We start from the raw sequence: 57,671 nt of genomic DNA on the forward strand, positions 1-57,671 counted from the left end.
CGTCGATAACGTAGAGAGGCTCGCCACCATTGCCACGAATGGAGATAGAGGCATTCTCACCAGGACGGCTGTCACCACCACTTACAGAGACACCGTTAACAAGACCGGAAAGTGTGGAAGCAAGGTTACCTGATGAAAGGTCTGTTATTTCCTCCACAGGGATTGTTGCCACGGCACCTGTCAAGTGTGCACGCTTGCGAGAGCCATAACCCACGACAACGACCTCATTGAGGTTTGTGTCAGATGGCTTCAACTTCACTGTCACACCGGCCTTTACTTCAACAGTCTCATAACCAATGTATGAGATCTTCACCTTTGTATTGGCAGGAGCATTAAGGACATACTTGCCCTCAAGGTCAGTAATTGTTCCTGTGCCTTTCTGATTTGCTATAACCACAGAGGCACCAATGACAGGTTCTCCGTTTTCATCAAGAACCGTACCTGTCACTTGATTCTGTGCCAACGCCGGTACAGAGACAAACAGCGCTATCATAAGCCACAGAATGCTGACTAATTTATTAGGTTTCATAAATTATGTTTTTTTGCTTTTATATTTAATTGTTGTATTCGGACTCCACTCATTATTCGGCTGGCAACCAACGTGGGTCACCGGTTCTCTTGCTGATTTGTCCGGCACCGCCTACTGTGAAAATACCATTCGCTGGATCTTTGAATGCAGGGTCATCAACAATTGCAGTTCCACTGTTGTCACAACCATCTCCTGTATTATTTGCACTAACCTCTACACCATTGTAGAAATAGGTATTGTTAAAATATTCACAAGTAGGGTTCTTTGATTGCTGTTCAACAAGACCTGGAATAAACTTGTTTGTACCACAGTCCACAATAATAGAGTTTGTTACATAATATTCATTGAAATTCTGTCCTTTCTGACTCTGATTACTAAATTTCTTATTCTTGGAAACATTATACAGTGTACAGTTCTTTATAGACATTATCTGCTTCTCTTTACCTTCAGGAGAAATATCTTTCGGACGACCACCATACTGTGAGAAGAAATAATCATTTTTTGTACCACTTTCCCATATAGTAGAATTAGATATTACATAGTTTGTAGCATAACCGGCGCTATTGAAATTAATGATAGCATCACCATTTGTTGTCTTGTTCAACTTTACAACACAGTCATCAACAAGGAAATTACGTACAACATAATATTTTTTATTACTTGTTATAAGGCTTGTTGCAAGGTCTGTTATTCTACATGAGCGAAGTGATATAGGGTCTTCTATGAAATAAGCACCTTTTGTACCAACAAGGTCTTTTATTGCATCATCAGGTTCCGTAGACAACTGAATAAGAGACTTGTTTGCATTAGTGCAGTTGATATCCAAATATTTCAACCCCATACCTCTTGCCGTAATAAATCCAGCGTCTCCCTCTATAGTTATCTTTGCAAAATCAACTTTGCTTGTAGTACGAAGGGTGACAAGATGATTAGAGAAATTTACAGGTGCATTCAATGTGTACTCTCCATTTGGCTCAAGGTCATAGTAAAGCATTTCACCAACCTTGTCGGCTGGAATAGGATTGTTCGCAAACCACTCTGCGATGTCTGTGCCTGCAGGTATTGTCGCAAATGACTCTGCAAAAGAATTGAATGCCTTTACCGATGCCGTCTCAGCATCTTTATTGTTATACTTTGCGTTGCCCAATGTAAGAATACTCAATCTATAATTCTTATCTTCCTCACGCTTTACTGAGAAGGAACAGCCATCTATGATACTGTCGTTAACAAGAACTACTGGATTTTCAGACATTGTTACATCCTCAACTCTGACCTTGTATCCAGCAGCACCGTGTATAACTGGCCATGATACAATTGTCATTGCTCCGTCCGGAGAGGATACAATGTTTACCTCATCCATATTTGGCGAGAGCATTTGAGTGTTCGTGACGGAAGATGCGAACGTTTCCTCATCAAACCCGTCCTGAGCACACGATACGAAGAGAAGACTTGCTGATAGGACCGATAGTCCTAAGAGTTTCATTTTCTTTTTCATAGGTTTTTGTTTGTTAGATTATGAATTTATTGTTATTGATTAATCTGTTATTCGGGAATACTCTCCCGGTCTCCCGTCACGCTACTTGCGCGTATTGGCGATCACCTCCTTTATATACGCCACATTGTCGCCGTAGTTGCCGCGGACATTGCGGACATCCTTGGCATTGCGGGAGCGTTCAACTGTGAGCCAGCCACGGTAGCCGATCTTGTTCAGTACTGTCACTATTTCAGGAAGATTCACTTCCGGGTCATGGCGCAGTGTCACGCTGTCGGTGTTTGAGACATGAATCTGTGCGATGCGCTCCTTTCCAAGCTGCTTCAGTTCCTTGGCAATGTCCCAGCCGTTGTCGCAGGCATCCTGCACATTGTAGTAGATCTTCACGCCCTTGCTGTCCACCTTCTTGAGCATCCTGACGCCGAACTTGGCAGGCATTGCCGTGCGCACGCCGATTACAAGCCCTCGCCTGGCAGCCATCTCGCCAACCTCATGGAGACGCTTGCAGAGAGTCTCGTAAGCCTCGCCCTTTCCAGTTTGCCATTCCCTCCCTGAGCCTCCGAGCGGCAGGAATGCCGTCTTCGCGCCGAAAAGCTCCATTGTGTTCAGGCAGTCCTCTATGAGAGCCTTGTAGTTATCCCTTTTGAGGAAGCTCTGCGCGAAGAACCCGGACATCGCAAAGGATGATACCCTGATACCCAGGGAATCCGCAGTTCCTTTGAACTTCGCGACATCGGAAGGGTCGGTACGGAACCTGTTCTCGAACAGCACCCGTTTCCCGAGCGGTCCCATATCCATCTCAAGGCCGTCGGCATGAATGTCCTTTGACAGTGTTATTGCCCCCAGCTTCTGGCGTTTGAGCATCATCCAGTCACAGCAGCTCACCCCCTCGATCTGTGCGGATGATGGAAGGAAATGTAGCGACATGAGGCACAGCGCCAATATACGTGTTTTAAGTTTCATCAGTCTGTATGATTTGTCTAAGTTTTTTTTGAAAGGTCTTCACGCAGATTGCGCAGACGAGCGCAGGTTTATTGGCAAGCGAACATCTGCCAGCGGCAATCTGCGGAATCAGCGCGAGCACATGTGCCACCCCGCAGGAGTAAAGACTCTGTATTATCGCAGAGCTTCCCCCGCCTTCACCCCTTACTTCTTGAAGTACTCGAGGTCGTTGATGTAAAGCTCTATGTTCATATATCCGCTTTCCGCCAGCTTTGTTGCATCGGAAGCGTCGTTAGGGTTAAGCCCGTGAGCCTTCTCCCAATCGTCCGGCATGCCGTCCCGGTCAGAATCCACACGCGGCGTTCCCTTGTATTCCGGAAGCCCTCCCATCTGGTCAGGGTGTGTTATGATACCCATCTTGTACGAGTCGGCAGGCAGCCTGCGCTTGACGTAAGGGCTTGTGAACGGCTTCGCCTTCTTTGTGTAGTCAAACTTTCCGGTCCTCACGCTCCGTATGACCTTCTCGTCCACGGCGTCACGCTTAGGCAGCGTCGCCCCCACATTTGCGAGTACATATTCGTACGCCTCATGCGCGGTCATCACATTCTTAGGCTCTTTATATTTAAAAGGTGCGTCCGCCTTGAGCAAGGAGCGTATCTTAGCGTTGTCCCCCATTCCTTTCGGCTGCACTCCTCCGTTCCAGTTGTCGGCGGAGACCTCCGGGTATCCCTCTACGAAATTTCCGCAGACATATGCCTTTCCCCACTTGTCCTGCGTCTCCTTCGAGCGTCCGTGCTCCGGCTTGAGTATTCTGTAGCATATCTCCTTGCTGATGTTGTATCCTGTCACAGGCCCCGGCTTGTAGTAGTTGTTTATGATGTTGTACAGCGATGTGTTGTCGCCTCCGTCAACAGAGCGGTTCCACCAGTTGAATATGACATTGTTGACAAGGTTGAAGTCCCCGTTCATCGCGATAGAAGGGTTTCTTGAAATGTTGTTTGCGAAGAGGTTGCGTGTGAAGAGTGAGTTGTATCCACCTATAGAAGCTCCGAAGGCATGGTTGTATAGGTCGAGTCCGTGCGCGAAGATGCAGTCCTGTATGGTGATGTTTACCGTTGCGAGCTTGTCCTGCTTCCCGTTGTGCTTCGCGTACACATGGCGGTACATGGACATGACCTCGTCAAGACCCCAAGACGCGGAGCNAGTGGTCGTAGATGATGTTTCCGATACCGTTTCCTCCGCAGGCGTCATCTCTGTGTGCCACGTCCAGCGCCCCTCTGCGGAAGCGCATGAAGCGGACAATGACATCGTGGGTGTCCACTGCCATTGTCTCACCGGTAACGATAATACCATCGCCCGGAGCGGTCTGTCCTGCGATAGTTATATATGGTGCAACAATGTTGATTGGGCGCTTCAGTTTTATCTCACCTGCGACATTGAACACAACGACACGTGGTCCACCTGCCTCACAAGCCTCACGCAGGGTGCCGGGGCCGGAGTCAGCAAGCGATGTTACGACATAAACCTTGCTTTCCACAGGGACACCGAGATAGTTGACACCACGTCCTCCGAAAGAGTACATGCCGCCGCCTTCCGCACCAGGGAATGCAGGGATAGCAGCCTGTTTGAGGTCGGACGGGTCATTAGCCTGTGGCACGAAAGGTTTTCCAATGAAGATTCCCTCCATGACCTTTGGCGTAGCTTTCGCCCATGCCGCCTCATTAAGGGCGTCCCACTGAGCCTCTTCTTGTGCTCCGCGTGCTTTCACGGAGTCCGGGATTGTTGGATACTGTGCATTAGCAATGCCAAAAGTAAAGACGGAAACGTTCATCAGAACTGCCGTCCTTAGCATTTTTCTTCCTTTTACAATAATGTTCATTACGTTTTGTTTTACCATAAAGGGGCGTGGACTTAACCACGCCCGGCAATGTGACAAATGATTTTCAGGTTAGTTTGATATTTCTTTTGCAAAGATACAACATTTAACTGAAAACTACAAATTTTATGTGCGTTTTTTATAAAAATCACTGTAAAATCAAAAAAAATGCAGATTAAGGGAGCAAGTGCAAACTTGCGAAAAGTGCTTTGAAAAGTTTGAGTTTGTGGTAATAAGTCATGCCAGGCTCTTTATTTTTCTGTTGATTCTTTTTAAATTCCGTATGCAAGTGCAGTACTTCATCTCCCGTTCTCCCGCCTTAAAGCGCACAGGGAAACGGGAGATGAAGTACTGCACTTGCATATGGAATTTAGTGTTTTCTCCCATTTTCATTTGCTGGCATCCGGTCAAAACAAGCATACTATCGTATTCTGGAATTCATTTTGATAAAATTCTGCTTGATAGTATGTTTTAATGTGGCTTCAATGGAAAAATAAGAAAACTCACGGTATTTTCGCGCTCTGAGAATTGTTTGTAGATTTTTTGAAAGGAAAAAATCCGAAAATCATAAGGAATTTGTGGACTGGCTTATTGTGTTGCAAATCAGTAAGATATATGTAGTTGTGTGCTCTTGTGTATCAAAATGCCCTGCATTTTATTATCTTTTATTGCGAAAATGATGCCATTTTGCGGTGGTATTCGTTACCTTTCAGGTAGGAAAAGGTATCCTTTGACAGTGAAAAAGGTTACCTTTGGCATTATGGAAAGATATTTTTGCCGGTACGAAGCATGATTTTTCACTAAAAAAAGACTTGTTTTACACATTATGATAAATAGAACATAAGAAAACTCATGTGGATTTTTGCATGGAAATCAGCCTTTATCTATAATGACATTATTGTTAAATTCTTTGAGGATGTAATGTTTAATGGGTATAAAAAAGTCTAAATAATGTTTTAAATGTGGCGCTTTCCCATGCAAAAGGTAACCTTTTGCATGGGAAAGCGGCTCCGCGTCTTGGGGTCTTGACGAGGTCATGTCCATGTACCGCCATGTGTACGCGAAGCACAACGGGAAGCAGGACAAGCTCGCAACGGTAAACATCACCATACAGGACTGCATCTTCGCGCACGGACTCGACCTATACAACCATGCCTTCGGAGCTTCTATAGGTGGATACAACTCACTCTTCACACGCAACCTCTTCGCAAACAACATTTCAAGAAACCCTTCTATCGCGATGAACGGGGACTTCAACCTTGTCAACAATGTCATATTCAACTGGTGGAACCGCTCTGTTGACGGAGGCGACAACACATCGCTGTACAACATCATAAACAACTACTACAAGCCGGGGCCTGTGACAGGATACAACATCAGCAAGGAGATATGCTACAGAATACTCAAGCCGGAGCACGGACGCTCGAAGGAGACGCAGGACAAGTGGGGAAAGGCATATGTCTGCGGAAATTTCGTAGAGGGATACCCGGAGGTCTCCGCCGACAACTGGAACGGAGGAGTGCAGCCGAAAGGAATGGGGGACAACGCTAAGATACGCTCCTTGCTCAAGGNGGACGCACCTTTTAAATATAAAGAGCCTAAGAATGTGATGACCGCGCATGAGGCGTACGAATATGTACTCGCAAATGTGGGGGCGACGCTGCCTAAGCGTGACGCCGTGGACGAGAAGGTCATACGGAGCGTGAGGACCGGAAAGTTTGACTACACAAAGAAGGCGAAGCCGTTCACAAGCCCTTACGTCAAGCGCAGGCTGCCTGCCGACTCGTACAAGATGGGTATCATAACACACCCTGACCAGATGGGAGGGCTTCCGGAATACAAGGGAACGCCGCGTGTGGATTCTGACCGGGACGGCATGCCGGACGATTGGGAGAAGGCTCACGGGCTTAACCCTAACGACGCTTCCGATGCAACAAAGCTGGCGGAAAGCGGATATATGAACATAGAGCTTTACATCAACGACCTCGAGTACTTCAAGAAGTAAGGGGTGAAGGCGGGGGAAGCTCTGCGATAATACAGAGTCTTTACTCCTGCGGGGTGGCACATGTGCTCGCGCTGATTCCGCAGATTGCCGCTGGCAGATGTTCGCTTGCCAATAAACCTGCGCTCGTCTGCGCAATCTGCGTGAAGACCTTTCAAAAAAAACTTAGACAAATCATACAGACTGATGAAACTTAAAACACGTATATTGGCGCTGTGCCTCATGTCGCTACATTTCCTTCCATCATCCGCACAGATCGAGGGGGTGAGCTGCTGTGACTGGATGATGCTCAAACGCCAGAAGCTGGGGGCAATAACACTGTCAAAGGACATTCATGCCGACGGCCTTGAGATGGATATGGGACCGCTCGGGAAACGGGTGCTGTTCGAGAACAGGTTCCGTACCGACCCTTCCGATGTCGCGAAGTTCAAAGGAACTGCGGATTCCCTGGGTATCAGGGTATCATCCTTTGCGATGTCCGGGTTCTTCGCGCAGAGCTTCCTCAAAAGGGATAACTACAAGGCTCTCATAGAGGACTGCCTGAACACAATGGAGCTTTTCGGCGCGAAGACGGCATTCCTGCCGCTCGGAGGCTCAGGGAGGGAATGGCAAACTGGAAAGGGCGAGGCTTACGAGACTCTCTGCAAGCGTCTCCATGAGGTTGGCGAGATGGCTGCCAGGCGAGGGCTTGTAATCGGCGTGCGCACGGCAATGCCTGCCAAGTTCGGCGTCAGGATGCTCAAGAAGGTGGACAGCAAGGGCGTGAAGATCTACTACAATGTGCAGGATGCCTGCGACAACGGCTGGGACATTGCCAAGGAACTGAAGCAGCTTGGAAAGGAGCGCATCGCACAGATTCATGTCTCAAACACCGACAGCGTGACACTGCGCCATGACCCGGAAGTGAATCTTCCTGAAATAGTGACAGTACTGAACAAGATCGGCTACCGTGGCTGGCTCACAGTTGAACGCTCCCGCAATGCCAAGGATGTCCGCAATGTCCGCGGCAACTACGGCGACAATGTGGCGTATATAAAGGAGGTGATCGCCAATACGCGCAAGTAGCTCCATGGCATCCGGCAGGAATGCACGGGGACAAGGACACAACGCATGCAGGACATGCCCGCCGCAGAAACCTGATTGCCCGAATAACAGATTAATCAATAACAATAAATTCATAATCTAACAAACAAAAACCTATGAAAAAGATGGCATACGATGCCATCCATTACCTATCAAACAGACTAAAAACAACAGTAATAATTAAATTAATAGTATTATGAGACAAAACAATTTGTTTTTGCGGGGAAAGACCCTTGTTTTCCCCACACTATGCATTGGAATCATGACACTTGCTTCTTGCGCCGATGTCTATGACGGTGACGAAGTTTATTCGTCTGATGTGAGAAATGAGACTATGGTTTCTCCTGATGCAGCAAAAATCACTGTTACAGCAAGTACTGACGGTACACAGCAGACTATCGCATGGCCAGTCGTATATGGGGCCGGTGGCTATGAACTGATTGTCACTGATGTGACAGACCCAGGAAACACCATTGAGATTATGAACAAGAACGTTGACGGATGTTCTGTTACTTTGGCACGCGATGAAGACAGAAACTATACTTTATCTCTCAGAACATTGGGTGACAAAGAACTGAACAACAAGGATGCTGAGACAGCCGCAACACTGCAATTTACAACTTTCCTGCCATCAGTGGGAACTATCCCTGCAGGCTCAGATATAGCGGACTATTTCGCTGAAAACTCTATCCCAGAGTCAGCTGCAACTGAAATGGTATGTTATGACCTCGTTCCCGGCGGTATGTATACGCTTAACAGGCTTGTTGAATTCGCCAATAAAAAAGTGACAATCCGAACTGCTTCTGCCAATAAGGCAACTGTTGTATATGGAGCTGAAGGAAAAATCACAACTTATACAGGATGTACTCTCAAAAACCTTAACATCGATTGTTCCGCACAGACATCAAGCACAGCATCTGTCATACAACTCAGCGAAACTCCTGATGAGTCTATCAAGGGCATACAGAAAGAGGGAGAGTATAAGAGCACATACTATGATATCCAAGACAACATCGTTCTTCAGGGACTTAACATACAGGGACTGCCCGGATATATCTTCTTTGATGGCAATAAAGTCGCTTATGGATTGCGTGCCCTTACTGTGAAGGATTGTGTTATAGAACTTGTAACATCGTCAGAGCATAGCGTTAAGGAAAATGCACTGATAAACTCCTACAAGGGCTTTATCAAGGATTTCTCTATGATGAACACTACAATATGGACAAATCCAACAACAGCCAAGGGCAAGGCAAAGTTCATGATTCGTTATAACAACAGCGGACGTCCTGATCGCTATGGCTATGCAAAGGCATCTGTAAACTTCAGCAACAGCACATTCTACAATGTCTGCAAAGGTGGTCAGTGGGCTAACTATGATGGTATCGGAAATGCTCATAAGTGGGCCGTGTTCAATATGCAGTCATGCATATTCCTTGACTGCGGAAATAAAGATGTCGCTCGTCGCTTTATCAGAAACAAACCGGATGCGGCTGATGACATTACATTCAAGAACAATACTTATATGTACGAAGGCGATTTTGAAAATGATGAGTATGACACTTCCGGAACTGCGATAAAATCAGACCCACAGTTCGAGAATGCTGCGAGTGGCAACTTCAAAGTAAACGGCTCAGAGCAGTTGGCAAAGAGAACAGGTGACCCACGCTGGCTGCCGGAAGTTGAAGCAGAATAACTTTAATAACCGAAAACAATAATATATGAAAAAGAAGATTATAATCAGTTTGTGTGCAGGTGCGATGACAATGCTGTCATCGCCAGCCCTTGCACAGAACCAAATGATCAAAGGCACCGTTGTTGACGAGACTGGTGAGCCTATCATTGGTGCTACTGTAAAGGTTGCCGGAAAGTCCGGCACAGGAGCTGGCACAATTACAGATATAGACGGTAATTACTCAATTTCCGTGCCTAAGGGCGGAAAGGTGGTAATCACTTATATTGGTTATCTTCCGTTAACTACTGCTCCCGGCGGAAAGGTTGCCTTGCAGGAAGACAGGCAAAGTTTGGAAGAAGTTGTGGTAGTAGGTTACGGTGCACAGAAGATGAAGAATGTGACAGGTGCAATCGAAACCATCAATCCTAAGGAAATTCAGGATCTTTCAGTCGGCAGCCTTGGTGATGCTCTTGCCGGACAGTTCAATGGTGTTAGTGTGAGCCAGGCCGGCGGACGTCCGGGAGACACTCCAAGTCTGCAGATTCGCCAGAGTTCTGTGAACACATCCGTTACACCTGATGCATCGCGTGGTGGTGACGCAAACCCTTCACCATTGTATGTCATTGATGGATTCATCTCTACCGAGGACGCCTTCAATAACCTTGATGTTTCAGAGGTAGAGAGCATCTCTGTGCTGAAGGACGCTTCTGCTGCGATTTATGGTGCCCGTGCTGCATACGGTGTGATTCTTGTCAAGACAAAGCAGGGCAGCGTGAATGCTCCAAAGATTTCTTACTCAGGACAGCTCGGTTGGACAGACGCCCTCTATACTCCTAAAATGCTCAGCTCGTACGATTATGCTCGTGTGTACAACACAATGCGTGCTGCCAATACATCAACACAGGACAATATAGAAATGCGCACTCAGTTGTTCCAGCTTGACGAAATGGAGGCTATAAGAGGTTTGAACTACGACTTGCTTAAACAGAATTGGAGCGCTGCACTCACACATCGCCACAACATCAACCTTAACGGTGGTACAGACAAAGCTACATATTTCGCAAGTGTCAGCTATTTCAATCAGGAGGGCAACATTGGTCGTCTTGACTATGACCGCTGGAATTACCGTGCCGGTGTGAATGGAAAGATTGGCAAGTATGTCAAGACAACAATTCAAGTCAGCGGTGACTACGGAACACGTGTGACAGCGAATGCTCCATCCGGTGGTGGCAACAATTATGACTATCGTTGGAACGCCACACATTTGCCGTTTGTTCCAACAATGGTTAACGGCTATCCAATCATCTACTCCGGTATGGAGAATGTGGTACAGACGAGCGAACGTAATCTTTACAACTATGATGCTGTGCAGAACTCTTCTGATAATGTGAAGACACGCAGCTCAAACATGAATATCAATGGAGCACTTGAATTTGATTTGGGTTGGATAAAACCTTTGAAAGGGTTGACTGCCAAGTTCTCTTACTCAAAGACGATATCAAACAGCAAAGTGAACACCATAAGTACAGACATTGCAGTGTACAGGTTACTGCAGCGTACCGGTTCAGGAAATCACCTCTATACTACGGTTGATGGCGTAGACCCTATATATGATTCAAGCACCCTTGGCATTCAGCGCATAACTGATGCTGACGGAGGATACTTGAGACGCAGCATGGATGAAAGTGAACGCTATCAGATGAACTTCACCCTTCAGTATGCTCGTCAATTCGGCAAACATGATGTAAGTGCTCTCTTCTCCGTAGAAAAGAGCGAATCTGAGGGTGAGAACTTGTGGGGCAACATCACTGATCTTATCCCATACCAGGATGGACAGTCTTCTTCCGGAGCCGGTGACCAAACAACAGCTTTCGGACGCTCAGAAAGTGCTATGCTGTCGTATATCGGACGTTTCAATTACGCTTATGCAGGAAAGTACCTCTTCGAATTCCTTATGCGTACTGATGCTTCAACAAAGTTCCACCCTGACAACTATTGGGGATATTTCCCTTCTATTTCTGCAGGTTGGGTTGTATCTGAGGAGAAATGGTTCAAGGAAAAAGTATCATGGATGGATTTCTTGAAAATCCGAGCTTCCTGGGGTATGATGGGACGCGACAATATCAAGGCGTGGCTTTGGGCGCAGCTCTATAACCGTGAACCTGACAAGGGTGCCATCTTTGGTACAAACGGACAAACATCAAATGTGGGTTATGGTCTTACAATGCCAAAGGCAGGCGTCAACCCTGATGTCCACTGGGATACAACATACAAGACAAATATCGGTGTAGATATGCGATTCCTTGACGGACGTCTTTCAGCCGGCATTAACTACTACTATGACCGTGGACGCGACCTCTTCGCAACACGCACCGGTACATCTGAATATCCTACAACAGTCGGAACACAGGCTACTCCAGAGAATTATGGACAGGTAGACTCATGGGGTTGGGAACTCTCTCTTGGCTGGCGCGATAAGATAGGAAAGGACATTACCTATTGGGCAAAAATCAATACAGGATACTCTGACAACAAAGTGCTTGCAACAAACTTCCCTGCTGTTCCAGAATACGATGATGTTGTTTATGGACAGCGTGCAGACCGCGGTGTATGGGGATTGAAGTGCATCGGTATGTTCCGCAGCTATCAGCAGATTGAGGAGTACTTTGACAAGTATCACATCACCGACTACCTTGGCAAGACCAAGGCAGATGTCCATCCAGGTATGCTCATCTATGAGGATGTGAGAGGTACAAATAACGGTGACGGAACCTACGGACCTGCTGACGGAAAGATAGACAAGAATGACTATATCCGTCTGTCAGAGCATTCAAGCAACCCTTACGGATTCACACTCAACTTTGGCGGCAGCTGGAAGAGCCTGTCACTGACAGCACAACTGGCAGCATCTTGGGGAGCAAAGACACTTGTTTCTACAGATTTCCGAAAGGCTGGTAATGACAACTACGGAACTTATGAATATGTGAACCTTCCTTCTGCATTCAGCGACATGTTCTGCTATGAGGATATTTACGATGCTTCAGGAAACCTTATTGTTGCGGCCAACCGTACAGCAATGTTCCCAAACATGAACTCTTCGTATGCTTCAATTAACACACAGAATTCCTCATTCTGGCTGATGAGTGCAGCGCAGGTGAGTCTGAGAAACATTACACTCGCATGGGCAATGCCAAGCAAGTGGATAAAGTCTATCGGATTGAGCTCTGTACGTTGGAATGTGACTGTGCAGAATGCAATCAACTTTATTAACAACTATCCTGACAAGAGCTGGGCTTCCTATGCCGGCGGATATGCCACATATCCTAACCTGCGCAAGGTTACAGTCGGTGTGAATGTTTCATTCTAAGTTTGTACAGGAAAAAGAAATATTAATAGCATAAGATTATGAAATCAATTAAATTATTCATAGCATGCACTGCAGTTTGCATTGGATTTTCTTCTTGTAGTGATGATTTCCTTGAGGAAAAGAAAAACTATGGGAACTTCGACAAGGATAAAGTGTATGATAATATAATAGCTGCAAGGGAACGTGTTGACAACATCTATTTTCAGATGCTGCCAAACGGTTCCAAATTTGATGGCAATGGCATTGGCAACATCAACGATGTGACATCAGTGGGCACTCCGGACAAGTGGTCGAAGAGTACAGAGGAGTATGGTGGATTCTCATCATGGGTAGACCCTAATGTCATTCTTACATACGATAACAGTGATTTGTATGACTATTTCTATGTAGCTAACGATGTTTATTCTCCATGGGGACATATACGCCAGTGTAACGATGTCATAGAAGGTGTGTCAGCTTCCAATGGCATTAGTCCGGAGGACAAGGACAAACTCCTGGGGCAGGCTTATTTCTTCCGCGGGTATCAGTACTACCTTATGTGGAAACTTTATGGCGGTGTATGTCTCATTGACCATGTACAGAACCCTGTAGGTGGTTCGAATCTTATCGTTCCACGTGCTACAACAAAAGAAACTCTTGACTTTATCGTCAAAGATTTCGAACGCGCAGCTGAAATGTTGCCGGCACGTTGGGTGGATGAGGCAAACGATTTCGGACGCATAACATCCGGTCTCGCTCTCGCAATGAAGGCAAAAGCACTTCTTTTCTACGCTTCTCCATTGTTCAACCGTTCTGACGACAAGGCGCGTTGGGAGGCTGCTTATGAGGCTGGAAAAGCTGCATTGGAAAAACTCAAAGAAGGTAATTTCGGACTCACTTACGAAGCTAATGGCGGTGAGAAGAATGCAGCAAACTGGGCAAAGACATGGATGAACTATATTGGTAGTGATGGCAGCGTCTCCGAAGCTGTGTTTGTCACCCTCCATAATACAAAGGACAATGTCTCCGGACAGCCAAACTACGGAAAGTATAATAACTGGGAACATAACATTCGCCCAACCAACACTAATGGTGGCGGTGGCTATGCTCCAACAGCAGAAATGATTGACCTTTTCCCTATGGCTGACGGTTTGCAGCCGAGCAAGAGCTCCATTAATTATGACAAGTTGAATTTCTGGCTTAACCGTGACCCGCGTTTCTATCGCACATTCGCATTCCCAGGAGTAGAATGGCAATTTAACGAGAACGGTGTTGCTCTGAATGGTGACGACCTTAAATCAATTGTTCCTGGAGACAAGTATCCTACAGGTAACAAGTACCAGCTCTGGAGCTATACATGGTACGACAATGATGGTGACAAGGAAAGCCTTTCTGCAAGCGGCTACTCTCCAGACCTCCTGAAGACAAGAAATACTGCAATCTATGTGCGCAAGCGTTCTGATGACTACCATCTGAACAACACACAGTTCTACGTGTTCTCTTCTTCTTCAACAAATCCTAAGGGATTCCAGAAATGTGCAGCACCTCTTATAACAATGCGTTTCACAGAGGTTCTCATCAACTTTGCTGAAGCAGCTGCCGGAGCTGGCAAACTCAATGATGCTGTTGAGGCGCTTAGAGATGTTCGCAGACGTGTTGGTTATACAGGCGACTGTGGTATTACAGCCAGTGACCGTGCCGGTCTTCTTGCAGCAGCTCTTTACGAGCGTCAGATAGAACTCGCTTACGAAGGCAAGCGCTTCGACGATATGCGCCGTTGGATGCTCTTCGACGGAGGTGTGGGTCAGGAGGCTATCAAGTCATCTTGGAAACTTACAGGTTTTGGTGGCAACACTTGCAATTTCCTTGGTGTGAAACCTCTTAACGGAACAAAGCGTCATGGTATTATTATCTATTGCAAGACAACTGCAACTAAGGATGATGCAAGCGATCCACATGCAACAGACCGCCCGACAGCTCTTACACTTGACGAGGATATGTCATACACTAATGGCGTATATGCCGATGCTAAGGTGCAGGCAATGGCGGAGTACTGGCAGCAGAATTTCCAGCGCAAGGATAATAACCTTGACGGTAATGATGATGCATTCACTATCAATTTCCGTCCGGAATATTATTTCTTCGGATTAAAGAGAAACTGTATGCAAACCAACGTTACACTGCATCAGACTGTTGGATGGCACGATTTGAGCCGCAACGCTGACGGTCTGTTTGACCCTCTCTCTGACAATGCACCAGAGTAATTATTAAGACTTAATAAAAACAATAGGAACTATGCGAACTTTGCATGGTTCCTATTGTTTTTTTCGGTATGACATTAATGATGGAGCCACTTATAGCTCTCAAGTTCCAATTGGCAGATTTACAAAACATTTCTTGTTGGCTTAGCAAATGTGTTTTTCGAGCTTAAGCACATCATCGCAATAATCACACACTGCCATCCTATGGGTTATGAAAATCAGGGTTTTATCACTCATGGCACGGATATTCTCCAGCAAGCGGCGCTCTGTCTCCGGATCAAGGGCGGAAGTTGCCTCGTCGAAAAGCATAATGGGACGGTCGCGGAGCAATGCACGTGCAATGGCAATACGCTGCGCCTGACCTTCAGACAGCCCTCCACCGTGTTCGGAGCAAAGGGTTTCCATGCCGTCCTCCATTTCAAAAACAAACTCGCAGCAGCTTTTCCGCAATGCCTCACGGAGTTCTTCATCGGTGGCATCGGGCTTTCCGAGCAGAAGGTTTTCGCGGACTGTGCCACTCATCAATGTGTTGCCCTGAGGGACATAGACAAAATTGCATCTGTGGAGGTTTGTGAGTTCCAGCCTTGTCTCTCCTATCGCCACCCTGCCCTCCGTAGGGCGGAGAAGTGCAAGCATAAGGCGGACGAGGGTTGTCTTTCCGGCTCCTGTCTCGCCAATCACCGCTGTGGAAGTCCCGGGGCGGAACGTATGGGAGAAATTCTTGAATACATCGCGTCCGCCGGGCTCATATCGGAATGTCACTCCCACAAACTCCACACCGCAAGGGGCATGAAGCACTTCAGGCACTCCTGCTGTCTCTTCCGGCACAGCCTCCAGTTCCATCAGGCGTTCCGCAGCCGTCAGCACACCGACGGTCTGTGGCACAAGGCGCGCAAGATTGCGAGCAGGCGACTGGATTTTGTTGACAAGCTGGAGAAAGGCTGTCATGCCGCCAAATGTCAGTGTGCCGATTGAAAGGCGCAGCGCACTCCACCCGAACGCCACAAGATAGCTCGCCGCAAAACCGAGGTTCACGGTGAGATTGGACAGGACAGAGAACCATGTCCTCCGCACCACATTGCGGCGCAATCCTGCATGCGCCTCCGACAACCGCCCAAGCATCAGCCCGCTGCTCTCCAATGTCTTTATCACCAGCATGTTCTGCACAATCTCCTGCATCACCGACTGTATTCCTGAATCAGAATCGCGCACATCACGGTTCAGACGGCGCATCTTCCTGACATACACCCTGCTCAGGATAACGCAGACAGGCACAATGATGACCGTGACAAGCGCCAGCGTCCTATCCATGGAAAAAAGATAGCAGAAAGCTCCTACAAAAAGAAGCAGTGTCGACAGCGCACCGGGAATAGTCTCCGTCAGGAACACCACAACCGCCGTGACATCACCTTCAAGGCGGTTAAGCACATCGCCGCTATGGTGTGCGCCCTTCCCCTGCCATTCGGAGCGCAGGACACGTTCAAGCATCTGTCTCTGCATCCTGTTCTGTGCACGCACGCCAAGGATGCTCCTCACCCACGTCCCGGCTATTCCAAGCGCAAAATCCGCAAGGACGATGCCACCCATAAGCAGCACCGCGGTGTAAAGGCTGCCTTCCCTCGCATGCGATGCAATGTCTATCGCACGCTTCACAGCATAGACGGAGAGCAGGGACATGGCAACCTGTGCCACGCCCAAAAGCGCATTTACCGATGTCTGGAGGCGGTTGCCTTGCGCCCTGCCCCACAGCCACTTCACGATATCCCAAATGGGACGCTCTGTCTTCATATAACCTTTTGATTCCCTTCCCTGCTTTTTCAACATATTCCTACATTTACAGCAAAACATCTTAAATAATCTTTGGATTCCAATATGAAACACAGTTTCTACACTACATCATGCTTCCTAATTGTAATCTAACAGTCTGTTTGGCTATCTAATTTCGCCTCTATCTCTTTGATAGACGGCATTGTACCTTCAACCTTTTCCGGATATAGTTTTTCAAGCTCGTATTCTGATATTCCGAGTGGCTGGCTACTTGATTCAAGCGCATATTGAGCCAAAGTGTTGTTCTTTTGCTTGCAGATAAGCAGCCCTATCGTCGGATTATCGCGTCCCTCCTTACGAAGAAGGTGGTTACAAGCTACAACATAACCGCCCAACTGACCGGCATCAGCAAAGTCGAATTCTCCGATTTTCACCTCTACCACAACATAGCAAGACAATTTCAGATTGTAGAACAACAAATCAATAAACTTTTCTTTTTCAGCAATTTGCAGACGATACTCTTTGCCCACATAAGCGAACCCTGTGCCAAGCGCCAACAAGAAGTTTGTAATGTTTGTCAGCAATGTGTCTTTCAGTTTGCGCTCATTGTACTTTCCACGCAAACCTGTGAAAGAGAAGTCATAGGGATCGCGCGTCAGTTCCTGTGCCAAGTCACTGTCCGCATCAGGGAGTGTGTTCCTGAAATTTGTCAAAGCCTTTCCGCTGCGTTCATAGAGATTCGTACCCAACATGTTGAGCAACATATCCCTGCTCCAGCCATTTTCCAATGTCTGACGAACATAGAACAAGGCCTTGTCGGAATCATGCGAGCATTTGTCTATGATATAGCGGTGATGTCCCCAAGGTATTGAGAACAAGTCGGAATACAATCTTTCCACAAGTTGTGGAAGATTTGCCTTTTCGGATTCTTCCACGGCTTGTGGAAGAATTGCAATCTGCTGCTTGTAAAGGGTATAGAAACGTTTCGCATAGCGAATGGATGTCTCAGAAAGTCCTTCGACATCAGGCATTTCATGGCGCAAATCACGGCTCAGTGTGGCGTAGAACTTACTGCCATACTTATTTTCCACTTGCTTTTCCTCAATATCCTTGCCAAGTTCCCAATAATAGCCAAGCAGTTCCCTGTTCACCTTTATTGCCGCCTTGATTTGGCTGCCACGATAACGCTTCACAAGGTCATTTATCCATAAAGCGTAATCCTTGTCCAATATGCCAATTGATTTATCCATAATCATCCTACTCAGAATTTCCATAACAGCTGCACATCAAAAACTTTCTCACGAGCGGACATCGGCGCCCCACATCATCTTCGTGCGCAGAGTGTCAACATAATTGCTTGACTTGCGCTTCACAATCGCCACATCATACGCCGCACGGCGGACAGTGATGCGCGTCGTCTCGGGAAGTTTCTCCGAGCGGCCATCCACGGCAATAAGGAACTTATGCGAGCGACTCTCGACCTCCAGCTCTATCTCTGTCGACAAAGGGACGACAATCGGGCGGATGTTCAGGCTGTGTGGCGCAACAGGCGTAAGGCACATGACATCCGTCTGCGGCATGATTATCGGGCCGCCGTTCGACAATGAGTAAGCCGTCGAGCCTGTCGGTGTGGAGACTATCAGTCCGTCAGCCATATAGGTCACCAGCGGTTCGCCGCCAATCCTCGCATTAATGGTTATCATTGAGGCATTGTCCTGCTTCAGCACAGCAATGTCGTTCAGCGCATGCTCCACGGCAACCCTATGGCAGCCACCTCTTTCCACGGACAGTTCCGCCTCGATGACAGCGTGGCTTTCCGTGACAAAATCCCCGGAATAGAGCATTTCAAACGCCAGCTCCGCATCAGAAGCAGGAATATCAGCAAGATAGCCCAAACGCCCCGTGTTTATGCCAACAATGGGCACTTTGCGCTCACCAACCATGTTGGCAGCCTTAAGGAATGTGCCGTCGCCACCCATCGAAACGACAAAGTCAACATCAAAGTCCAGCTCGGTGAACGTTCCCGCCACACCGGACAGCAGACCTTGCTCCGAAACAAGGAAATCATGGAAAAGACGTTCCATGTAGACTTTCGCACCGCGCTCCTCAAGAAGCGAGAGCACACTGCGGACTGCCGAAGACTTCTTCGTCTGGTATTCATTGCCGAAAATGGCGAAACTGAGCTTTTTCTTCATTAATTGTCGCTGAAATCTTGTAAATTAACAAATTGTTTTGTATATTTGCAACTGCAAAATTAAACATTTTAATCAAGAAAAAAGAAAAACCATGGCAAAAGTTTATGAATTCATTTCCAATGGGACAGAGGAAGTCGAGGCTCTGATTCCTGTCGATGTGCTCCGAAGAGCAGGTGCCGATGTCTGCATAGTGTCAACAACGGGCGACCTTGAGGTCACCACTGCCCACAATGTCCGCATCATTACCGATGCGCTCATTGAGGACTTTGAGGGCTTCGACGATGCCGACCTCCTGATGATTCCGGGCGGTCTGCCGGGGGCGGAGAACCTCTGCAACCACCCTCTCGTGCGTGAGGCGATAAAGAAGCAGTACGACAATGGCAAACTTGTCTCTGCCATCTGTGCCGGCCCGATGATTTTCGGCTCACTCGGCATCAGCAAAGGCAAGCGCTGCACCTGCTATCCGGGCTTCGAGGACTATCTTGACGGCGCGACATACACCGCCGAACTCGTCACCGTCGATGGCAACATGGTGACAGGCGAAGGCCCAGCAGCAACATTCCCTTATGCCTTCACGCTCTGCGAACTGCTCTTCGGCAAGACTGTCTCCAAGTCCTTGCAGGACGGCATGATGTACACACATCTTATGGAAGAGGCGAGAAAGTAAGCGAAGCAAAGTAAAAAAAACAATCTAAGAAATAAAAGAAAGAGTCTTCATTCTGTAAAAGCTGTTTCTTTTATTTCTTAGATTGTTTTTTTTAGCTAAGTCAGGAAAAGAACATAGGCTGCGAAACATCTTTGCCTCATTCATCAGTTGGCATTCCCGGAAAGTGTCCGTTCAAGAATTGCCATATATTCTTCGTCCGTCGTTTCCCAAGTGGTTTTCGCAAGAGCCTTCCCTTGCCTGTCAAGGATGCAGAATGAAGATGCCCCCATCTTCTTGGTATCCACACCGAAGCGTTGCTCAATAAAATCACCAACCTTGCCCATATAATTGGTGAAATCTATCATTTTCGGTTTCTTCGGATTAATGGAGTAATACTTACAATCAAGTTTGTTCTTTTTGACAAAGCCCTCCACAATAACCTTGGGATGCCCGCAAATGACAAACAGTTCAGCGTTCTTCTTGTCCTTCAGCAACTCCAGAACATTAGGCAGCGTTTCCATTATGCATGGGCATGCGTCATGGAATACATACAACACGCGGTAGTCCGCATCAGATGACATTATCTTGTTATACAAACTGTCCGTGCTGATGTCCACAATCTGCGCGTGCAGCGTCATGGACAAAAAGAACAGGATCAGCAAATGAAAGTATCGCATAGCACTCTATTATTTTTCAAGGACAATCTGATATCCTCCATTTTCGCCCAGTGAAGAGTCAAATGCAATAGAGTCTGCCTTTATCTGGTAATAGTCATTATCCAACAGTTTATCTTTTGATATGTCGTAATCTTCACCTGTATACTGATGTATCTCCTCTAACGCAATCTCATCCTTCACCCAATAAAGGTCTTCTTCAACAAGTAACGGATAGACATAGTCCGGAGCAGGCTTGTCCAACAAAAGTTCTGCATAAACCTTATCATCCTGCGCGTCGTAGTAACCACGTGCAATGTATTCATTATCCTGAAGGGATTCTACTAACTCTATAAAGTGAGTTTCTCTCGGAAAAAGTTTGAAATCACAAATACCAAACCCCCTGCATCCACGACTTTTGCGTCCTATAGTAAGTCTCAGAATTACAATATCTGAATCTAATACCGGTTTGTCTACACTCGTCACGGTTTTGCTATATGCCATTGTCATCGCTAATGGAGTCTTGACAAATGAAACATTTTTAGCAAACTCATCCTCTGTCATACGCTTTTGTTCTTGGTTAGCCAAAGAATCATCAGAAGAGCATGACAACAGGCTTACACCCATAACTGCCGCAAAAAACATTGTTGAAATTGTTTTTTTCATTGTTGTAGTTTTTTTTTGTTAATACTATATTTATTTTCCTAATCAACAATATTGCAATTGTTAGGCCTTTTTTGATACACCTAAATCATAGTGTTATATATCCTTCAAGCGCATACTGCTCGAAAACGAAGCGGACGATGTACTCCCCCTTCATGTCCGCAGGCAACAGACAGGTTGTTTCTGAGGCAGAAACGTATTGACAGCAGATAACCTCCCCAGTTGCTGCGTCCATAACCTCAAATATACAGTCACTCGCGAATGCAGGGAAAGAAATGCTGTTTCCTTCAAGATACGCAATAGGATATTTTGCAGGTACTCGCTTAATGCCTTTCTTGTAAGTAACGTCATCATCATACGAACAAGTTAGTGGAACTTGAATCGGCATGATTGCCAGTTCTTCGCATAATGCCATTTGCGAGAACCCAACCGACATTAAAATTAATAGTAATAGTTTTTTCATAATTTTGAAATTTGTTGTACTTTTGGTTTAACGGCTGCAAAAGTACAACAAATTTCAAAAACACTGCAAAAAAATGAGTACAATTAGTACACGACAGTTACCCTACCACGTACTAATAGCATAGCAATCAAAGAATTACATAAAAAGTACAATTAGTACATTACGGTGTCATAGCTTGGAAATGTTGTGTGTGAACGTCCTTGCTCCAGCTTCATTGAAGATTTTCTTGTTCAAACTACTACGCAGATTTGTGACATTCTGCTTCGTCATATCCATCAGCACAGCTATCTCCGAAGGAACAAAACCTATGCGTGTCAGAACGCAAACTCTTAGTTCGTCATCAGTGAAACGAACTGAGGTGGCTTCAAGTGAAGCAAGGAAATCCGGAATATGATTGCCAACAACATCTATCAATGCAGACCATTCAACCGTGGTTGGCTGCGTCAGCTTGGAAGCATGGCTGTGCATGATAGTGACAATTTGATGCTTTTGAAGGTTTTGTTCCCAGGCAAGCCTGTCGACATCCAAATTATCACGGTACATTGAAAGGTCTTTCTCCAACTCACCAATTTTCTCCAATAATGAAGCCTCATAGGAAACTCCATTCTCCTTGTATTTTTTATATTCTTCCAAAGCCTCATTGTAATCATGCAATGCCAAGGCGTATTTGCTATTAAGCTCTCTTTTTTCTGCAAGTACCTTTTTTCGGTACTTTATATAAAAAGTGTAAATTGTGCCAAGAACTAATACTGATGCCACAAAGCAAAAGAACAATATACGCCATAGATTTTGTACTTCCTTGGATTTTTTCAAAGCCTCCTGCTGGTGAGAAGAATAGTCGTAAAGGGATTGTGCCCTGCCCACTTCCTTTGCAGAGTTCCTTATGTTTGCCGTGTCATTGGCATCGGCATAGAGTCTCGCATATTTCACGACAGAGTCAGCCTGATGCAAGTCCATATAAACCTCCATCAAACCTTTATAACCATTCTCGAGGTTCATTATTTCCTTATCATAAGCGACAAGCTTCCTATAATAATAAAGGGCGGAGTCTATGTTACAAAATTTATGATAATATTCTCCTAAACAATAGTAAAAGAGCTCGCATCCTTTTTTCATATTACCATTCTTGTCCACCAAACCTGATTTTGAAACATATTCGTCAATCTCACATTTTGCCTCGTCCAAGGCATTTCGTTCCAAATTATAAGATATTGTGGTAGCCAATTCTGATGCAGCCAAGGCATCCTCACCGAGTGCTTTGAATGCTTTGTATGTCTTTTTGGAAATATCTGCAGATTTTTCTTTATTGCCTGCCAGTCTATACGTACTAGCAATTCTTCCCAGACAGTGCACTGCCATAAGTGTATCTTTGGCATTCCTCGCCATGGTAATAGCACTGTTCCACATCTCCAGTTCCTTCTGTGGATAGCGTTGCTTATGGAACAGTTCCGCCATTTGGGCATAGATTCTTCCCAACAATTCATAATTACAATTACTTGAAGTCGTATCGGCAAGGTTCACGGCTTTCATGTAGTACTCCAGTGCCGTAGGGCTGTTGCCCTTGTCACGGTGGACGCAGCCAATCATATAGTTTGCGCGGATGCGTTCCTCCATTGTGCCGTGGGAGTCATAGAAATGGAGGACTGAGTCCATAAAAACGGCATTTTTCATAGAGACATAGTCAGAGTTCATCTTCTCCGCTTTTGTAAGCAACTCGCTCATACGCTTCCTCTCGCCTGGAGTGGTGCATGATGACTGTGTCACAGCCATGATGACGGATGCAACGAGGGTATAAATTATATGTTTAGGTCGTATTGTCATTTGTGTATGGTCGGGCAAATTCTCATTTCACATGCAAAGGTAATGATTTTTTACATAAAACCACACATTATGATAGCAAAATCCTGATTTCAACGACATTTTTCACAGACATGCGGCATAATGGATTTCTTCTTTGAGGCGTATTTCTCAAAGGATAGGTATCGCTCTAAGAAAAGAAAGAAAAGAAAGAAACAAAAGAATCTGCTCTGCCTTTGCATTGTCTTATCCATGTGGATTAGAGGGCTTATAGAGGAATGATTTTGTTGTTGAAGATTCTTTTGTTTCTTTCTTTTCTTAGAGCGATACCAACCTTTGAGCGAAAGGTAACGGTTTGCATGGTAAAAGATAACACTTTATACAACAAAAGGTTACCTTTCACAGTGCGAAAGGTAACCTTTTAAATTATAATTTATAATAAATTGATTTACAATGTATTATAACATTAATTCTTTATTAACAGCCATGGCACATCAATATGCCACGCGGATATGCAGGCGGTGCTTCTTGTTCTTGTCGATGCTGTACTTCTTCAGCACACCCGGACCGCAAGAGCTGTTGCCGATGCCAAGCACGGCGCAGTCGACGGTGAGGATGGTGTAGTCGCCTTCCTTCAGCTCGTGGTCATGACGCACGGAAGCTATGTCCTGCGGAGTGTAGTGGAGGGCAGAGAAAGAGAACGGCTCGTCAACGGCTGTCACACGCACTTTCCTGCCGGAAGCGGTGGCGAGTTCCACGTAGGAGGTCTCACGGTGGTTGCCACAATCCTGCGGCACAGGGTAATGGGCGTACTCATCCGTCACCTTTGAACGCCACAGCCCGATGTGACAGGAACGCCAGCGGTCAGGATAGGTATCCCACGGGCCACGGCCGTAATATGCCAGCTGCTCATAGTCCTTTGGCAGTCGGAGCTGCAGACCGAGACGAGGAAGCTCGGGAAGCTCGCCACGGAACTCATATTCCTGCACGATGTCAAGCGGAGAACCAGCCTTGCTGCTGCCGCCGGCAGCATTGCTGAAGGTTGTTGTGACAACTATGCTGCCAGCTGTGTATTTGTACTCCTCTACCCTAATGACACTGCCGTCGCCATTGATTTTTTCCTCCAAAACGCTCACCTCAGGCGAATCGAGACGGTTTTTCTTCCAGTCCTTGGCAAGCCAGTTGCCGAAAGACTTGTCATTGTCTGTCGGAGCGCGGAACAATGATGCGGAAACCGCTGCACGCAGCGCCTTGGCGTCCATGCCCGACTTGCCGGATTTCTGCATCGGCTGTGACTTTGCGAAGTCCATAACATCACCGGAGAGGCAGAACTGCTCGTCGGACACCTTCATGCCGTCACGCATTACGGTGAGGTTCAGGAGTGTCTGCGCACCGGTTTCCGCCTTGGTCGGCAAGCCTTTTATCGTCAGAAGGGCGCTGTCGCCCGGCTGCACCTCAGGCAGAAGGATGTCAAACGGTTTCCTTGTTTTGCCGTTGACAATGACTTGTCCGCTGACCTTGTAGCCGGCAAGGGTTATGTGGTGGTTGCGGTTTATGACATAGATCGCGTCACCGTGCTTGCTGAACTGCACAGGGGAATAGACGTGCTTCACCTCGTAATACTTGGCAGTCAGTTCGCGGTCGCACTTTACGACACCGTTCAGGCAGAACGCCTTAAGATTAGGTTTGTCGCCGAAATCTCCGCCATAAGCCACCCAACGGCGATTGCCGGAAGGCTGTTTGCCGGTCGCTTTTGCAACTGTGCCTTCCGCAGGGACAATGATTCCTTGGTCAACCCAGTCCCAGATGAAGCCGCCAAGCATACGCGGATTGGAATAAATCTCGTCCCAATATTCCTGGAAATTGCCGAGTGCGTTACCCATACAGTGGGCATATTCAGATGTGAGGACAGGGCGTTGGTCGAGTACAGGGCCATTGACCGTCTGCTGATACCACTTGCGCTGCGCTATGCCGAGCAGGAATTCCCAACGCGCATTCTCGGCACGTTCCTTGTCACTTCCCTCCGGCACTCCCGGATTGAGATACTCCTGCATCACACGCGGATAGAAGCGTGAGATGACATCGACACACTCAGGGTCGGCTATCTCCTCCGTTCCTCCGACACTTCCCTGCGCTCCCTCGTAGTGAACGAAGCGTGTGGGGTCGAATTCATGCAGCCAGCCTGCCATGGCACTGTGGTTTGCGCCATAGCCACTCTCGTTACCGAGACTCCAGAAGACTACGGAAGCGTGGTTCTTGTCGCGCTCCGCAACACGGATCATGCGGTCCATCATAGCGTCGTTCCAGTCAGGCGTGGAGGTGAACTCACCGCGCACGCCGTGGTTTTCGGCATTTGCCTCGTCAAGGACATAGAGCCCGAGGGAGTCGCAAAGCTCATACCAGCGCGGTGTGCTCGGATAGTGGGAGGTGCGCACGGCGTTGATGTTCGCCTGCTTCATGAGACGGATGTCCTGCAACATACGCTCTTCGGTCATCACACGCGCCTTGAAAGGGTCGTGCTCCAGACGGTTGACGCCACGGAAACGCACCTGCTTGCCGTTGACGAGAAACATGCCATGACGGATAGCGAGCTGTCGGAAACCTATTTTCTGAGTGATGCACTCAGTCGGTTGTGACGAGTCTGGTGACATCAACTGTATCTTCAGCGTGTACAAATAAGGAGTCTCCGCTGTCCATGGGTGCACGTTCCGGACGAGTGTGTCAAGGCGTGCGAACTTCATTCTGCCACGCTGCGGATACCATTCATTCATGACCGCGCCCTTATGGTTAAGGTTCAGCACAGGTTCGGCGTCGGTCTTCATCGTTGCAACCTCCTTGCCGTCGGCATCAAAGAGTGTCGCCACGATGGCATATCCCTTGGCATCATTGCCGTCAAGGGATTGGAGTTTGGGGTTTATTTGAAGGTGGAAATTGCGGTATGTGTCGTCCGCAGCAACGGTGCGCACGGCGAAATCACACATACGGAGTGCCGGTGTGTGGAACAATGTGACACTTCTGTGGACTCCGGCGAAACGCCATGCGTCCTGGTCTTCGAGGTATGAGCCGTCACTATACTTATAGACGGTGAGTTCTATGTCGTTATCCTTTGAACCTTTGTTAAGGAACGAGGTGATGTCAAATTCTGCCGGAGAGCATGAATCCTGGGAATAGCCTACCCTCTTGCCGTTGACGGAGACATAGAAGGCAGACATCACGCCGTCGAAACGGATGTATGTATGTCCGCCGTCCGACAGCCATTCGGCAGGGACGGTGAACTTCCGGCGGTACTGTCCCGTAGGGTTGCGCTCGATGAATGCTGTATAAGCCTGCTTCGGCTCGTCCATGACGAAAGGCGGATTGACCTTGAAGGTGTAGCCGGAGGAGGAGTAAATCGGTGTGCCATAGCCGGAAACTTCCCAAATGGCAGGCACGGCAATTGTGCCCCATTGTGCCTGTTCTATCTTCTCAGGGACAGGTGCCCAACGGAAATCCCACTGTCCGTCGAGTGTCATTTGGCGGTCGCCGGGCGTGGAATGGTAGGGAATGAATCCTGCGCGTGCAGGTTCTCGGTTGATTTGCAGCACGTGGTTATCCTCGTAAACAGCCTTTTGGGCTGCACCGGGCAACGAGGAGAAGGCTGCAAGGAGTAATGGTAGAAATCTTGTCAGTCGCATTTGATAAGGTTATGTTGGTCGTTTGATAAATTGTTTCGGTCATATCAATATTGACAGTATTGTCAATAATGTCAGTATTGTCAGAGACGACAGTAATGACAGTACTGTCAATACTGTCAGTCGGTACTATCGTAATTGTCGCCACTTCGCTGCCTAATCCTTCTCGATAAGCACCACAGCGTAGGCGGAGATGCCCTCTTCCCTGCCGGTGAAACCGAGTTTTTCGGTGGTGGTTGCCTTTATGGAGATGTCCTCTTCGTCACATTCAAGGACTTCGGCAAGGCATTGCTTCATCGCCGGGACATGGGGATTGATTTTCGGACGCTCGGCACAGACGGTGGCATCGATGTTGCCGAGACGATAGCCTTTCTGCGCTATGAGGTCACGAGTCTTGCGCAGAAGGATTTTGGAGTCTATGCCGTCGGTCTCCGCTGCCGTGTCCGGAAAATGGAAACCTATATCACGCATATTTGCGGCACCGAGCATGGCGTCGCAAATGGCATGGATAAGCACGTCGGCATCACTATGGCCGAGAAGTCCGAGGGTGTGTTCTATCTTTATTCCGCCAAGCCAAAGGTCGCGGTCTTCAACAAGTTTATGGACATCAAAGCCCATTCCTACACGGATTTTCATTATGTCGTTATAACAGGTTAGTGGTTGTGGTTACTGCTTTTTTGCAGAAAAGAATGCTACAAAGTTAGCACATTTTCCTGAGAAGTGCAAATAAAAAAGGATTTGTTTGGCAGAAGCCTTAGCGTCTGCCAAACAAATCCTTTATTCCGTCCATGTCGAATGCAAGCGAGAAGCGTAATGTCTGGTCGAGCGGACTGCTGTTCGCCTTGGAGACAACATAGCCCACATCGAGTGAGAAGACATTCATTCTAAAGCCCGCACCGACAGTATAGTATTTTCTGTTGCCTTTGCTTTCCGCCTCATGGTGATAGCCTGCACGGAGAGAGAACTTGTCATTGTAGACATACTCCGCACCTATGCTCCACTGGATTTCTTCGAGTTCCTCCTTGAAACCGCCGGGAGCGTCGGAAAAACTCTTGAACATTCCGGAGATAGAACCTATGTCGTAATACACCTCATCGGCATACTCGTCAAGCGTTGCTGCATTTGTCTCACCGTTGGCTTTTGCCTCCTCAAACTTTGCAAGTGACGGATAGGACGGCACAAGCAGCTTGTTGGCATCGGCGGCGATGGTGAAACGGTTGTACTCATTGATAGGTATCATCAATGAAGCGCCGAGTCGGAGGTTTGTAGGGATGAACTCTGAGCGTGTAGAGCCTCCGAAAGTGATTTTCGAACCGATGTTGGAGACATTCAAGCCAAGGCCGAGCTGGCATTCACGGCTTCCAAGATTGATATAGTCCTGATAGTAACAAGCGATGTCTGCACCAAATGCTCCTGACGCCGATGTCTCCTCCGTCTGGCTGTAGGACATGTCGGAACGGAGGTAGCGGACGGCAGCAGCAAGGGAAAATTTCTCACTGAGCATCATGGAGTATGCCACATCGAGAGACATCTCGTAAGGCTTTATGGACATGTTTTCATCACCGCCGTCAAAGAAAACCTCACCAAGGGAGAAATAGCGGATAGAGCCCGAGATGGCAGAATAGTCACCTATACGGTAGTAGCCTGCAAGGTAAGCGATGTCCATATCTCCCACAAGCTGGCGCAACCATGGAGTATAGTTCAGGGAAACTCCTGCCCTTGAGATGCAGAACGGATATTTCGCCGGGTTCCAATACTGTGAGGCCACATCCGGGTCGGTTGCCGCTCCGACATCACCAAAACCTCCACCACGTGCGTCAGGCGCAATGGTCTGGGAGACAAGGGCTGTATGGATAGGGTTGAACATGTTACGCTTTTCGTCTTCAGCAGAAGCTGTCAGAACTGCCAGGAAAAGCAGGAGCAACGTGACTGTTTTCTTTGTCATTATTGTATAGTGTTTTGTTTGCTTGTTAAAGGTGTTTACCCTCGCCTTGTTATGGCACTGTCACACGAAAGCATGCATGCTTCATGCAGAGGGCTTTGCGTGGAAGGCATCAGTCGTCAAGTATGACAATCTTCTTCGCCTTTGTTGTTCTTGAAGCACCATCGCAGGAAAGTCGGGCACGATAGAGGTAGACTCCTGTAGCCAGACGACTGCCATCGGAGGTGCTGCCGTCCCAATCCAGGCGTGAGGCAGCTATGTCAGAGCCGGCTGTTTCTGAGATTCTGTGCAGCAGACGCCCACTCATGTCAAAGATTTCGATGTCTATGTCGACAGGAGAGCCTGCACGGTCGTGAGAGACAATGAATGTGGTCAGTTCGCGGACAGGATTCTTTGTGGCTGTGACATTAAGATAGTTCGGGTCAAGTCCTCTCACGACATTGAACGACAAGGTTGTCGTGGACGGATTGTTCAATATGTCCCAAGCCCGGAAACGGAGAGTATGGCGTCCCTCGCTCAACTCCGGTATGCTGAAATGCACCGCACCTGAAGTATATGTTCCGAAATCATATTGGAAACAGTCATTGAGGTTGTAGGTCATTGCCGCGTCATTGTCTATGGTCAGCTGCATGTCATGACCTATACCGGCGCCTGAGGCGTTGATGCCGTTGTTGTCCCTAATCTCTGCGACAAAGTACGGAGTGGAGTTGACATTTCCGCCATTGACGAACATCGGAGAGTTAAGGTAGCAGTACAGGGAAGGACCTATGGAATCATTGAACACCTCTTCCGTGCCTCCGACAAGGAATCTGTCAGTCTCGCCATTGGCAACCTTTGACGCATCACTGTTGTAGGCGAACATTGTCACAAGACCGTTTTTGTCAGAGTAGTTTATGTCCTTTGAGACAGCGAAATTGACCACGAATTTTCCTTTGCGCACACTGTCAGTTCCGGAATAGAGGACTTTTGTGCGGTCTATGTATTGGAATGGCGAGTCATCTGAGTTCCCCAATGTTGTAAGCTGTTCGGCATTGTCGCGTATCATCACAGAGATTCGTCCGTCAAAATCGTCCACTGCTTCTCCGTCTTTTGAGATATGTCCCACGACACGCACTTTGCCATTAGCGCGGATTGTCGGCATTTCACCACGTGCAAGGTCAGCGTTGTTGATGCTGTCGACAACACATTTGTACAATGGGACGTTAAGGGCAAGTGCCGGGTCGCCAAGCAACGAATAATGGTGCTTGTTCTTCGTCCTGTCAAGGCCTAATGTTGCGAGCTGCGTCTTGGCTATCATGTTAGCCTCGCCCAAGGTTGTGCGCTTGCCGTTCTTTACTGTAAGCAGGGCTTTCAGGAATTCATCGTTCATATATTTGTTGTAGAAAGCCAGCACTGTGCGCGTTGTGCCGAAGAACGCCACGCCACCACCCTTTTCATTCAGGATTACCGTCTCGCCTATCGTGGATGAGTTTCCGTCAAACGGTCCGACATCACATGAGGCGGTTATCCATAAAGGAAGGTTTGTGTTACGGAAGTCCTCAAAGTCTGTAAGGCGCAGCACATACTCATGGGAGATGGATTCCGGTGCGCCGTGACCTACATAATCCATAATCAGTGCACCGTTCTTCTGCTGTGTCTTTATGATGTTCTCAACCTCAGGATAACGATTTCCTGTGGCAGACATAGTACGTTTATAAGCGTCCCAATATACCTTTTTGACATTGTAGCCCGGAAAATCCTTGATGATACTGTCAGCTACGGAGTTAATGTCAGTCATGTGCAGGTTGTTGTCTCCGTCATCCCCAAGGAACATCATGATGTTCTGCCAGTCGCCGACATTTTTGTTTTCGGCATAGGAGATTGTCTTGTCAACAAGTATCTTCGCCTCTGTCGGTGTTGTCACAGGGAATCTTCCGATTGCAATATCCGGAGTTCCTGTGTATGAACCGCTACGTACAAGAGCCTCATTGTCGTCAAGCATTGCGATGAAATCATCGGAAACGAGACAATTTTCCGCATTGTATGAGTTCTCACTCTCATAGCAGAGCAGAAGATTGTCAGCATTCAGACCTCTGCATCCTGACGAGAGAAGGCGGTTGTCCCACTTGCTATCACCGAAAAGAAGAAGGTATTTCGGATATTTTTTCTCATCGCCACGGTCATAAAGCATCTTCATGTAACGGCGGTATGCTGAGACATCAGGCGTTCCGCTTGAGAACTCATTGTACAGTTCATCGGCAGGAACAATACGGACTGACAGGCCGTCATGCTTCTCATGGTGCTCTTTAAGGCGTGTTGCCTGTGCCAGCAAGGTCTGGGATGTAGGGATTATTATCGTCATATCGACTATTGAGTCGCCATGATGGTCTTGGTTCATGATACGATAGACATACTCTGCCACAGGAAATGTCCCGTTCTGCAAGTCCGGAGCCGGGCGTGGAGTTGATGTGCGGAGGGAGAGATAGTCAAGACGCAAAGGTCCTCCGGAAAGGCATGTCAGCGTTACGGTGTCAGTAGGATGTGTATTCACATTGTATGTCACTGTGGTGAACATTGCCTTGTCATACTTTGACAGTGATATTGTTGTCTCCGGATATTCTTTACCGTTGACAGTCAGGCGGAATGTGCTGTTTGTCCCTGCCGTGACACAAGCGGTCAGCACTCCGGAAGTGTCGTCTCCCGGTGTGTCCAAATAATATGTCTTGCTGCTGCCAAGAGCTATTTGTGCAGCTTCAACAAGGTTTCGTCCACCTTCATACCACGCAAAATCGTCCACTTCATAAAGACTGTGATAGTCGTCGGCAACAGGATAATTGGCTGCCAACAGTTCTGCATCACTAACCAACAGTGGCTCTTCATCTGTCTGGGTGATGAAGTAATAGCCTTTTGAGGAATAAGGATTGCGTGTCCTGACGTTAGATGTTGTGCTGTCCCATGACACAGGTCCTTTGGCAAAAAACAGGCGTTTGCCATTGACAATGCACGAAGGGACTTCCTGCAAATCATCCGTTTTCGTGATGTAGTCAGGAGAAAGGACCTCTGGCACAAGATTTCCTCCATAGCCGTAAATCTTCACCTTGTTTATATCGGTGAACCCTGCCCATTTCACAACATTATCGGTGAGTTGGTAAAACCCTGTTGACGGTACAGCAATCTTTGCCCATGTACCTTCCTTCAGCACAGAATGGGTGGCATAGCGTCCTGTTGCATCAAGCTCTGCTGACGAGGAACGCCGGCGCGTATTGCTTTTTGCCTTGCCTGAATCTGCTTTCGGGAAGGCCTCCACTTTCAGCATGAAACTGACAAGGAAACGGTATTTCCCGTTATGGAACACCACCGGAGTCAGTGAGAAAAGCATGTAAGGCCGCTTCTTGTTGACAATGACCGTTTGCTCCACATCAGGAAGAGACGGTGGGATTTCTCCTGCCAGACGGCTGTAACTGTCAATATCCTTCTGCGACATCTCCAAGAATTCCGGATAAAGAATCTCACAGACATATACAGAATCCTCATAGTCAAGTGGCAACGGCATAGTGTGGTTGACCTTCGGGAGCATGGAGTCGACATTGACATCCTCTGCCGTAAGGTTAAAGAATCGCTGTGCTCCGACTGCATCTGCTGTCAGAACAAACAATATAATCAATATGTAACGTGCCACTTTCATAATTCTGTATTTTTTATTTCACATGGAAATCAAGGACTTTGCGCCCTTCTATATAGCCTTCGAGGTGGTTGCCTATGCTCACGGGTCCAACGCCTGCCGGAGTGCCTGTATACAGAAGGTCGCCTGTCTTCAATGTAAAGTACTGCGAGATGTATGCTATCAGATGGTCAACATTATGAATCATGTCCGAAGAGCATCCTTCCTGCACTGTCTTGCCGTCAATGTCAAGATTGAAATGTATGCCTTGAATGTCAAGAAACTTTTCTTTCTCTACAAATTCTCCGATAACCGCCGAACCGTCAAAGCCTTTGCATATCTCCCACGGCTGCCCTTCCTCACGCAGTTTTTTCTGCAATTCACGCGCTGTAAAGTCTATGCCTACTGTCACAGCGTCGTAGTAACGGTGGGCGAAACGTTCAGGAATACTCTTGCCAAGGCGGCAGATGCGCACCACAAGTTCTGTCTCATAGTCCACCTGCCCCATGAATTCCGGAAGGAAAAACGGCTTGCCATCCTTCAACAGAGCAGAGTCTGCCTTGGTGAAAATGACAGGATTGCGCTCTGCGGAATCACTTGCGCTCTGTTGTAATAACGCAGTTTTTATCTCTTTATTGTGTAGGGCATAGTTCATGCCCACTGCAAATATCTTCATAACAATGAAAAAAGCGCCAGCACCAAGTATGGCACTGACGCGGATATATTGTTTCAACAAGGTGGAAACCAAAGGGTTTCGACCCTTAAAAACTCAACAAAACAGATTCCGCAGCCCTGCCCACAAAGGCAGAATCTATTGGAATCCCCAAGGACTTATTAGTCTGCCTGAAGAGTGAAACGCTTGAAAGCGACCACAGTAAGTTCCTTGTCTGCAGCCTGGAGGTACTGTGCCACTGTCTGCTTAGAGTCCTGGATGAACTCCTGGTTGAGAAGACAGCACTCCTTGAAGAACTTGTTGACACGTCCCTTTGCGATATTCTCAATCATCTGCATGTTGAGGCTTGCAGCCTTCTCTGCTGACACAGTGGCGATGATTTCCTTTGCCTTGGCAACATCCTCAGCTGTGATCCAGCCTTTGCCCATGTTTGACTCCATGTGGTCCTCAGAGTCAACGTGTGCAGGATTGATGCCCGCCTTCTTCAGTGCGTTCTCAACAGCCTTCTGCACCTGCTCCTGCTTTGACTTCTCTACAGCAACATTGTACTCCTCGTCGATAGTAGCCTGTGGTACAGACTTCTCGTCAAGAGCGACAGGATTCATGGCAGCAACCTGCATTGCAACAGCGTGAGCCTGCTCAGCAGCCGGCTTGTTGGTCTGTACGAGTGTACAGAGACCGTTGCGGTTCATGTGGTTGTAAGCGTCGATGTTGTCGCCCTCAAGGAACATGTATCCGTCAAGCTCCATCTTCTCACCAGTAACACCGGAACGCTCAACTACAGCGTCAGCAACCTTCTGTCCGTTAGCGAGCACGAGTTCAGACACTTCCTCAACAGACTTAGCCTTTGCTGCAACAGCAGCATCAAGGATGTCCTGTGTCAGTTTGATATAGTCTGCGCCATTTGCAACGAAGTCTGTCTCACACTTCAAAGCGATGATAGCTGCGAAGCCCTCACCAACTTTAGCAAGTACACAACCGTTAGATGTCTCACGATCAGCACGCTTTGCAGCGATAGCCTGACCTTTCTGGCGGAGGATATCCTTAGCCTTGTCCATATCGCCCTCAGCCTCTGTGAGAGCCTTCTTAACATCAGCAAGACCGGCACCTGTCATGGTGCGGAGCTTCTTGATGTCTTCCATTGATACAGCCATTGTATTTCTTGTATTTAAAGGGTTAATAAGATGTAAAGATGCAAAGCGGTTTTGCATCTTTACATCTGTGTTCTTTTGAAATAATATTACTCTGCAGCAGCTTCTGCCTCAGCCTTGCGTGCACGACCTGCACGCTTCTTGCCCTCAGCAGCTTCCTCTGCCTGCTCAGCAGCAGCCTTCTCGTCTGCCTTCTCAGCCTTGCGCTCCTCAAGACCCTCTGCGATTGCCTGGCAGCAAGCACCGAGGATAGCGTTGATAGAGTCCTTAGCGTCGTCGTTTGCAGGGATTGGGAAATTAACCTTGTTAGGGTCAGAGTTTGTATCGCAGATAGCGAATACAGGGATTCCCAGACGCTGTGCCTCAGCGATAGCGATGTGCTCCTTGGCAACATCGATAACGAAGAGTGCAGAAGGGAGACGTGTCAGGTCGGCGATAGAACCGAGGTTCTTCTCAAGCTTCGCACGCTGGCGTGAAATCTGGAGGAGCTCACGCTTAGAGAGGTTTGAGAATGTGCCGTCAGCCATCATCTTGTCTATGTTCGTCATTTTCTTGATAGCCTTACGTATTGTTGGGAAGTTGGTGAGCATACCGCCGGCCCAACGCTCGTTAACGTATGGCATGTTTACGCTTGCAGCCTTCTCGGCAACAATGTCCTTAGCCTGTTTTTTAGTAGCGACGAACAGGATCTTCTTTCCTGACTTTGCGATTTGCTTGAGAGCCTCTGCAGCAGTGTCTGTCATTGCGACAGTCTTATGCAGGTCTATGATGTGAATGCCATTGCGCTCCATGAAGATGTAAGGAGCCATAGCCGGATTCCACTTGCGGCGGAGGTGTCCGAAATGACAGCCTGCCTGGAGTAACTGGTCAAAATTTGTTCTTGCCATTTTTCTTTGTTTGTTTACGTTCTTTTTAAATTCTTTGGTTAGAATCAGCCGACGAGTAGCCTTGCGGGTCTCACCGGTTTAGATACTAAACTGCTGTTCTCTTTTGTGAAGCCTTTACTATTATATATAATAATGTTGGCAATCCCAATTTAACGCTTAGAGAACTGGAAGCGACGGCGTGCCTTTGGCTGACCCGGCTTCTTACGCTCAACAGAACGTGCGTCACGTGTGATGAAGCCTGCTGCGCGGAGTGCCTTCTTGTCGTCAGCGTTAATCTTAACGAGTGCGCGTGCGATAGCAAGGCGGAGAGCCTGGCTCTGACCTGTGAAGCCGCCACCGTCAAGGTTAGCCTTAATGTCATACTTCTCTGCCACCTCAAGGAGCTGCAGTGGCTGCTTAACCACGTACTGGAGGATAGCTGATGGGAAGTACTGTGTCAAATCCTTCTTGTTGATTGTGATCTTGCCTGTACCTTCTGTAAGATACACACGAGCTACAGAGCTCTTACGGCGACCGAGTGCATTAATCTGTTCCATCTTTACCTGCTAATTATTTGTACTGGTTAATATCAATAGCCTTTGGCTGCTGAGCCTGCTGCTGGTGCTCTGTACCCTCATAGATGTAGAGGTTGTTCAAGAGATGACGACCGAGCGGACCTTTTGGGAGCATGCCCTTCACTGCATGACGGAGCATCTTGTCCACACCGTCCTTCTTTGTACGGAGCTGTGCAGGAGTAGTGAAACGCTGACCTCCAGGATAGCCTGTGTAACGGGTGTAGACCTTGTCAGTCTCCTTCTTGCCGGTGAAAACGACCTTAGCGGCGTTGATGATGATTACATTGTCACCACAATCTACGTGAGGGGTGAAAGTTGGCTTGTACTTACCGCGGATGAGCTTAGCTACCTTAGAAGCGAGACGACCAACAACCTGGTCTGTTGCGTCAACCACAACCCACTCCTTCTTTGCTGTCTCCTTGTTTACGGAAATAGTCTTGTAACTTAAAGTGTTCATTTCTTTAATTAAAATATTACTACTAAAAAACTTTCTTCTGTGCCGAGATTCCCTAACCGCCATGCACGGCCAAATGCATGACTATTAACACTACGACACATGGAGGCTCTAAGAAAACCTCCAGGCATAATCGGATTGCAAAGGTACAACTTTTTAAATACATACGCACATACATGTACACGCGAAAGCATATCTTTTAAATTTAAATAACAATATATACTACAAAAACATACATATCCAGTGAATCAGGACTTTAAGAATAGCAATCCCCAAGGCGGTATACCTATGCAAAAGCGCAAATCCTCCGCTCGCCAATGCACCTCCTGTAAGCCCGCCAACTGCCATGCCAAGATAAGTAGTAGGAGAACTGTAGTTCCATGCAAAAGGATTCAGCTCACCATGGTTGGATGCAACACCACCAAGGTAAACTCCGGCAATAATAGCAAAAACACCAAGAAAAGACTCGCCATCCTTATCCACATAGCATAATAGGGCTGTAATGCGGCAACGAGAATTGCCACTTTACTGCCCTGTCATGGCATTTCACACATCACACCCTATGCTGCGGAAGAACTCACGCATATCATTATTGAAACGCTCTTTGTCGAAACTCTTGCGGATAGCAACTGGATATTTCAGGCTTTCAAGGAATTCCATGACAGTGTGCGCTATGATGTTGTAGCCTTCTTCCTTGGAGGTGTAGGCAAATGATTTGTCCAAAGCTATGCCACAAATGTATTTTCTTACAATACGAATCGAATCAAAATATTCCATTCCCTTAGGAGGAGTAATCGTTTTATCACGATAATATTTGGGGCGAGCAACCATCTTTTTATCCCATTCGTCACCTATACAGGTTAAATCAATTTCATATGTCCCTACATCTTCCGAATAAGACTTGTCTTTAAAATACTCCAACATAAATTTTCCAATTTCCTCTATTTCTGCCACTTTACCTGTTCTAGCTAAAACAAAAGAAACATAAAACATACTTAATTTCATTTCCATAATAATATCTATTTTTTTATAATGTATTATCTAAATATTCTATTCCCAGGTGGTAATTCTCCGTTAACAATAGCATATCCATAAATAAAATATTTTTCCATTATCTTAATAGTCAATAAGTTTTTCCCTTTCGCACATCTGTATAATAACCATCCCTTGTTGCAACAAGGGCATAAGTTATGCCTTCCTTATTATTTTTGAACATTCTACGCCTTATACCCTCTATTTCCTTATCCCTTTTCATTATCAGCTGCGCATTGTCATACATGAAGCCGGCTGCAGGAGCACCATAAGCGACAGGTATAAGGACATTGTCAGCAACTCCTAATCCGGTAACATCATCGGCTACCAAGCCCACAGAAACCGTGGTGGCATATTGGAACGAGCGATAATTCCATGAAGCATTCTCTATCGCCTCATCGACTGCCGGCGTAGGGTCTGTGGAATAGTTTCGTATGCCGCCACCTCCACCGGCGGCAGTGCTCCAATGAAAATCATACTTCCAGCCTGTCCCCACTCCGGCTCCAAGTCCTGCTCCGGCAACAGTAACACCGGCAGACACATAAGGAGTTGCAACCGTTCCGGCAAGCGCAAATCCTCCGCTCGCCAATGCACCTCCGGTCAATCCACCGAAAGCCATGCCAAGGTAAGTAGTAGGAGAACTGTAGTTCCATGCAAAAGGATTCAGCTCACCATGGTTGGATGCAACACCTCCAAGGTAAACTCCGGCAATAATAGCTAAAACACCAAGAAAAGACTCGCCATCCGTATACACATAGCATAATAGGGCTGTAATGCGGCAACGAGAATTGCCACTTTACTGCCCTGTCACGACATTTCACACATCACACCCTATGCTGCGGAAGAACTCGCGCATGTCATTGTTGAAACGCTCTTTGTCAAAACTCTTGCGGATAGCGACTGGGTATTTCAGATTCTCAAGGAATTCCATGACTGTATGCGCTATAATGTTGTAGCCTTCTTCCTTGGAGGTGTAGGCGAAAGTGGAAAACTCCAATATAGTACCACAACAAAATTCTTTGAAGAGTCTGACAGGCTTTAACCCATCTACACCATTCGGATTTATGAGTTTATCACTATAATAGCGTGGTCGTGGTACACGATCCCACTCTGGATTAAAATCAACACAATCTATTGACATACTATAAACGTCTACTTTGTCTGAATAAGTTTTATCCACAAAATAGTTCTCCATTAGTAGACGAATTTCTTTTATATCCTCTATCTTTGAAGTAGAGCGTAAATCTTTCCAATAACTGGATAAATAAATATATGTTTTCATACAAAAAATATAAATAGTCCTAAGTTTGTCCACAAAATAAAAACGGCATTATTTTTCAATCGTTATTTGTTGATTTATCTTTTCCTTTTCTGCCTGTTCTTTTGGATTAAAGCCATAGGTTTCACTCAATTTATTAAAGATAGTGCCAGCAGAAAACATGGAACTTTTAACAATCTGCCCCAGAAATTATTAGCATCAAACTTATTTTTATGGTGCTTTCAGCATTCGTATTATCTAAATATTCTATTTCCAGGAGGCAAATGACCGTGTTCAATTACATAATCATATATATATACATTTTCTCTTTAACCTTTATTTCCATTTGATTACCTCTAAACAATTTTATCATTTCTAAATTATTCTGCTCATAATAGCTTCCAGGAGACCTCTCATGAGGGTGGATAGTTTCCCCATATTTCCACACATCACCCGTATGCAGATCTGTTCTTCCTTTTCGCACATCTGTATAATATCCATCTTTAGTCGCTACAAGGGCATAGGTAAAGCCTTGATTAGGCTTGAATATACGATTCCTTATACCCTCTATTTCCTTATCCCTTTTCATTATCAGCTGCGCATTGTCATACATGAAACCGGCTGCGGCAGCACCATAAGCAGCAGGTATAAGGACATTGTCAGCAACTCCTAATCCAGTAACATCATCAGCAACCAATCCCATAGAAACCGTGGTGGCATATTGGAACGAGCGATAATTCCATGAAGCATTCTCTATCGCCTCATCGACTGCCGGCGTAGGGTCGGTGGAATAGTTTCGTATGCCGCCACCTCCACCGGCGGCAGTGCTCCAATGAAAATCATACTTCCAACCTGTCCCTACTCCGGCTCCAAGTCCTGCTCCGGCAACAGTAACACCGGCAGACACATAAGGAGTAGCAACGGTTCCGGCAAGCGCAAATCCTCCGCTCGCCAATGCACCTCCGGTAAGCCCACCAACTGCCATGCCAAGGTAAGTCGTAGGAGAACTGTAGTTCCATGCAAAAGGATTCAGTTCACCATGGTTGGATGCTACACCTCCAAGGTAAATACCTGTAATAATAGCTAAGACACCAAGAACTGACTCGCCATCCTTGTCAGCATAGCACAATAGGGCTGTAATGCGGCAACAAGAGTTGCCACTTTACTGCCCTGTCATGACATTTCACACATCACACCCTATGCTGCGGAAGAACTCACGCATATCATCATTGAAACGCTCTTTGTCGAAACTCTTGCGGATAGCAACTGGATATTTCAGATTCTCAAGGAATTCCATGACTGTATGCGCTATAATGTTGTAGCCTTCTTGTTTAGAGGTATAGGCAAATGTTGTGAACTCCAAAAGAATTTCACACCAAAACTCTTTGACAACTCTTACTGGGTTTAGGATTTCCAGCCCCTTAGGTGGATTAAGAACTTTGTCACTTATATAATATGGACGTGAAATATGATCAAACTCAGGGTTAAAAATAATGCAAGTCAGTGAGATACAGTATGTGTCCACTTTATCTGAATAGTTCTTATTCGCAAAAAAGTTCTTCATGAGCTCTTCTATTTCGCCTATTTCACTTTTTTTCGACGTTTCGTCCAAATCTTTCCAATAACAAGACATTAGAAATTTTACATTCATAACATTGGTGTGATTAAATTATTAACTATCTAAATACTTTGTTGCCAGGGGGCAATGTCCAATTTTGAATAAAGTAATCATATAGATACATTTTCTCCATAACCTTTATTTCCATTTGGGAGCCCCAAAACAAATACTTCATATCTAAATTGTTTGTTTCATAAAATTGTTTTGTATATCTTCTCCTTCCCTGTATAGTCTCCCCATATTTCCACACCTCACCTTTATGCAAATAGGTTGTTCCATTTCGCACATCCGGATATACAGTATCTTTAGTCGCAACAAGAGCATAGGTTACGCCTTGCCTTGGCTTATATGTCCGGCTTCTTATACCCTCTATTTCCTTATCCCTTTTCATTATCAGCTGCGCATTGTCGTACATGAAACCGGCTGCGGCAGCACCATAAGCAGCAGGTATAAGGACATTGTCAGCAACTCCTAACCCAGTAACATCATCGGCAACCAATGCCATAGAAACCGTGGTGGCATATTGGAACGAACGGAAGTTCCATGAAGCATTCTCTATCGCCTCATCGACTGCAGGCGTTGGGTCGGTGGAATAGTTTCGTATACCGCCACCTCCACCGGCGGCAGTGCTCCAATGGAAATCATACTTCCAACCTGTCCCTACTCCGGCTCCAAGTCCTGCTCCGGCAACAGTAACACCGGCAGACACATAAGGAGTTGCAACCGTTCCGGCAAGCGCAAATCCTCCGCTCGCCAATGCACCTCCGGTAAGCCCGCCAACTGCCATGCCAAGGTAAGTAGTAGGAGAACTGTAGTTCCATGCAAAAGGATTCAGCTCACCATGGTTGGATGCAACACCACCAAGGTAAACTCCTACAATAATACCAAAGATACAAACAAACGACTCTCCATCCTTATCAACATTGTACAATGGATTATTCATCGCATAAGTGTAGCGGTTGAAATTCTGCGGCATTTCCGGGTTCTGCACATTGGGGTCAGGAGAAAGGAAGCGTCCCAAGGCAGGGTCATAGAGACGAGCATTCATGTTTATCAGCCCAAACCAAGGGAGATGTTCATGACCGGTGTACCCTCTGCCAAGGAACAGCTCCGGCTCTTCACCGGGTGCATACACTTTATGATTAACAGGGCTACGCAAACGTCCCCATGCGTCAAAACTCAATTTTTCTTTGCTGCCATCCGGAGAAATGACAAGCATGACGTTGCCGAGTATGTCACGTCCGATTTGGTAGAGAGTGTCAGAAACCCCATCTCTAACAAGCACTACTGGGGCATCATAATAGTCGCCAAGCAGATAAAGCTTCTCCACTGATGAAGAAGGTTTCTCGTCAAGCTCATAGCAACCACCCAAATAATGACGTGTCAGGATATTCTGTCCATCCTTTGAGACACTCATTTTCACACGGTCATAAGCCGAATTGTAAGTGAAAGAAGCTGTGACACCATTTTCCTCTATTGTGGACGGACGTTGGAAAGAGGTGTAAGTGATGGTCTGAGTGCATAACGGTACAGCATTGCCTGACTGTGCCACACCGGATACAGCATAAGGTTTTTCAGGCAGACCATATTCAAAAGAACCGACATCACTCTTTTCTATTATGTTGCCTTTTTCATCATAAGTAACAATGTTGTCGCCAAAGGATATAAGTCTGTTTTGGTCATCATAGCCAAAAGATGTAATTCTTTCCTTGAGCTGATAGAAATCTCCAACCTTATGCCTCATCCTATCCTTTCTTTGTGTCATGTTGGAAGTGGCAGGGTCAAACGAATAATTGAAACCCAGACACGATCCGCCTCTCCTAGTCATAGAATATGACTTTGGCAAACCGTAAGTGGTGTAGTAATATTTATGGATGAAGCCATGCGAATTGATTTCCGTCGGATTTCCAAAATTGTCTTCCTTCAACAACTTATATATACTTGTAAAGCCATTCAGTCTGACTTGTACCAGATGACCATTCGTATAGGTATAATTTTCTGTTACCAATTCTCCCAAATTGGATGTAAACTTTACAGAGCTGACATTTCCATCCGAGTAAGCAAACTCTTTGCGCAGCCACTTTCCGTCTGCTCCCAAATCAGCATATAAAGTCAATCTTCCATAGTCATCTCTTGCATACGCTTTGCCTGTACCGTTCGTTGACGCAATCAAAAAAAGCTCATCTCTGTTGTTATAATTATACGATGTCGAGAACTCCGGATTCGTTGTTTTCACCAACCTGTTGTAGACGTCATACTCATGGGTGATAACCTCTCCATTGGCATTTGTCACTTTCGAGATGTTTCCAGCATCATCGTATTCATACACAGTTGTGCCGGAGCTTGGGTCAGAGAGAACGGTCTGTCTCCTATACTTATCATACTCGAATGTCGTTGTGACATCACCGGGTGCTGTTATGGAAGTTGGCTGACCGTCTGCATAAAGATTGTATGTGACAGTGCCACTTGGGTCTGTCACAGAAATCAGATTGCCTTGGGCATCATAATCACGTGTAGTTGCAACATTGTTCTCAACTGTTGTTATGCCGGTATCATCATAACTGTATGTGGTTGTCTTGCCTGATGCCTCTGCAAATGACAGAACGCGATTATATTCATCGTATGTATATGTGTTCCAATACGATGCGCTACCGTCGACAAATGGCAGTGAGACTTTTTCCAAATTACCATACGAATCATACTGGCGGTCAATACTCCGTAGTTTCCCATCAAACCGCACATCGGTACTACGCACTTCCCTATCAAGGGCATCATACACGACAGACGTTGTCGGTTTCCCTGTCGCAGAGTGAGTTATGGAATACAGGCCATTGGGGCCAGACGAATCCCACGCAAAATCTGTCGTTTCAGTTGTTCCGTCCGGATAAGATACACTCTTCTTACGTCCGAAGGAGTCATAAGAGTATGTCGTGACACCATTCCTATGGTCTGTGAAACTTGCAAGTCTTCCTAAATTGTCGTATGTATATTCATTCGTGAGTCCCATAGGGCTTGTGACTTTCGTCACACGTCCATGAGAGTCGTATTCATACGATGTTTTTTGCCTGTCAGCAGAGGCATATAGCTTTATTGTCTCAGAGGTAGGATTTCCATACTTATCATAAAGATAAGCGTGTTCCTTTACTGCATTCCCATCTTTGTAATAAACCTTTACGTTTGGCAAACGGTACAAAAAGGCAGGAATATACAATCGTTCTGTGTAGGAAGAGCCATTGCGGGTGACTGTGGAAGTCTGATCTACCAAGAATCCCAGATTGTAGCCATTCCCCACCACATTGTCATTGGCATATTTATTGACTTTTCTGATTTGGATGCCATCGGAATACGAGATGTTTTCTTCTGTAGGATAGCCATAGGCATCATACACATAGGCCATTGTTGCAGAAGTCCCTTTCAGCAGGTCTTTTGCAACTTGTTCTGTCATACGGACTTTTGCAATTTTGTTTGGTTGTACACTTACAGAATAAGTGTATGAATTATCAGAAACAGGTGATACCTCTCTTTTCAGCAAGCTGAACCGGTAAGGCTCATAAGTACGGACAGTGCTTTGCCCTCTCTTGTTATATGTTGTCACCTGTTCAAATCCGCGGAATCCAAGTCCCTGACGGTGAATGACAGCATTATTATAAGAAAAATAGTTTTTGTCAATCTGTAAACCGTTCATATAAATTGCAGCGGACGAAATCACGGTCAACGGCTCATTAATGTTCACATAAGGGAATACAGCACCATATCCTTTTGTGTATAAAGGATAAGGTCTGAGTTCTTCTTCACCTGATTCACTCTCATTAATCTGAGCGTAGTTGTTCTTCTCTATGACTCCCAAACTGTTAACCATGCCTGTAACCATAGACTCTTGGCTGTCATTCCTTGAAAAAGAATATTTGGTGACGATTCCTTTTTCAAGGCGTACCATCTGCGTGAAGCTGTTATGGCTGTTGATGTTTGTCGGTATGAAGATAGAGTTTGCCGATGGGCAGTCATAGTGCAATGTATACAAACCCACATTATTATTTTTGGCCAAATATGTGGAGAATCCATTTTTATGATATTTAATCATGTCTGTTACTCCATCACCGTTTACATCCTGTATGATGAAACCGGTATTCTCCACGTTTTCATTTTTAGTCCCTATAAAAGTGGAGCTTTCAAACTGACCGTTCCCTTTAGAGTTATATACAGTCCACAAGAATTTATCCGAACCATAATCTGTTGCATACATTCTAGGAGAAACCAATATGTCCATCAGCCCATCTCCATTAAACTCTCCAAGCAATACGTCACGCTCCGCACAAGCGGATTTTTTCAACCCTGTATAGGTTGCAACCTTGCGTGGAGTACATGTGCTGCCGGAAACATCAAAAGTGTATATATTCACTCCACTTTCATCAATATGGCATATATCAGTTTTTCCGTCACCATCATAATCCATGACAAACAACTTGTCCGAATTATTGGCAGCTGCCTGCGGGTCACTTTGCTGTGTACCCACGAAATCGACATTATATGGAAGTATATGGCTCTGGTGCAGGATTTTATCGTTTGCCAAATCAAAGAGATAGCACCTTGAAGGCCTGCCGGCATCTCCAAAAGGCTGATGGATGGACATAGCCAACACCTCCATTTTTCCATCACCATTGAAATCTCCTGCATAATAGAATTTCGGTTGGATGCTTTGTCCACCGTCCGCATCGGTATACACGGTAGGGAAAGTGTAGGTTCGTGTGTAAGCCTTGTACAGACCATACATCACACTCGACCTATAGACATTAAACACAACTTTATCGTTACCATTTTCAACATAATTATTGACCTTGATAACATATTCCTCTTGTTTTCCTTCCAAATCAGCACATAGAATATCCACGAAGCCGTTTTCTGTATACAGATTCGGCATGGGAGCTGCCCAATCATCCTTCAGACCGGTGTACAGGAAGATTTTCTCATCACCCTTGTACATATTGTCAAACCTGTTTTGAGAATGCCGGAACATTGTGGAATGACGATAATGCTTCCAATATGGGTTCAGATTCGGAAGAGCGATCAATCCATCTGCCCCACTATCATAGTCAAACTTGCCTTTTACAACCTTTATCATGCTTGGCTTGGATGCTTCATACCATTCAATCAGCTGGGTCGTACTTGCTGTATAATCAGAAGCTATGTCGCCTTTTCCATAATAAAACAGTAAAGGGTTATAGGATCTACCAGAAGCAGTATAGTAATCAATACGTGCCAGCAAAGTTCTATCATTCTTTGTTGAATACTGCAGTATGTAAGTACCTAATACTGCAGAGCCTAACTTACATGTTATGCTCTCCAGCAGTTCTGGTTCGTAATTTTTCAGACCGCCTGCAAAATGAAGAATGGGGTCAGGGCGTGATTTCTGATACTTAAATACAACAGAAGCCCCATTATAGGAAATGTGGGAAATATTGTAATGATTGTCAGAAAAAGAATATGAATAATTTATTACATTGCCTTTCAAATCCTTAAGAGACACAAGCGGATAATATAACTGGTTCTGAGAATTTGCTGTATAGCCAAAAACGCCCTGAGTTCCATCCGGATTGAAAACCTTGAAATACTTCATTATCGTTCCGGAGAAATAGCCTTGGACTTGGATATTGCCTTGCTCTGACTCATACGACACATAACTGCTTGTCTGTCCGGTCTTTATCAGACGGATGCCATTAAGCAAAAAAGCATCACCATTATCCATGGCAATCCCCTGCGGACTCCCATCATGATACATGGTCTGCCCACAGCGGGAAATCATAGAAATTCCGGAGATCGCCCAACCTACGCCCATAATGGAATTGCCTTGCTGACTATTATACACCAAGGATAAATTTGGATTAAAGCCTTTCATGCCCGGATACACATCTATCGGAACTTCATAAGTTTTTGCTCCTGTGGGTGATGTTCCTGAACTTATGTTTATCTTGCCTACCTCCTTGGAGATATCCAAATCTATCGAGTCAGGCACATAAGAAGCTGCCGTTAGCGAAGAAACTGCCCGGAGTTCCTTTTCTTTAGTATTGTCAACAGATGCACTGTCTGCTTTCCGTGCTATGACAGGAGGATATAATCCGGCACGGACAGAATCCTCATAATGGTTGTAATCTTCATCTGTCCACTTGGCAAATTTATCATCCTCATCATAAACATCCATGACATTCTGTACAGGACTTGGGAACACAGTGGCTGCCTTAGCCTCTACAAATGACGCATTGAATGCAAAAAATGCACTTACAATCAAGCACAAGAGTCGTTTCATAATGAATAATCTTGAAATCATTTCTTTATAATTTTCCATGTGCTCTCTTTACCATTTAATGAGATGTGCAGAAGGCAAATGCCATCCGGACAGGAACTTATGTCCAGATTTCCGATAGATGATGTCAAGGAAGTTGAAAGGATAAATTGCCCTGACGTCCCAAATATACTCAGATTGCATTTATCGGAACTATCATACCCTATAATTTCAACTTTCAGCAGTCCTTTCGTTGGATTCGGATAAATACGGATATTCTTCTCAGAAAGCATTTCAGAGAAGTATGTCGCATTTGATTTCTTTGGCAATGCTTTCGCAGCCATTGTTATCTCCCTTTTTACACGATTCCCGGCATTGTCATAACTGAAACTCAGACTCTGAGAGAAAGACGCATAAGGCATTATTGCCAAGAACAATATGGAAAAGAATGTTTTCATATATAAGTATCCATTTCCGCACAATCTTACTAAAATTGTACATTTGTTGCCAAAATAAGTTCTGTTTTAGTATTAGATTTCAATTGCAAAGGTACAATTATTTTCTGAAAAGAATGTATAACAGATATATCTTTTTCATTTTCTGCTAAAATAATGCATTCATTTCTTTGCACAATGAGATAAAAAGACTATCTTTGCCATAAAATTCATTCTCACACATTTTATTCACAGACACTTATGGTACCATTCTTCGAAGAGGCGCGATACATCGAACCATGTACGAGGTTTGGCATTAAATTACTGTTTAGGACAGAATGCAACAAGGAATATCTTTTGGAATTCCTTAATGCCCTGCTGCCTATGGAGCAGAAAATCAATGACATCACCTACCTCAATGCCGCGCAACTTGGCGACACGGAGTCAGAAAGGAAGTCTGTGTTCGACGTTTACTGCCATTGCGATGACGGAAGCTATGTCATTGTTGAAATGCAGAGGGCTGCACAGGCTTTCTTCAAGGACAGGTGTGTCTACTACTCTTCGTTCCCCATACGCCAGCAGGGGAAAAAGGGGTTATGGGACTACAGACTTTCCGCAGTCTATACGGTCGGCATCCTTGATTTCAAGTTCGATGATGATGAGGAATACTATCATCATGAGGTGCAGTTGATTGACAAGAACTCCGGCGAGGTGTTCTACGACAAACTGACCTACGTATTCCTTGAAATGCCCAAGTTCAAGAAAACCATCGGGGAATGCACGACAACAATGGACAAATGGCTGTTCGTGCTGAAGAACATGGCGCGCCTGCTCGACAGGCCGATTGAGCTTCAGGAACGCATCTTCGAACGCCTTTTCCGCACGGCGGAAATTGCCAAGATGTCACGCCAACAGCTTTACGAGTACGAAGAGAGCCTGAAGAATTACCGAGACTGGAGGAATGTGCTTGACAATGCACAGTATGAAGGGCATGTCCTTGGACTTGAACAAGGGCTAAAAAAAGGAAGAGCCGAAGGTATTGAACAAGGAAGATCGGAAGGTGTAAATGCCGAAAAACGTGCGACAGCCATCCGCATGCTCTCACTTGGCATGGATGATGAGACTATCTCTCAAATATCAGGACTGACAGCACAAGAAATAAAAGCATTGAGAGACTAACCTCACTTTGTATGCAAGCCAACAATAGCCCGAAGGCTTTTCAAGTAACCTTCGGGCTATTGTTATAAGTTAGTCCACAAAATCAAACGACATTATCACATTTCTACATTGGACACTAAACACAAACAAAATGCTTACCATTGGAAACAAACGCTCAAAATAGGCATGAGTTTTCCAATGCCCTATTTATCATAATCGGCAGAATGCAGCATGAAATGCCGGTTTTTATGAGTTTGCATTGTGGAAAATGCCGTTTTTGCCACCTTTTCAATAAGGAAAAGGAGTGAAAACATGCTCTTTTGCAGTGCTATTCCTATCACTTTACACAACAAAACGTAACCTTTTGCATGACAAAGTGTGACCTGTTGCACCATAATACGACGTACTTTGGTGAGTTTTTCAATTTCCACAGAACAGTATATAACGATAACGCACTGATTAACAAGCAGTTTCGTAAACCGCAAAATTCATGCGAAATTTCCAAAATTCCGTACGGATTTTATTTTTACGCAAAACATAATGGGGTTTTCAAGCGTGAGTTTTCTTATTCTTTTCATGTTTTTCTTAGGGAAAAACAAATGGTCACGCTCTATGCAGCATCTATCGCACAATGAGATATGGCGCTTATTTTTCTCGGACAACAATGCTATTAATACGGCAACAGCCCGAAGGCATAAGATACTTTCGGGCTATTACCGTCATTCACAACATACTGCAATTCCACGCATTACAGTACAACAACTGTCATTTCGTTTGCTTCAGAAGTGCCTCTTGCTCAATGGATTGGAAGTACTTTGTGCATACATCACGCCACTCTTTCGCATTCTCCAACTGATGAGAAAGGCGGGCGGAGACTTCCTCAAAACGCTGTTTGTCAACGTATTTGCGCATGTTCTGCCACTGTGCGACATAACGCTCCACCTCCGAAACGCCCATGTCGTAATGCACAATCAGCTCGTGCATGATGCTGCGTCCGTTACGCAGGCGGTAGGTCCAAGGGACATGATGGAACCAAAGGAGATACTCCTCCGGGCAGGTTTCTATGTTGTCGTACAGTGAGCGGTAAGGCTCGCGGTACTGCTCCGTGGCGTTTGTGCCGGTGGAAGAGCGGTTAAAACCTATGCCGGTGGCGTCCGCCTTGTGGTAATAGATTGGCAGCCACTCTATCGGGAAATGCGGCTGATTGCCGTCAGGCTCAGGACCGTAATGGTGGTCTGCCTTGAAAATGTGGTGCAGACCGACAGGCATCATGTAGTCGACACACGCCTCACGGCTGCTCATCATCACCTCGGTCATCGGAAGAAGGAACTCTTTCTTGTCGCAGAAGGTCAGTCTCAGCCACTCGTCGGCTATCCTTTCGGATGACAAGTTCGGGTTCCACGCCAAGCGTCCGAAGGCATACCAGTTGGCTTGCGAGAAATGGTGACCACACCAGTTTATGTCGTCGCCGATGTTCGCAACGCCTGCAATGGCAGGCATCGCACGCAACTGCTCTTTCGGGATAAAGCCGAAAAACTCCTTCCACATTGGCGCAAGGTAGACAAGGTGACGGCTCTGACCGAGATATTCCTGCGTTATCTGAAGCTCAGGCATCAGTGGCGTTGCCTTCATTTGGTCAAAAATCGGGGCATAAGGCTCACGAGGCTGGAAGTCAAGAGGACCGTTTTTGCACTGCACGATGACATTGTCCATGAATTTTCCGTCAAGATTCTTGAATTCACTGACTGCCTGCTTCACACGGTCTTCCCCTTTGTGGTTGCCATAAACGAAGGAACGCCACATGACAATGCCGCCATACGGCTTCAGTGCCGTTGCCAGCATGTTCGCCCCTTCGGCATGAGTCCTGTTGTAATCGCCCGGTCCCGGCTGTCCTTCGGAATTGGCTTTCACAAGGAAACCGCCGAAATCGGGAATGGCACGGTATATCATTTTCACCTTCTTCTCCCACCATTTCCCGACATTCTTTTCAAGAGGGTCAGCCGTCTTTGTGTCGCCCAAGGCTTTCGGCGAACCGAAATTGACGGACAGAAAAACCTTTATGCCATACGGGCGGAGGACATCCGCAATGAGTTTCACCTTATTTATATATGCCGTAGTGAGCATTTTCGGCGACGCATTGACATTATTCAGCACCGCACAGTTTATGCCTATGGACGCATTTGCACGTGCATATTCCGTCAGACGGTCACGCATCCACGGCGACATTGTGCCCTTCTTCTCGTTAATCTCTTCCCAACGGAAGATGCTTTTGCCGGCATATCCTCGCTCGATGCTGCCGTCAGGATTGTCCCAATGGTTAAGGATGCGCAACTTGAAGGCAGGAGCGTTGTAATCACCGGACACTCCGCAGCCTTTTGTCCGCAACAGTTCGTAGACTCCGTAAAGCACTCCGAGGTCGGTGGCGGACGTGATTGTCACCTTTCCGGAACTCATGTCGATGCGGAAACCGTCGTCAGCCGGCAGCGACTTGTCTGTACACAGAGCCACAGGAGAGCCCTGCCAATAGTCGGTTATCTCCTTGGCGGCAATGTCCATCGTTGCCGACTTGTAAGCCACATCCACCTTTGCCGGACGTTGTGCCTTGTCAAACCTCAGCCACAATCTGCTGCCGTCATCGGCGATTGCACTCGGTGCGCATAACAGCGCAAAAAGAAAAAGAATGATATTTCTCATAGTAATTTCAATTGATGTATGCAAAATTATACAAAAAACATGAAAAACAGGCAATTGTAACATAAGAAAAACACATTATGAAACATGAGAAAAGCTATCGGTAACATACGATACATGATATTATAATATATTGTGTTAATTTTGCAGTGAATTATAAAACTATATCTAACACAAACCTAATCAAGCATGATAAAGAGAATAGCGTTCCTCGTGGCAATGAGCCTTACCACCGCAATCGGCATGGCACAGGACATGTCACAGCAATGGACGGGGACATGGGCAACGGCCGTAGTGAAGTCGGACAAGCAGCGAATGCCTGCCAGCGGCACAGATCTGAGCAACAGTTCCGTGCGGCAGGTGATCCACGCAAGCATCGGCGGCAAGAGGATGCGACTGCAACTGAGCAACGAATACTGCACAGTGCCGGTGGAAATCAAGTCGGTCTATGTGGCAGACTGGAAGGATTCGTGCGACATAGATGTCAAAACGGCGCGGTACCTGACCTTCGAGGGGAAACGCAACGTCACCATCCGGCCGGGCAAGGCTGTCTATTGCGACCCTATATCCTATAATTTAAAGCCGCTGCAACGACTTGCCATAACAATAAACTATGGCGGCGGACTGCCGGAAGTGGCAACCTTGCACGACGGTTCAAGGACTACATCGTACATCATAAAGGGCGAGTCAAAGCCTAAAACAAAGTTCGCCAATGCCGAGAAAGCCGTGCATTGGTACAACATCGCCGCACTTGAAGTAGAAGGAAACGGTAATTCCATTGCCGTACTCGGCAACTCCATTACCGACGGACGCGGCAGTACGACGGACATGCAGAACCGTTGGACGGACATCTTCGCCGAGGCTTTGCAGAAGAAAGGCAAGGAAACGGGTGTGCTCAACCTTGGAATCGGCGGCAACTGTGTGCTGTGGGACGGTCTCGGCGCTGCTGCCGTGAAGCGTTTCGACAGGGACATACTCGGACAGAAAGGTGTGAAGGCGCTGATAATCTTTGAGGGTGTGAACGACCTGGGATGCTCACAGGACGGTGTGCAGACTGCCACAAGACTCATCGACTCCTACAAGGAGATGGCGACAAAGGCACGCAAGGCAGGCATGAAGGTCTACGGCGCGACAATAATGCCGTTCAAAGGTCATGACTATTACAAGCCGGAGCATGAGCTCGGACGCAAGATCGTCAACCTCTGGATTCGTGAAAGCGGATATTTTGACGGATACATCGACTTCGACAAACTGGCAAGGGACGGCAACGACCCTGACGCTTTGCGCAAGGAATGGCAGGAGGACTGGCTCCACCCTAACGCCGAAGGCTACCGCGTAATGGGCGAATATGCTGCGGAAACAATGGAATCTTACTTGGGACAGTAGTTCTTCTTTGACAATACTGACAGTACCGGCAATACTGACAATACTGTCCGCACCCACAAACAACAACTTAAACCTATAACAAAAATCAATATGAGTGAAACAACATCCATGGCAGCCAAGGGATTCTACAAACTCTCTTGGCTGCAACGAATCGGGTTTGGCAGCGGTGACCTTGCCCAAAACCTTATCTATCAGACGATATGCATGTATCTTCTGCTGTTCTACACCAACGTCTATGGTCTTGACCCGGCACAGGCAGCGTTCATGTTCCTGGTGGTCAGACTTGTCGATGTGCTGTGGGACCCATTGGTAGGAACGTATGTCGACAAGCACAATCCACGGTTGGGAAAGTACCGTTCGTACCTTGTACTTGCAGGCATCCCGCTGACAGGCTTCGCCATTCTGTGCTTCTGGGACGGCTTCTCAGGCTCACTGCTCTATGCCTATGTGACTTATGTGGCACTGTCCATGCTCTACACCCTCATCAACGTGCCTTACGGTGCACTGAATGCATCACTCACACGTGACACTGACGAAATCACCACATTGACATCTGTCCGCATGTTCATGGCTAACTGTGGCGGGCTTGCTGTCGCATCGGGCATCCCGCTGCTGGTTGCTGCCCTTTCTCCTGACGGAAAGACAAACACCGCAGAAAGCTCCGGAGCATGGTTCACGACAATGGCAGTCTACGGCATCGTAGGACTCTGCCTCCTGTTCTTCTGCTTCTCACAGTGCAAGGAGCGTGTCGTGATGGACGAGAGTGAGACCGCCAACGTGAAGGTCAGTGATCTTTGGACAGAGTTTGTGCGCAACAAACCTCTGCGCATCCTGGCATTCTTCTTCATCACAGCTTTCGCAATGATGGCTGTAGGCAATTCCGCCGGCTCTTACTACATGATATATAATGTACACGGAACAAGCGACGACATGGCGATTTTCATGGGACTCGGCTCCATACCGGCATTCATCTTCATGCCGATGGTTCCATGGATAAAGCGCAAGATAGGCAAGCGCGCCATGTTCAACGTGTTCCTCAGCACCGCAATCGTCGGCATGGCAATGCTCTACATCATCTCCATGGTGCCGGCATTGAAGACCCAGTTGTGGCTGGTCTATGTCGCACAGTTTGTCAAATCGACAGGTGTCATCGTAGCGACAGGCTACATGTGGGCACTCGTTCCTGAGGTTATCTCCTACGGAGAGTACACCACAGGCAAGCGAATCTCAGGAATCGTCAACGCACTGACAGGCATCTTCTACAAGGCAGGCATGGCTCTCGGCGGCGTAGTGCCGGGTCTTGTTCTCGCATGGGTGGGCTTCGACCAGACCAATGCTGTAGAGCAGACTGCCACAGCAGAGCAGGGAATCCTTTGGCTTGTGGCTGTCATCCCGGCAATGCTGCTGATTCTCGCCATGTTCATCATATCAAAGTACGAACTTACCGACGAAGTCATCGACAAAATAAACATTGAAATAGAAAAACGAAACCTATGAAAAAACTCAGCCTTCTACTCCTTACAGGACTTGCGCAGCTGTCCTTCGCGCAGGACATGCAGCTGCGCAAGCTGCTCCCTAACGAGAACATCCTCATCGGAGCCACGGTAAACCAATGGCTTGTGGCAAGTGACCTCGGGAAACCTGATTACAACAAAAAGGCAAGTTACAAACTTGTCGGCGAGCGCAAGCACATTGACATCGAGCGCAACCTTGTCCCGAAAGAGTTCAACTGCCTTACGGCGGAGAACTGCATGAAGACGGAAGTAATCAGTCCGGAGAAGGGAAAGTTTGACTTTGTCCTTGCGGACGAGTTCATGGACTATGCTGAGAAATACGGCATGACCGTCATCGGACACGCTCCGATGTGGCACTCACAGTTGGCAAAATGGATGTGCCGTGACAAAGACGGCAACCTTGTGTCAAAGGAAGAACTGAAGAAAAACATCCACGACTACATCTTCACCGTCTACGGACGCTACCGCGGACGCGTCAGAGGCTGGGATGTTGTCAACGAAGCAATAGAGGACAACGGTTCTTATCGTAACAGCGACTTCTACAAAATCCTTGGAGAAGAGTGGATAGACTGGGCTTTCCAATGCGCAATGGAGGCTGACCCGAATGCAGAACTGTACTACAACGACTACTCAATGGCTGCTCCGGGAAGGCGCGCCACCGTGGTCAAGCTCATCAAACGCCTGAAGAGCAAAGGGCTGCGCATAGATGCCGTGGGCATGCAGACACACATCGGCATGGACTTTCCGAAGCTCAAGGAGTACGAGAAGTCAATGCAGGCTTTCATAGCTGCAGGAGTCGACATCCATCTGACAGAAACCGACATGTCAATCCTGCCTAATCCATACACGGGAGCTGATGTTGCGACACGATTCAAATACACTCCGGACAAAGACCCATACAAGGACGGACTACCGGAGAAAGCTCTGAAAGCATGGCAGAAGCGTTACAAAGACCTCTTTGCACTCGTCAACAAATACTCTGACCATGTCAAGCGCGTGACATTCTGGGGAGTTACCGACGCAACATCATGGAAGAATGACTTCCCTATTCCGGGACGCACCGACTACCCTCTCCCATTCGGACGAGACGGAAAGTTCAAATTTTAGAATTAGATGATGTATCATGATTCATCAAGATACAACATGATTTGTCATGATGCAACACGATTTGTCAAGATGCAACCTGATACATCATAATCCATAACCCAAAAACTACAACCATGTCTAAAACACCACACTATCTGTTTCCTGCCGACTACATGGCAGACCCTTCAGCAAACGTATTCAACGGAAAGCTGTATGTTTACCCCTCCCACGACTGGGAAAGCGGCATAGAAGAGAACGACAACGGTGACCATTTCAACATGCGTGACTACCATGTCTTCCGCATCGATGACCCGGACAACGGCGAGGCAGTGGACTGCGGACTGCTCTTCTCCACCGACGACATCCCTTGGGCGGGACGCCAGCTGTGGGACAATGATGTCGTCGAGAAGAATGGCAAGTATTATCTCGTCTTCTGCATGAAGGACAAGACTGACGTGTTCCACCTCGGCGTGGCTGTCGCTGACAGTCCGGAGGGTCCTTTCGCAATACAGCCTGACCCGATACGCGGCTCGTACAGCATCGACCCATGCGTCTTCAAGGACGATGACGGTGAGGTCTACTGCTATTTCGGCGGCATCTGGGGCGGACAGCTACAGCGTTACGACCGCAACGGCAAGCATCTTGAGAACGCTCATCTCCCTGAGGGCAAGGAGAAGGCGCTCCCTCCGCGCGTGGCAAAGATGACGGACGATGTGCTGCAGTTTGCCCATGAGCCGAAACCTATCATGATTCTTGACGAGAACGGCGAGGAGCTTGCCGCCGACAATCCTCACAGATTCTTCGAGGCTTCATGGATGCACAAGTACAACGGCAAGTACTATTACAGCTATTCCACCGGCGATTCGCACTATCTCTGCTATGCTGTCGGCGACAACCCTTACGGTCCTTTCACCTACAAAGGCGTCATCCTCGACCCCGTCGTAGGTTGGACCACCCACCACTCCATCGTGGAATACAAAGGCAAATGGTACCTCTTCCACCACGACAGTCAGCCAAGTGGCGGGCGCACATGGCTCCGCAGCATGAAGGTTGTGGAGATAGAGTACAACGAGGACGGCACAATCAAGAAAGTCGGCGAAGAGTAAAAGAAGTGAAACCTGAAAATCTATATTACGGGGGCTGGGGCATGCTGATATGTCTCAGTCCTTTTTTTGTTGGCTACAGTGAACCAATAGCCCCACGTATATATTTGCCTCATGCGGATATATGCAGAGCATTCATGCAGACTATCCACAAGAATCTGCATGAATCCTTTCCATATACCCCAAGACTATAAAATAGCTATTGGAAAATTAATTTCCAACAGCTGCAAAAAAAGAAGTTGCACCACACTTACATGGCACAACCTCTTGGTAGTATTTATGTATATTTATATATGGGCTTAGAATGATATGACATAGTTCTTTGTCAGCCCCTTGTAGGTGAACTTCACCACAGCCTTGCGTGTCTCCATGTCTATCGGTGAGACCTCGACCTTCACATCCTTGCTGTCCGCCTTGGCGTCAATCTTTATGCTGCGGAGGTTGTCCGCGCTGTTGTATGCCACCTCATAGACACTGCCGTCGACATAACCGTTGAAGTTTGTCGAGCGCGCAGGATACTTTGGCAGGCAGAGTGCCTTGCCGTTGACGGAAATCCGCACCTGTGGCACGACAGGCATATCGATCTTCTTTGTGTCAGAGCTGAAGCCCAAGCCCTCGATGTCGCAAAGCGGAGTGCCTGCAGCGCCCTCTGCCACAAGATAGATGCCATGCTTCTTGCCGAGATTGTCCACAACGGAGGAGACATCAAGAGTGAACCGTGTCGCCTTCTTCGCTGCATTGGCAGGGACATTGATTTCGCCAAGCTTCTTGCCCTTCCATGCCTTGTTGGCATAAGGGCCGTCAAGCCATACGCTGACTTTGAACGCCTTGTCGGTCTTTGGGGTCAGGAAGAGGTTGAACTGAGTGTTGTTGCCCTTCTTTGTGCCCTCGAAGGCCTTCAGTCCGAGCTTGTCTGCCTGCAGACCGCCAAAGCCGAAGTACTTGTAGCCTACGATGTTGCCGTTCTTGAGATTGACAATCGGAGCGTGGTCGTTCCAGATGTCCCATGAGTCGCCCTGCACATAGATGTCGGAAAGATAGCAGGCGATGCCAGCAGAGTAATAGCGGTAAGGATCCATACCATAGACATGGAAGCCCTCGGAGGTAATCTCCGCACCACGGTACTCATTTCCGTCGGCAGCCTTCACAGTCACTCCACCCTTCACGTATGGGTCGAAAGCCTTGATGACCACCTTGCCACCCTTGGAGACAGGCTTCTGGTCGCAGACAACATGGATAGGGGCAACGACAGACTGGCGTGTGCCCATATATCCGCGTGGCGGACGGTGGTAGAAGACATACCATTGTCCGTTAATCTGCTCGATACTTCCGTGCGTGTTGTGGGCAGCATAGCTTTCTTTGATTTTTGTTCCGTCCTCGTTAAGCACCGGAGCACGTGAGTCCACAAGCACACCGCCGCTCTTCCAAGGGCCGAGTGGTGAGTCGGCATAAGCGTAACGCAGAGTGGAGTTGCTGATGCCTATACCGTATTCCGCTCCTGAGAAACCACTGTAGACAGTGACATACTTGTTGCCCACCTTACGTATGGAAGATGCCTCGTAAAAGTTATATGCAGCAGGATTCTCGCCTTTGAACAGGCATGGATACTCAGTGCCTTTCGGGTCGCGGATGCCACCGTCAGGCGTTCCTGCCGGCATGAAATAAGGGATAATCTCTGTTCCCGGGCGCACACTCCACATGGTGTTCTGGTCAAGCTGTGCGGCGGATGAACGCTGGTAGCCCCAATAAACGTAT

Annotated in this window: 39 protein-coding genes and 2 pseudogenes (2 of these 41 cut by a window edge); 11 read left to right on the forward strand and 30 right to left on the reverse strand. The window is 46.9% G+C overall.

The window, feature by feature from the left end; genetic code table 11:
• The 4 genes and pseudogenes from HPS57_RS08295 to HPS57_RS08310 all read right to left on the reverse strand — a co-directional run.
• On the reverse strand, positions 1 to 529 hold the 5' end (the start) of the coding sequence (locus HPS57_RS08295; protein WP_172182055.1) for a SusC/RagA family TonB-linked outer membrane protein. 2,816 nt of this gene lie to the left of the window's left edge; only the first 529 of its 3,345 coding nucleotides appear in the window; it begins with the start codon at positions 527 to 529; its stop codon lies beyond the left edge, outside the window.
• A gap of 52 nt (positions 530 to 581) precedes the next feature.
• A complete protein-coding gene (locus HPS57_RS08300; protein WP_172182057.1) occupies positions 582 to 2,024 on the reverse strand; it encodes a DUF4992 family lipoprotein in 1,443 nt (480 codons plus the stop codon).
• Between the two features lie 81 nt (positions 2,025 to 2,105).
• Positions 2,106 to 2,984 carry a sugar phosphate isomerase/epimerase family protein gene (locus HPS57_RS08305; protein WP_172182059.1) on the reverse strand — a complete coding sequence of 293 codons (879 nt, stop codon included), beginning with the start codon at positions 2,982 to 2,984 and terminating at the stop codon, positions 2,106 to 2,108.
• A gap of 183 nt (positions 2,985 to 3,167) precedes the next feature.
• Positions 3,168 to 4,815: pseudogene (locus HPS57_RS08310) on the reverse strand (polysaccharide lyase).
• A 1,033-nt stretch (positions 4,816 to 5,848) separates the two neighbouring features.
• Between HPS57_RS08310 and HPS57_RS14340 the strand changes: the two are divergent.
• From HPS57_RS14340 to HPS57_RS08335, 5 genes and pseudogenes are all read left to right on the forward strand, one after another.
• Positions 5,849 to 6,844, forward strand: a pseudogene (locus HPS57_RS14340) (polysaccharide lyase); the annotation flags it as partial.
• Between the two features lie 183 nt (positions 6,845 to 7,027).
• Complete coding sequence (locus HPS57_RS08320) at positions 7,028 to 7,906, forward strand: sugar phosphate isomerase/epimerase family protein (protein ID WP_172182059.1); 879 nt, start codon at positions 7,028 to 7,030, stop codon at positions 7,904 to 7,906.
• Positions 7,907 to 8,120: 214 nt separating this feature from the next.
• Positions 8,121 to 9,617 carry a DUF4992 family lipoprotein gene (locus HPS57_RS08325; RefSeq protein ID WP_172182065.1) on the forward strand — a complete coding sequence of 499 codons (1,497 nt, stop codon included), beginning with the start codon at positions 8,121 to 8,123 and terminating at the stop codon, positions 9,615 to 9,617.
• A 25-nt stretch (positions 9,618 to 9,642) separates the two neighbouring features.
• Positions 9,643 to 12,963 (forward strand): SusC/RagA family TonB-linked outer membrane protein, encoded by a 3,321-nt coding sequence (locus tag HPS57_RS08330; protein WP_172182068.1) that lies wholly within the window; start codon positions 9,643 to 9,645, stop codon positions 12,961 to 12,963.
• Between the two features lie 38 nt (positions 12,964 to 13,001).
• The gene (locus tag HPS57_RS08335) at positions 13,002 to 15,206 is read left to right on the forward strand and encodes a RagB/SusD family nutrient uptake outer membrane protein (RefSeq protein WP_172182071.1); all 2,205 of its coding nucleotides are present in this window, start codon (positions 13,002 to 13,004) and stop codon (positions 15,204 to 15,206) included.
• Between the two features lie 141 nt (positions 15,207 to 15,347).
• On the opposite strand, the gene HPS57_RS08340 is transcribed toward HPS57_RS08335, so the two are convergent.
• From HPS57_RS08340 to HPS57_RS08350, 3 genes are all read right to left on the reverse strand, one after another.
• Entirely contained in the window at positions 15,348 to 16,991 is a 1,644-nt protein-coding gene (locus tag HPS57_RS08340; protein WP_172182398.1) for an ABC transporter ATP-binding protein, read from the reverse strand.
• 128 nt (positions 16,992 to 17,119) lie between these two features.
• Positions 17,120 to 18,220: a PDDEXK nuclease domain-containing protein gene (locus HPS57_RS08345; protein WP_172182073.1), complete on the reverse strand. Its 1,101-nt coding sequence runs from the start codon at positions 18,218 to 18,220 to the stop codon at positions 17,120 to 17,122.
• Positions 18,221 to 18,268: 48 nt separating this feature from the next.
• Entirely contained in the window at positions 18,269 to 19,165 is an 897-nt protein-coding gene (locus HPS57_RS08350) for an NAD kinase (RefSeq protein ID WP_172182076.1), read from the reverse strand.
• Positions 19,166 to 19,256: 91 nt separating this feature from the next.
• Between HPS57_RS08350 and HPS57_RS08355 the strand changes: the two genes are divergently transcribed.
• A complete protein-coding gene (locus HPS57_RS08355; RefSeq protein WP_172182080.1) occupies positions 19,257 to 19,832 on the forward strand; it encodes a DJ-1 family glyoxalase III in 576 nt (191 codons plus the stop codon).
• Between the two features lie 143 nt (positions 19,833 to 19,975).
• Here HPS57_RS08355 and HPS57_RS08360 read toward each other — a convergent pair whose 3' ends face one another.
• The 21 genes from HPS57_RS08360 to HPS57_RS08460 form a co-directional block, all read right to left on the reverse strand.
• Positions 19,976 to 20,488, reverse strand: a complete 513-nt coding sequence (locus HPS57_RS08360) for a hypothetical protein (RefSeq protein ID WP_172182083.1) — start codon at positions 20,486 to 20,488, stop codon at positions 19,976 to 19,978.
• Positions 20,489 to 20,497: 9 nt separating this feature from the next.
• On the reverse strand, positions 20,498 to 21,130 hold the full coding sequence (locus tag HPS57_RS08365; RefSeq protein ID WP_172182085.1) for a hypothetical protein: 633 nt from the start codon (positions 21,128 to 21,130) through the stop codon (positions 20,498 to 20,500).
• 85 nt (positions 21,131 to 21,215) lie between these two features.
• A complete protein-coding gene (locus HPS57_RS08370) occupies positions 21,216 to 21,590 on the reverse strand; it encodes a hypothetical protein (RefSeq protein WP_172182088.1) in 375 nt (124 codons plus the stop codon).
• A gap of 168 nt (positions 21,591 to 21,758) precedes the next feature.
• The gene (locus tag HPS57_RS08375; protein WP_172182091.1) at positions 21,759 to 23,411 is read right to left on the reverse strand and encodes a tetratricopeptide repeat protein; all 1,653 of its coding nucleotides are present in this window, start codon (positions 23,409 to 23,411) and stop codon (positions 21,759 to 21,761) included.
• Positions 23,412 to 23,881: 470 nt separating this feature from the next.
• Positions 23,882 to 27,061, reverse strand: a complete 3,180-nt coding sequence (locus HPS57_RS08380; RefSeq protein WP_172182094.1) for a glycoside hydrolase family 2 TIM barrel-domain containing protein — start codon at positions 27,059 to 27,061, stop codon at positions 23,882 to 23,884.
• Between the two features lie 153 nt (positions 27,062 to 27,214).
• Entirely contained in the window at positions 27,215 to 27,694 is a 480-nt protein-coding gene (gene ispF / locus HPS57_RS08385; RefSeq protein ID WP_172182097.1) for a 2-C-methyl-D-erythritol 2,4-cyclodiphosphate synthase, read from the reverse strand.
• A gap of 118 nt (positions 27,695 to 27,812) precedes the next feature.
• Entirely contained in the window at positions 27,813 to 29,003 is a 1,191-nt protein-coding gene (gene porV, locus HPS57_RS08390) for a type IX secretion system outer membrane channel protein PorV (protein WP_172182099.1), read from the reverse strand.
• A gap of 109 nt (positions 29,004 to 29,112) precedes the next feature.
• Positions 29,113 to 32,664, reverse strand: a complete 3,552-nt coding sequence (gene porU, locus HPS57_RS08395) for a type IX secretion system sortase PorU (protein WP_216653392.1) — start codon at positions 32,662 to 32,664, stop codon at positions 29,113 to 29,115.
• A 13-nt stretch (positions 32,665 to 32,677) separates the two neighbouring features.
• Positions 32,678 to 33,316, reverse strand: coding sequence for a fumarylacetoacetate hydrolase family protein (locus tag HPS57_RS08400; protein ID WP_172182101.1), 639 nt, complete (start codon positions 33,314 to 33,316; stop codon positions 32,678 to 32,680).
• 158 nt (positions 33,317 to 33,474) lie between these two features.
• A complete protein-coding gene (gene tsf, locus HPS57_RS08405) occupies positions 33,475 to 34,467 on the reverse strand; it encodes a translation elongation factor Ts (RefSeq protein WP_172182103.1) in 993 nt (330 codons plus the stop codon).
• Positions 34,468 to 34,553: 86 nt separating this feature from the next.
• On the reverse strand, positions 34,554 to 35,351 hold the full coding sequence (rpsB, locus tag HPS57_RS08410; protein WP_135940521.1) for a 30S ribosomal protein S2: 798 nt from the start codon (positions 35,349 to 35,351) through the stop codon (positions 34,554 to 34,556).
• A 149-nt stretch (positions 35,352 to 35,500) separates the two neighbouring features.
• Entirely contained in the window at positions 35,501 to 35,887 is a 387-nt protein-coding gene (gene rpsI / locus HPS57_RS08415; RefSeq protein ID WP_135940520.1) for a 30S ribosomal protein S9, read from the reverse strand.
• 13 nt (positions 35,888 to 35,900) lie between these two features.
• The gene (gene rplM, locus HPS57_RS08420; protein ID WP_135940519.1) at positions 35,901 to 36,362 is read right to left on the reverse strand and encodes a 50S ribosomal protein L13; all 462 of its coding nucleotides are present in this window, start codon (positions 36,360 to 36,362) and stop codon (positions 35,901 to 35,903) included.
• A gap of 219 nt (positions 36,363 to 36,581) precedes the next feature.
• Positions 36,582 to 36,842 carry a hypothetical protein gene (locus HPS57_RS08425; protein WP_172182105.1) on the reverse strand — a complete coding sequence of 87 codons (261 nt, stop codon included), beginning with the start codon at positions 36,840 to 36,842 and terminating at the stop codon, positions 36,582 to 36,584.
• Positions 36,843 to 36,905: 63 nt separating this feature from the next.
• The gene (locus tag HPS57_RS08430; protein WP_172182107.1) at positions 36,906 to 37,370 is read right to left on the reverse strand and encodes an Imm44 family immunity protein; all 465 of its coding nucleotides are present in this window, start codon (positions 37,368 to 37,370) and stop codon (positions 36,906 to 36,908) included.
• 112 nt (positions 37,371 to 37,482) lie between these two features.
• On the reverse strand, positions 37,483 to 38,145 hold the full coding sequence (locus HPS57_RS08435) for a hypothetical protein (protein ID WP_172182109.1): 663 nt from the start codon (positions 38,143 to 38,145) through the stop codon (positions 37,483 to 37,485).
• A gap of 63 nt (positions 38,146 to 38,208) precedes the next feature.
• Positions 38,209 to 38,673: an Imm44 family immunity protein gene (locus HPS57_RS08440; RefSeq protein WP_501981538.1), complete on the reverse strand. Its 465-nt coding sequence runs from the start codon at positions 38,671 to 38,673 to the stop codon at positions 38,209 to 38,211.
• A 274-nt stretch (positions 38,674 to 38,947) separates the two neighbouring features.
• Positions 38,948 to 39,778, reverse strand: coding sequence for a hypothetical protein (locus tag HPS57_RS08445; protein ID WP_172182113.1), 831 nt, complete (start codon positions 39,776 to 39,778; stop codon positions 38,948 to 38,950).
• Between the two features lie 54 nt (positions 39,779 to 39,832).
• Complete coding sequence (locus tag HPS57_RS08450; protein ID WP_501981539.1) at positions 39,833 to 40,300, reverse strand: Imm44 family immunity protein; 468 nt, start codon at positions 40,298 to 40,300, stop codon at positions 39,833 to 39,835.
• Between the two features lie 25 nt (positions 40,301 to 40,325).
• On the reverse strand, positions 40,326 to 46,568 hold the full coding sequence (locus HPS57_RS08455; protein WP_172182117.1) for an RHS repeat-associated core domain-containing protein: 6,243 nt from the start codon (positions 46,566 to 46,568) through the stop codon (positions 40,326 to 40,328).
• Positions 46,569 to 46,585: 17 nt separating this feature from the next.
• Positions 46,586 to 47,002: a T9SS type A sorting domain-containing protein gene (locus HPS57_RS08460; RefSeq protein WP_172182119.1), complete on the reverse strand. Its 417-nt coding sequence runs from the start codon at positions 47,000 to 47,002 to the stop codon at positions 46,586 to 46,588.
• A gap of 237 nt (positions 47,003 to 47,239) precedes the next feature.
• Between HPS57_RS08460 and HPS57_RS08465 the strand changes: the two genes are divergently transcribed.
• Positions 47,240 to 48,157 carry an Rpn family recombination-promoting nuclease/putative transposase gene (locus HPS57_RS08465; protein WP_172182121.1) on the forward strand — a complete coding sequence of 306 codons (918 nt, stop codon included), beginning with the start codon at positions 47,240 to 47,242 and terminating at the stop codon, positions 48,155 to 48,157.
• A 744-nt stretch (positions 48,158 to 48,901) separates the two neighbouring features.
• On the opposite strand, the gene HPS57_RS08470 is transcribed toward HPS57_RS08465, so the two are convergent.
• Complete coding sequence (locus HPS57_RS08470; protein WP_172182123.1) at positions 48,902 to 50,830, reverse strand: alpha-glucuronidase; 1,929 nt, start codon at positions 50,828 to 50,830, stop codon at positions 48,902 to 48,904.
• Between the two features lie 186 nt (positions 50,831 to 51,016).
• Between HPS57_RS08470 and HPS57_RS08475 the strand changes: the two genes are divergently transcribed.
• The 4 genes from HPS57_RS08475 (at position 51,017) to HPS57_RS08490 (ending at position 55,919) form a co-directional block, all read left to right on the forward strand.
• The gene (locus tag HPS57_RS08475; protein ID WP_172182125.1) at positions 51,017 to 52,213 is read left to right on the forward strand and encodes an SGNH/GDSL hydrolase family protein; all 1,197 of its coding nucleotides are present in this window, start codon (positions 51,017 to 51,019) and stop codon (positions 52,211 to 52,213) included.
• A 90-nt stretch (positions 52,214 to 52,303) separates the two neighbouring features.
• The gene (locus HPS57_RS08480; RefSeq protein WP_172182127.1) at positions 52,304 to 53,710 is read left to right on the forward strand and encodes an MFS transporter; all 1,407 of its coding nucleotides are present in this window, start codon (positions 52,304 to 52,306) and stop codon (positions 53,708 to 53,710) included.
• Positions 53,707 to 54,834, forward strand: a complete 1,128-nt coding sequence (locus tag HPS57_RS08485) for an endo-1,4-beta-xylanase (RefSeq protein ID WP_172182129.1) — start codon at positions 53,707 to 53,709, stop codon at positions 54,832 to 54,834. Before HPS57_RS08480 ends, HPS57_RS08485 begins: the two co-directional genes overlap by 4 nt.
• Positions 54,835 to 54,947: 113 nt before the next feature.
• Complete coding sequence (locus tag HPS57_RS08490) at positions 54,948 to 55,919, forward strand: glycoside hydrolase family 43 protein (protein WP_172182131.1); 972 nt, start codon at positions 54,948 to 54,950, stop codon at positions 55,917 to 55,919.
• Positions 55,920 to 56,215: 296 nt separating this feature from the next.
• Here HPS57_RS08490 and HPS57_RS08495 read toward each other — a convergent pair whose 3' ends face one another.
• Positions 56,216 to 57,671, reverse strand: partial view of a glycoside hydrolase family protein gene (locus HPS57_RS08495; protein WP_172182133.1) — the 3' portion only. It continues 614 nt past the right edge of the window; 1,456 of the gene's 2,070 nt are visible here — the last part of the coding sequence; its start codon lies beyond the right edge, outside the window — the gene reads right to left on this strand; the stop codon is at positions 56,216 to 56,218.

The organism is Palleniella intestinalis, from assembly GCF_013166595.1.
Taxonomy (GTDB): Bacteria; Bacteroidota; Bacteroidia; order Bacteroidales; family Bacteroidaceae; genus Prevotella; species Prevotella intestinalis.

Excerpts from the sequence above, each read along its gene's own strand:
- HPS57_RS08330 (WP_172182068.1), top strand. The coding sequence starts at position 9,643 with ATGAAAAAGAAGATTATAATCAGTTTGTGTGCAGGTGCGATGACAATG.
- porU (WP_216653392.1), bottom strand. The coding sequence starts at position 32,664 with ATGAAAGTGGCACGTTACATATTGATTATATTGTTTGTTCTGACAGCA.
- rpsI (WP_135940520.1), bottom strand. The coding sequence starts at position 35,887 with ATGGAACAGATTAATGCACTCGGTCGCCGTAAGAGCTCTGTAGCTCGT.
- ispF (WP_172182097.1), bottom strand. The coding sequence starts at position 27,694 with ATGAAAATCCGTGTAGGAATGGGCTTTGATGTCCATAAACTTGTTGAA.
- HPS57_RS08320 (WP_172182059.1), top strand. The coding sequence starts at position 7,028 with ATGAAACTTAAAACACGTATATTGGCGCTGTGCCTCATGTCGCTACAT.
- HPS57_RS08400 (WP_172182101.1), bottom strand. The coding sequence starts at position 33,316 with ATGAAGATATTTGCAGTGGGCATGAACTATGCCCTACACAATAAAGAG.
- HPS57_RS08360 (WP_172182083.1), bottom strand. The coding sequence starts at position 20,488 with ATGCGATACTTTCATTTGCTGATCCTGTTCTTTTTGTCCATGACGCTG.
- rpsB (WP_135940521.1), bottom strand. The coding sequence starts at position 35,351 with ATGGCAAGAACAAATTTTGACCAGTTACTCCAGGCAGGCTGTCATTTC.
- HPS57_RS08455 (WP_172182117.1), bottom strand. The coding sequence starts at position 46,568 with ATGAAACGACTCTTGTGCTTGATTGTAAGTGCATTTTTTGCATTCAAT.
- HPS57_RS08450 (WP_501981539.1), bottom strand. The coding sequence starts at position 40,300 with ATGAATGTAAAATTTCTAATGTCTTGTTATTGGAAAGATTTGGACGAA.
- tsf (WP_172182103.1), bottom strand. The coding sequence starts at position 34,467 with ATGGCTGTATCAATGGAAGACATCAAGAAGCTCCGCACCATGACAGGT.
- HPS57_RS08340 (WP_172182398.1), bottom strand. The coding sequence starts at position 16,991 with ATGAAGACAGAGCGTCCCATTTGGGATATCGTGAAGTGGCTGTGGGGC.
- HPS57_RS08490 (WP_172182131.1), top strand. The coding sequence starts at position 54,948 with ATGTCTAAAACACCACACTATCTGTTTCCTGCCGACTACATGGCAGAC.
- HPS57_RS08335 (WP_172182071.1), top strand. The coding sequence starts at position 13,002 with ATGAAATCAATTAAATTATTCATAGCATGCACTGCAGTTTGCATTGGA.
- porV (WP_172182099.1), bottom strand. The coding sequence starts at position 29,003 with ATGACAAAGAAAACAGTCACGTTGCTCCTGCTTTTCCTGGCAGTTCTG.
- HPS57_RS08375 (WP_172182091.1), bottom strand. The coding sequence starts at position 23,411 with ATGACAATACGACCTAAACATATAATTTATACCCTCGTTGCATCCGTC.
- HPS57_RS08355 (WP_172182080.1), top strand. The coding sequence starts at position 19,257 with ATGGCAAAAGTTTATGAATTCATTTCCAATGGGACAGAGGAAGTCGAG.
- HPS57_RS08440 (WP_501981538.1), bottom strand. The coding sequence starts at position 38,673 with ATGAAAACATATATTTATTTATCCAGTTATTGGAAAGATTTACGCTCT.
- HPS57_RS08345 (WP_172182073.1), bottom strand. The coding sequence starts at position 18,220 with ATGGATAAATCAATTGGCATATTGGACAAGGATTACGCTTTATGGATA.
- HPS57_RS08480 (WP_172182127.1), top strand. The coding sequence starts at position 52,304 with ATGAGTGAAACAACATCCATGGCAGCCAAGGGATTCTACAAACTCTCT.
- HPS57_RS08470 (WP_172182123.1), bottom strand. The coding sequence starts at position 50,830 with ATGAGAAATATCATTCTTTTTCTTTTTGCGCTGTTATGCGCACCGAGT.
- rplM (WP_135940519.1), bottom strand. The coding sequence starts at position 36,362 with ATGAACACTTTAAGTTACAAGACTATTTCCGTAAACAAGGAGACAGCA.
- HPS57_RS08365 (WP_172182085.1), bottom strand. The coding sequence starts at position 21,130 with ATGAAAAAAACAATTTCAACAATGTTTTTTGCGGCAGTTATGGGTGTA.
- HPS57_RS08485 (WP_172182129.1), top strand. The coding sequence starts at position 53,707 with ATGAAAAAACTCAGCCTTCTACTCCTTACAGGACTTGCGCAGCTGTCC.
- HPS57_RS08465 (WP_172182121.1), top strand. The coding sequence starts at position 47,240 with ATGGTACCATTCTTCGAAGAGGCGCGATACATCGAACCATGTACGAGG.
- HPS57_RS08370 (WP_172182088.1), bottom strand. The coding sequence starts at position 21,590 with ATGAAAAAACTATTACTATTAATTTTAATGTCGGTTGGGTTCTCGCAA.
- HPS57_RS08475 (WP_172182125.1), top strand. The coding sequence starts at position 51,017 with ATGATAAAGAGAATAGCGTTCCTCGTGGCAATGAGCCTTACCACCGCA.
- HPS57_RS08350 (WP_172182076.1), bottom strand. The coding sequence starts at position 19,165 with ATGAAGAAAAAGCTCAGTTTCGCCATTTTCGGCAATGAATACCAGACG.
- HPS57_RS08460 (WP_172182119.1), bottom strand. The coding sequence starts at position 47,002 with ATGAAAACATTCTTTTCCATATTGTTCTTGGCAATAATGCCTTATGCG.
- HPS57_RS08380 (WP_172182094.1), bottom strand. The coding sequence starts at position 27,061 with ATGCGACTGACAAGATTTCTACCATTACTCCTTGCAGCCTTCTCCTCG.
- HPS57_RS08300 (WP_172182057.1), bottom strand. The coding sequence starts at position 2,024 with ATGAAAAAGAAAATGAAACTCTTAGGACTATCGGTCCTATCAGCAAGT.
- HPS57_RS08305 (WP_172182059.1), bottom strand. The coding sequence starts at position 2,984 with ATGAAACTTAAAACACGTATATTGGCGCTGTGCCTCATGTCGCTACAT.
- HPS57_RS08430 (WP_172182107.1), bottom strand. The coding sequence starts at position 37,370 with ATGGAAATGAAATTAAGTATGTTTTATGTTTCTTTTGTTTTAGCTAGA.
- HPS57_RS08325 (WP_172182065.1), top strand. The coding sequence starts at position 8,121 with ATGAGACAAAACAATTTGTTTTTGCGGGGAAAGACCCTTGTTTTCCCC.